The sequence below is a fragment of the Arthrobacter sp. efr-133-TYG-118 genome, assembly GCF_030209755.1.
In the GTDB taxonomy this organism is placed as follows: Bacteria; Actinomycetota; Actinomycetes; order Actinomycetales; family Micrococcaceae; genus Arthrobacter.
Genome location: NZ_JARVRH010000006.1, coordinates 113,584 through 170,329, shown reverse-complemented (window position 1 = coordinate 170,329; position 56,746 = coordinate 113,584). Strand labels below are relative to the sequence as shown.

Below are 56,746 nucleotides of genomic sequence, written 5' to 3'. Positions count from 1 at the left end.
CGTAGTCGACGACCAGGTCTTGGTCGCCGGGCCGGCCGCTGTTGGCAAAATGGTTCGTCCCGGAGGTAAATGCCCCAGGAACAACGATGGTGGTTTCGACGCCCCATCGGGCCAACTCGGCCCCGTAGCTTACCGCAAGGGCATCCATCGCAGCCTTCGCTGCGAAATAGGGTGCCAGATACGGCGGAGTCCCGCCCCGTGTACTCGAGCTTCCGACCCACAGCACCAGGCCATGGCCCTGGCGGCGCAGTGTGGGAAGAACGGCTCGATTCAGGCGCTGGGTTGACAGGACGTTGGCGTCGTAGGCTTGGGCGAGCTCCTCCGGCGTGAAGGCCTCTGCCGGGCCCGTGACCATGTGCCCTGCATTGTGGACGACCACGTCGAGGCCGCCCTCTTCTGCCAAAATCTGCCCGATGGCCCCGTCAATGGACTGCTGTGAGGCGGAATCCATTTCGATGGCACGAAGGTCGACGGAATTCGCCACGGAGTAATCGGTGGCCTCCTTGACACGGGCCGCGTTGCGGTCGCGGGTACGGCGCATCCCGGCATAGACGGTGTTTCCTTGATCCGCCAGCGTCCGTGCCGTGAGCGCGCCGAAGCCGGAACTGGCGCCGCTGATGACGATGATCTTTTTGCTCATGAGGTTCTCTCCTTAACTTATCGAAACGAGGGACATAGATAGACGTCAGATGGCTCCGCCATTGACATAGACGACCTGGCCGTTCACCCACCGGGCCGGACCAGCCAGAAACGCCACAGTCTCGGCGACGTCCGCCGGAGTGCCGAGTCGCTCCAAAGGGGTGACCTTGGACAGGTTTTCGATGGTCGCCTCGTCCTTGCCATCCAGGAACAACTCGGTCGCCGTCGGCCCTGGTGCCACGGCGTTGACGGTGACGTCTCGACCTCGCAGCTCACGGGCAAGGACGAGCGTTATGGCATCCACTGCCCCTTTGCTCGCTGCATAGGGCGCATATCCGGGGAACGCAAGCTTCGTCACCGAGGATGAAAAGTTGATTACCGCTCCACCGGCCCGGACACGGCGGGCGGCCTGCTGGTTCACCACAAAGGTCCCCCTGATGTTGGTTCTGTGCATCCGATCCAGAGCATCGAGATCGAAGCCGGCCACCGTGCCAAGAACCATCACCCCGGCTGTGTTCACAACGACGTCGACTCCGCCGAACTCGGCTTCAGTGGCGTCAAACACCGCCGACATCGCTGCCTCATCAGACACGTCGCCGGCTAAGGCTATGGCGCGGCCTCCTGATTGTGTGATCGCCGCGACGGCGTCGTCGGCCTTGGTCTTGTTTCCTGCATAGTGCACAGCTATCGCCATGCCGTCTCGTGCGAGCCGTTCCGCCGCTGTGCGGCCGATCCCGCCGGAACCGCCGATGACGAGGGCGACGCGGGTTGCTGTTGTTGTGGGGTTCATTCGATTTGTCCTTTTGTTGGGGTCTGACGGAGATTTGGGTCTGTGAGGTTCGTCGCGGCGAACGATGCGCGAGCATCTGCAACCCATGACGTGTCGTTTGGAGAACAGCCCTAGGTGGGGACCTCGTTGTTAACGAGGTTGTTGTTTGCTAGAAGGCCCGGTGAATCGGTTCATCCATTCGGCCATCAGTACCCGTTCTCCTTGGCTCAGCTGGGGCGGAGGGTCCGTAGCTATGGTGGAAGCGAATGTCGCCGCAGCTTTGGCCAAGGCGTCGGGCTGCCCATGCCCGGGTTCGGAAGTGAACACGCCATGCAGGGTGATGTCCCGAACTCGGTCGGAGACGGAACGGTCGGTGTAAATTTCCGGGCGCGTGATCAGGGCAAGCGCCACACCGGTATTGGCTGCCATGATCATCTGGGTTGCAAGACCGGACGGCACGAGCAGACGCCCCTTCCGGCCGGCCCGGTCTACGAGAGCCTGAAGGAGCTGGTGTGAGGCCAGGACTGCGTCGGGCTGGCGCTTTAGCCCCGGGCCAAACATCAGTCGATAAAAATTCGGACGAGCTAGAGCAAATCCCGTATGCGCATCCCACCCTTTTCGGATGTCGTCAACAGGATCCTCAGTAGGTTCTGCTTTGCGTTTTGAAGCAAGATACTCCTCAAAGGCATGATCGACCGTCGCCGACAAAAGCCCGTCCTTGTCTCCGAACAGCCGATAAAGCACCGGTTGCTGGACGCCAGCAGCTTCGCAAACGGCCCGGGTGGATACATCCGCCACGGCTGAAGCCGCCAACAGCTGGGAGGTGGCCTCGATTATCGCTGATCTCGCACTCATATTATCAACGATATCCAAGATTTGTTATCAGTGCAAACATGCATTGACCGCGTCGGCATCCAAGCGTCCGCGAGCCTGTTGGGATTCACCAGGGGCGGGTCCGGGCCGCGTGAACAGGAATGAAGAAGCGCCTCAGGCAGGCCAACTCCGCCCTTAGGACAAACCTTCAGTGTCCTATTATTTAGGTATTGACTCCTGAAGTTTAGTACTGAATACTCGATTGTATTCCCCGGATGCATCCGCACCTGGATCATCACACTTCTCAATGGAGAGCAAAGTGGCCACACTTATCAGCACCTCGGGACCAACGCAGACTCCCGACCGCAAGAACTCGGCTCCGGCCGTCGCCATCCTGATCTGCACCATCGTGACCGTGATGGAGGGATACAGCCTGATCGTTTTCGGTTCGGTCATCCCGCTGCTCCTGACGGATGGCTCGCTAGGAATCACGCCCCAATCCGCCGGCGTACTCGGCAGCTTGGTGTATGTTGGAATGTTTTTCGGAGCGATCCTCGCCGGGATCATCGGTGATCGGATCGGACGGCAGCCGGTTCTCGTGGTTGCCATCGCTCTCTTCGCTCTCGGCGGTTTGCTCGCCGGATTCGCTGACTCCGCCACAGCACTGGGATTCGCGCGATTGCTTTCAGGTCTTGGTGTCGGCGGCGCGGTGACGACAGCACTTGCCCTGGCGCGAAATCACGCACCCGCGAACCGATCCAGTCTCGTCGTTAATATAACGATGGCAGGCATCCCCCTTGGCGGAACCATCGCGGCACTGTTGGGCATCTGGCTACTGCCGCTCTACGGCTGGCGTGTGATGTTCTTCGTTGGCGCTGCGCTCACGACGGTCATACTGCTGATTGTGCTGACCGTGCGATTGGAAGACCGGCATGCTTTCCGGGAAGCCAAGGCAAGTGCGCCGACCCGGGACTCCTCACTCAAACTCCTGTTCTCCGGAAGAGGTTCCCTACTCGCCATTCTCATTGCAGCCGTTGCGGTGCCGAACATGTTCACTTGGTTTGGACTTAACGTGTGGCTCACCGCGACCATGAATGCTCTCAAGTTTCCGCTGGCATCGGCACTGCTTTTCTCCCTGACTCTGACGGCCGGTGCGGTAATTGGTTCCCTGGCCACAGCGTTCTGGGCTGACCGATGGGGCGCGCTTCGCGTTGGTACCGTCACGGCACTCTTCACGGTCGTCGGTCTTGTGGGAGTCGTGTGGATCGGATCACAATCGCTGCCTGCATTGCTCGTATTCATCGCGCTCATGGGCGCAGGGGGACACTCCACCATGAACCTCCTCAACGCGGCCACCAGCAACCTGTTCGCGCCTGAGATCCGCGGAACCGCCATTGGATGGGCCAACGGCATCTCCTACTTCGGCGCTTTCGGGCCGATCGCCGGCGGCCTGGTGCTATCCTCGGCCGCTGGTCCGGGCGGCGTATTTGTGCTTTTTGGAGGCTCAGCAGTGCTGGCATTCGTCGCGACCGGACTCTTTGCCGCCGTCACCCGCAAGCAGCATGCTTGAACCACCGGTTCACACCTTCCAAAGCAACGAGAAAGAAGCGTCATGTCATCCACACCTCCGACTGAGCGTCCTGTCCCCTATGTTCGCTTCCCCCACGGTTCGTTCGAGTGCACCGTAGTCAGTGACGGAATACTCGAGATGGGGGCGGCCAGGGTGAATTTTCCCACTGCGAACCCTGAGGATATCGACGCGCTGCTCACGGTCCATTACCTGCCAACCGAAAACGTCCGACTGAACCAGAACGTGCTCATCGTCAACACCGGCGATCAACTGATCCAGTTTGATTCAGGAGTCGGCATCGACCCCGAACTGGGCCGAGGGTTCTTCGGCCCGAAAACGGGACAGGCGATACCGAATCTCCGCGCCTCGGGAATCGATCCCGCCGACATCGACATCGTCGCGATCACTCATACGCACCCCGACCACGTATGGGGGCTGGTGGATGCCGAGGGCACACCCCTGTACCCTAACGCGAGTATCGCGGTCAGCCGCGAGGACTTCGAATACTGGACCGATCTGTCGCGGATCGATTCTGCGCCCAATGAGCACATGAAGGACCACTTCAGGGGGGCCCACAAGAATCTGATGCCATATGCGGATTCCGGTCGTATCATCTGGGTCAGGGACGGATCGGAAATCGCGCCGGGGATCACGGCCGTCGCCACCCCGGGCCACAGCCCAGGTCATATTGTATACAAGGTCGAGAGTGACGGGGACACCATGATCACCTGGGGTGACCTCTGCCATCACCAGGTCCTTCTCCTCCAGCACCCGGAGTGGGGATTCCAGTTCGACTACGAACAGAAGGCCGCCACTGCCCAGCGGTGGCGAATCTACGACCTCGTCGAGTCAAACCGATATTCGGTACTGGCCTACCACTTCCCGTTCCCAGGCCTCGGCCATCTCAAAAAGGACGGTGGCGGATATGCGTGGCTGCCGAGCGAAATTGAGCTCCGGCTTCCACCAGAAACCATTGCCCTCCTGGCTCACTGACCGCCGAAAACTCCTGAAGGAAAAACACCATGACTCGCCGTACCGTAGATATCCACAGCCACTTCGTACCAGACTTCTATCGCACAGCACTGATCGACGCAGGCCATGACCACCCCGACGGCATCAAAGGCATCCCCGAGTGGAACCAGCGGCTGGCGCTTGACTCCATGGACAGGCTGGACATCGACGTGGCCGTGCTGTCCATCTCGTCCCCTGGGGTGCACTTCGGCGATGACGCCAAAGCCGCTGAACTGGCACGGGCGGTCAATGAAGAGGCAGCCCGGCTCAAAGAGGCCAACCCGGACCGGTTTGGTTTCTTCGCCAGCCTGCCATTGCCCGACATTGATGCATCCATCGCCGAGGCGCGCTTCGCACTCGACGAACTCCACGCCGACGGAATTGTGTTGGAGACCAACCATCATGGCATGTATCTCGGTGACGAGAGGCTGGAAGCAGTCTATGCCGAGGTCTCAGCCCGGTCGTCTGTAATCTTCATCCACCCGACCTCAGCTCCTGGCGCCGAACACCTCGCACTCGGGTATCCCCGGCCAATGCTCGAGTTCATGTTTGAAACGACCCGGTCGGTTACGAACATGATCCTTTCCGGTGTCCTGGAGCGCCATCGGGATGCCCGGGTTGTCGTCCCGCACGCCGGTGCCGCCCTCTCAGTCCTGGCGAACCGCATCGAACTGCTTCTGCCCTTGCTCACCCCACCGGGCGGCCACGTGCCCCCCAGCATGAGGGAGGCCTTGCGATCTCTTCACTTCGACCTTGCCGGAGCGCCCGTCGACGAACTTCTTACGGCCCTTCTTTCGGTCGCAGATCCGGACAACATCCACTATGGCAGTGATTATCCGTTCACCCCGGCGGACGCCTGCGTGGGCCTGAAGAAGAAGCTCGATGGAACTTCGACGCTGGATGGGGAGCTGCGCCAACGCATTCTCTCGGAGAATTCCCTGCGGCTCTTTCCCAGGCTCAGGACAGCGCAAGCACCCTAGAGCCATCCGCGGTCCACAGTCAGAAGTCCGCCAAGAGGGGATCTAAGATCAAGAGCATGGTCGAGAAGCAGAAATCAGACACCGCGTCGAAAAGCAGTGCCTACCGCGAACGCAACAGCACCGCCGATAAAGCCCTTGACATCCTGGCGCTGTTCACCCCTGACAGGTTGACCGTTTCGGCGATCGATGTGGCGCACGAACTGTCCGTGGCCCGCTCTACCGCCTACCGCTACTTGTTGACTTTGGGGTCCGCGGGATACCTAGAGGAAAACCCCAGCGGCGGATTCCGCCTGGGGCTAAAGGTATTTGAACTGGCACGGCTGGCCCGGGCCTCCTATGGACTCTCGCAACTCGCATTGCCCACATTGCACGTCCTCGCTCAGCAAACCGGCGAAACGGCCCTGCTCACAAAACGCTCAGGCAACCGCGCCGTTTGCCTTGAAAAAGAAGAGCCGAACGACCAACGGATGCGCGTGTCGTACGAGAGGGGAAGCGCCATGTCCCTGAACGCCGGGGCGTCGGCGTGGGTTCTGCTCGCCTGGGAGGAACACGAGACCGTCAAACGACTGCTACTCGAAAACCCGCTGACTGGTTTCACGGAGGCAACACTGACCACCGAGAATTCGGTGTACGAACGGCTCGCCCTCATCCGGTCCGAAGGGTTTGCTATCAGCCGGGGAGAGCTGGATCCCGATGCAATCGGGATAGCGGCTCCTGTACGCGACGACCAGCAACGGGTGGTGGCGGGCATAAGCCTGGTTGCCGCCATCCGGCGTGTTCCGGACTCACGAATCGGGGAACTGGTGGAAAAGGTCAGAACCGCAGCCGACCAAGTCTCAGAACTACTGGCCCTGACGATGCAGTAATTGTTTCGTTGCTCGGGAAGCCCCTCGATCCCATCAGCAGAACCGGGATGACGTGGGGCTGGAAGGAGCACCTGGCACAGGTTTCCTGCGACTCGCAAGGGATCTCAGTGATAGCGGCGAGGCCGAGCTAGAAGGCCAAGAGCAGGTCTGGTATCGAATGCTGCCAGCAGCCTGTCCATGTGTGCCCTGGCCAGCGCAAAACTTTCGCGGCGGCTTCTCACGGACCACCCTGGGGCAGGCCCAATCTGAGTACGCTCCCGCGTGGCCTGGACCTCCCAACCCCTGGCCATCGATGACTGAGTCTGGGGACGATCCGGGTCTCATTTTGAAGAAGGTCCAAACTCCCGCACAATGTCCACTTCTGGCAAGTGCCATCGCCGCCGGGCATAAGCCTCCCGAACGCGACAGCAATCCAAGGAGGAAAAGGCACAGGTTTTCGGTCCGGATCCACCGGGCGAGAATAGGCTCCCAGCGGAACAGCCACGGCACGCTGACCGGCGTACATTCCATATTCTGGCGCGTATACGCTCAGCACCCTCGTCACGGGAACACTAAGACCGGTTTCACCGACTTACCGCTTAATGCGTCTGCCACTGCCTTGTTGAGATCAGCGAAGGGGTACTGGGTCACCAGACGCTCGAGGGGAAGAAGCTTGGCCTCGAAAAGTTTCACGAGATCAGGGATGAACTCCTGTGGGTGCCCATCGCCTTCGAGGACGAAGGAAATCCGATGACCTGCCCCCAGTGACGGGTTGAGATCCAAGCTGATTTCATCCCCGGGCAACGGGGCACCGACGAGCACCCCATGCCCGCGGATACTCAGCATATCGAGCATTTGACGGAATAGTCGCGGGCTTCCGGCAGCATCGACTGCGTGTTCGACACCACGCCCGCCCGTTATCGCCTTGACGGCCGATACCGGATCCGACTTCGCCGCATTGACGGCATGTGTTGCTCCAAGCTCCAAGGCAAGCTCCAGCCGACTTTCGACGATGTCGATAGCGATGATCGTTGTGCACCCCGTCAAGCGTGCGGCGAGCAGCGCCGACATCCCGACCGCACCGGCACCGAGCACGGCAATCGACGAACCGGCCGGGGGGCGGAGCACATTAAGAACGGACCCCGCACCCGTCATCACGCCGCATCCGAGCGGTGCGAGCACACTCAGCGGCAAATGATCAGGTACCCGTACGGCCGCGTGCTCGGACACGTTCGTGTGCGTGGCAAACGACGACTGACCAAAGTACCAGCTGCTGACAGCCGATCCGTTCTCCAGCAGGGAGGTGCTCCCATCAGGTCGCGTGCCGGAGAAATTGAATTCAGCCGTACGTTCGCAATTGCCAGGGAACCCCAGCCGGCACTGCCGGCACTGCCGGCAGTAGTTGAAGCCGAGTACGACGTGATCTCCGACCTGGAGGTTGCTGACATCGGCGCCGACCGCTTCGACGATCCCCGCGCCCTCGTGGCCCAAGACTGCTGGCAGTGCAATCGGGTAGACCTGGTCGCGGGAGAGGACGTCCGCATGACAGATGCCGACGGCAATCAGGCGCACCCGAACTTCGTGCGCCTGCGGGGGCGCGAGTTCGAGCTGCGTAAACTCAAAGTCGCCGCCTGGTTCACGCACGACCGCAGCGGTAATAGTGGTCATGAATCCGCCTCCACACGCCCTTGGCACCCAGACGAACTGAGACCCAGGACCGAAGGGAGCCTCTCGCTATCCGGGGTGATTTGATCCCCGTGGTGCTGTACAACCGCATGAGTCGTCATCGCTTGATACCTTCCGTGGACCGTTCCTCGGCGGCCCAGCCGAGGCCGCCATCACAAGAGTCTAACGCGTGGATATCCTGATAAATAGGTATTCATTCCTAATTATCAAAAAACATGGATGCCTGGATGGCGGAATGACCCGAAGGCCCCGTGGAATCAAGACAATGAGCAGGCCCACCCTCAGTCAATGGGACAGGCACCGTCCGGCCCGCCGCGCGTTGGGCGGCGGGCCGCACAGGATCGTTCCCCGCCTGTCAACACCTTCATGAAACTCTCCCCGGAGAAGCGTCGGATGCGAGATCCTGTTTTTCGCGTATCCATTCCTTGTAAATAGGACATAGCTACGTTATGGTGTGTTCATTATCACTATCGACTGCACACCAAAGTGGTGGCCGCAGCGGAGCGACAACGGACTCACAGCGAACCTGATGTAGCCGTGTCCGAGTCCGGTTCGATGGGGATGACCGCGGCCGTTCCTCCGACCAGGTAGACCGGTCGGTCATCGTTTTCAAGCCACGCTGCAAGCCGGCCCAGGATCAAGCCCGCGTTGGCACGAAAAAGTGCCTCCGGGACATATTTCACGTTCCTGGCGCTGCACCGCACCCCACGACGCGACATCCAAAGACCCGAAGTTTCGCAACGACGCGAAGGAGAAACAGAAGCATGAACCACACATCAGCCCGAGGGCAACAGGGCAGAACCTACCGAAAACCGCTGACGATCGTGACGGCGGCAGCAGCGATCTCGCTACTGGCAGCCTGCGCCCCCACCGGATCGACGCAGAACCCGTCCGCTTCGGGCGCAGGCGTGGTCGAACAAAACAAAGAATATGCAAGCGTGCCTGCGCCCGGGCCGGCAATCAACGTGAGTGCACTCAAGGGCAAGACGGTCTACTGGATTCCCATCACCAGCCAGGCACCGGTCTTCTCCGTCGAACAGGCCGCCGCGACCGAGGCCTTCGCCGCCGTAGGCATCAAACTGCAACTTTGTGATGGCGAGGCAAACCCAGCGGCTGTCGCAAAATGTGTCAATCAGGCGATCGCCGCCAAAGCAGGAGGAATAATCAGCCCTTCCATCCCGCCAGAATTCGCCCAACAGGCCTACAACTCCGCCATCGCAGCCGGAATTCCGCTCGAGTTCGTGAACGCTAAGGACGCCACAGTTCCCGCAGGGTGGGAAAAGCTCGCAGCCTCATTCCCATCAAACTTCGTCGACCAGGCGAAAATCAACGACGACCTGATCATCAAGGATTCCGACGGCAAAGCCAACGTCCTGATGATCAAAGTCACCGACAGCAGCGTCACCACTCATGCCTTCGACGTCGGCATGAAGAAATACCTCCAAGACACTTGCGCCGGCTGCACCATCGACACAGTCGAGGTCGGCAGCACGACAGTGTCCAACCTGGCGGCCCAAGTCAGTGCGGCACTGGTAAAGAACCCCAACATCGGCTATGTGTATCCCGAATTCGACTCCTTCGCCGCACCCGTCGTTCAAGCAATCCGTCAGCTCAACAAATCCTCATCTGTCAAAGTGGTCACCATGCTCGGCCAACTCGACGGACTCCAGCGAGTTCACGACGGAGCCGCCTTCGCGGACACCGGATACAGCCTGGCCGCCCTGGGCTGGAACGAGTCGGACATCATGCTCCGACTCATGCTGGGCAAGACCCCCAACGTCGAGGCGTACCGCACGCCGATCCGCACCTTCACCAGCTCCAACATCGGAAATTTCGAGCTCACCCAGGCAGGCTGGCAAAGCGGAAAATGGACGTCCGACGACGACTTCCGTGCAATGTACAAAAAACTGTGGTCCGTCGGCTAGAGCCGCGTCCCTGGCCCCTCCCCCAAGCATCCTCAAGCAGCAAACGCACTGGAGCACGACGAATGACAACGCACACACAATCTGACATCGGCTACTCCGGGGCCCGCACCGAGCCGCGGCTGCTGATGGCCGGCATCAACAAGACCTTCGGGCGGAATACCGTCCTGAGCGATGCCGGTATCGAGGTGCTTCCCGGGGAGATCCACGGCCTGCTGGGCCAGAACGGCAGCGGAAAGTCAACGCTTATCAAGGTGCTGTCGGGGCTCTACCGCCCTGACAGCGGCGCTGTTATCCGCGTCGACGGACAAGACGTCATGCAACCGGTCACCCCGGTCGGCATCATGAACCATGGTGTGACCATCGTCCACCAGAGCCTCGGGCTGATCCCTGGACATTCGGTCACGGAAAATATCCGGCTCGGCACCTTGTCCAAGCGGCGCTTCGGCCAATTTATCGACTGGTCCTACGAGCGGGAGCAGGCAAGGAAGACCCTCGAACGCATGCACTCGGACATCGATCCTGACCGGCTCGTCGACCAGCTGCACGTTGGCCAGCGTGCGACAGTGGCCATCGGTCGGGCCCTTCAGTCGATCGTCCCCGGGTCCGGATGCGTCATTCTCGATGAGTCGACCCAATCGCTCTCCCGGGAGGTTCTTCCGGAGTTCTACGACACGATCAGACGACTGGCACGGCAGGGAACATCCATCGTAATCGTCAGTCACCGGCTAGATGAAGTTCTCGCCCTGGCGGATCGCGCAACGATCCTTCGTGATGGCCGCGTCACGGCCGCGGGCGTTTCCACCCGCGGCATGTCAGAGGCAGAACTCTCCAAGCAGATCCTGGGGCGCCAACTGGTCGGATTCAGCCGTGTCGAAAAGTCACCGGATATTGCGACCCACGTGTCGCCGGAGGGAGACAGCGTGGTGCAGCTCCGAGCTGTCAGCGGGTCGATCCTCCGGGGGATCGACATCGACGTAAAGGCGGGAGAAGTTCTCGGAGTCATTGGAGCAACCGAAGCCGGACATGAAGAACTGCCTTACCTCATCACCGGCGCCCATACCTCCGAGGCGGCAGGGACGATCGACGTCACGGGAGACGTCCGTAATCTGGGAAGCCTCCACGTTGAGCAGTCCTTGGCCGACGGCGTCGTTCTCGTGCCGAACGACCGCGCCGGACAGGGACTCGCCGTCGGTGAAACGGCCGTGGACAACGTCACCTTGCCACGCGTCGGCGCCAATTCGCCACGTGGAGTGCTGCGCGGTGCGTGGCAGCGCCAAGAGTTCATGACGGCGTGCGCCATGCTTAACATCTCGCCGCCCGATCCAGAGCAGCTGGCGGGATCGTTCAGCGGAGGCAACCAACAGAAATTGCTGCTGGCCAAATGGTTGCTGCAGAGACCTCGTTTTTTCGTTCTCCACGAACCTACGCAAGCCGTAGACGTCGGGGCTCGGGCGGATATCCTCCGCGCGATCAGCGCAGTGGCCGCGGATGGCGCGGCCGTTCTCGTCTCCTCGATCGAAGCGCAAGATCTGGCATTGATCTGCGACCGGATAGTCGTACTCTCCGAAGGTCGGATCTCCCGTGAACTGCGCCGTCCGTTCACCCCTGATCAGGTCCTTGAGGCCATCGCATGAGACAAGAACTCACTGATCGTAGACAGCAATGCCCACCATCACACGGATTCCGAAGGATCGCACCATGAGCAATTCACCCCACCCATCCATCGCCGCCGATGCGGGTGTTTCAACTGAAAAGTCTCCCGCCGAACCGGGCGCCAAAGCGCAGGAGCGTCACAGCCTCGGCGATCTCCGGCGACGGATCGCCTCCCGCTATGGGATCGTTTTCGTTTGGCTCCTCATGGCGGCTTTCTTCGCCGGGCTCGCCCCCAGGACATTTCTCACGTTCGGGACTTTCCAGACGATATTCGGTTCACAATCGACGTTGGTCTTCCTTGGGATGGCTGCCGTTTGCACCTTCGTTGTCGGCGAATTCGACCTGTCAATCGCGTCGATGATGGGGCTTTCGGCGACCGTTCTGCCGGTACTGGTGGTCAATCAGGGTGTGCCGGAATGGCTTGCCGTGATCATCGCCTTGGCGGTCGGGGCAACTGCCGGGGGTGTCAACGCATTCGTTATCGTGAAATTGGCTATCGATCCCATCGTGACCACACTGGGCATGAGTGTGCTGCTACTCGGAATAGCGCAGGCTATATCCAACCTCGTGGCGGTGACCGGACTCAGCTCCGGCTTGGCAAATGCGGCTGTTTACAATGTACTGGGCCTCCCGATCTCGTTCTACTACGGACTGATCGTAGCGATCACGTTCGCGGTGGTTCTCGCGTTCACGCCTCTCGGACGACACATGACCTTTGTTGGCGCGAACCGTGAAGTGGCTCGGCTGAGCGGAATCAAAGTCCAGCGAATTCGATACGGCGCCTACATTTTTTCCGGGCTAAGTTCCGGAGTGGCGGGTGTTCTTCTTGCCGCGAGCGTCGGGGGGTTCGACCCGAGCACCTCGGGGTCATATCTTCTGCCCGCTCTCGCGGCAACATTCCTTGGCACAGCCGTAGTCCGCCCAGGAACCTTCAACCCCATCGGCACCCTGATTACGATCTACTTCCTTGTGACCGGCATCGTCGGACTCCAGCTGCTCGGCTATTCCAGCTGGGTGAGCAACGTCTTCTACGGGGCCGCCCTCATCATCGCGGTCACCGTTTCGACTATCGCCCGTTCCCGTCTTCTGCGCCGCTGAGCCCCCTTGGGCCTGATCTGTCCACCGACACCAGCGCGTGCCACCAAAGACAACCACTCTTGAAACGAAGGAAGCTCACTTGAATAAGGAATTCACTGTTGCGACGCGGGTCATCACCGGCCTCGGGAGCTTGGCGTCCCTGCCTGCTGAAATTCAGCGGCTGGGCGCCGAACGCCTTGTAGTGGTGGCCGACCGAGGAATCGACGAGGTAGGGCTGCTCGATAGTATTCTCCGTGACGTACCCGCGGAGATAATTGCCGGGCGACTGCTCATTGACCCGAATCCGGATGTTCACGCTGTCGAGATCTCGGCCCACGAGGCACGGGCGGTGCGCGGCGACGTTGTTCTCGCCGTCGGAGGAGGCAGCGCACTGGGTGCGGCCAAGGCCGTTGCCATCCGGCTCACTAACCCTGCACGCATCGATGAGTATAAGGGCGTCGGCCAGGTTGAGTTCCCCCCTGCACCTACGATCGCCGTTCCGACAACAGCAGGCAGCGGCAGCGAAGTATCCACTGTCCTCGTTCTGCACGAAGAGGGCCGGGAGGACGAACTCGTTGTTCGCTCCCCCGGCTGCGAGCCCCGCGTCGCCATACTCGACGGGACAGTGCTCCGCGAACTGCCGTGGGCCCCTCTTGTTTTCGCTGCATTGGACGCCCTCTCACACTGTATCGAGTCAAGTTGGGCGCGCCGCAGCTCGCTATTCACCGAGGCGTTGGGACAGCATGCCGCCCAGACCATCATCGACACCCTTCCAGTAGCCGCAGCTGGAGTCTCGTCCGGGGCAAACGCGGCTGGCACGAATGACGACGTGCTGCAGGTTCTCATTGAAGCCAGCTGTGCCGCGAACATGGCCTGCGGCAACAGCGGACTCGCACTGGTGCATGCTCTGTCAACAGCACCGTCCGTGCACATCGCTCACGGACTGCAAAACGGCATCCTGCTCCCGCACGTGGCTGTATTTAACCGCAGGATCTCCTCCCCGGCGACACAGGCGCTTGTTGATCAGCTCGCTCCCCTGTATGAGCGTATCGGCTTCACACCCAGATTCGCAGAGGGAGCCATCGGTCCCGCCGAGGTGGATGCCATGATCACTGCGAGCACGGGTCATCCGTTCCGGCTCAATAACCGCATCGAGGCCACAGACAGTGCACTCATGATGATCCTGCACAAGGCCGGCGCGCTGGTCCATCAGAACGTGTCGCAGCCGTGACCGGCCACCCGCCAACGGAACTTCCCCCTGGATTCGCTCGCTTCGAACACGGCTCACTGCAGTGCACCGTCGTCTCGGACGGCATCATCCGGCTCGGGCCGGCCAGGGAAAGCTTCCCGAATGCCGAACCGGCAGAAGTCGACGAGTTACTCACTCGCCACTACCTGCCGACCGACGCCGTCCACCTCAACCAGAACATACTCGTGGTCAATACCGGCGATACGCTCGTGATGTTCGACTCCGGCGTGGGCACCGATCCCGAACTCGGCTTGAAGACATTCGGTGACGAAGCAGGCCTCCTGATCCGCAACCTGCGGGCAGCCGGAATAGAGCCGGAACAGATCGACCTGGTTGCACTCACCCACGCACATCCCGATCACGCTTGGGGCCTGGCGGACGGCGCGGGCGCACCCCTCTTTCCCAACGCAAGCCTCGCCATCGGCCGAGCCGACTACCAGCACTGGACAGACCTATCGCGGGTCCCCGACGCACCCACCGAGCATCAGCAAGACCAGATCAAAGGAGCCCACAAAAACATCACAGCCTACGATTCCCGCCTGATCTTGCTGGACGGCGGAGAACAAATCGCTCCGGGCATCCGCGCCATTGCCACACCGGGACACAGCCCGGGACACATCGTTTATGAAATCACCAGCGGGGACCAAACAATGATCTGTTGGGGCGACCTCTGCCACCATCAGGTGCTACTGCTGGAACATCCGGAGTGGAACTTCATGTTCGATCACGATGGAACCGGAGCCACCGAGCAACGGGTGCGGATCTACGACTACGTCGATGCCAACCGCTACGCAGTCTTCGGCTACCATTTTCCGTTTCCCGGACACGGTCATTTGCGCCGTGACCCCGGCGGGTTCACCTGGATTCCATCGGACCTACCGCGTCGACTACCGGAGCGAAGTAAATGACCACCGGCGGCGGCGGGGATTTTGGAGCCCGCCATCTGATCGTACAGGCTTGCCGGGTCCTCAAGGCGAACGGACACGACGACTACATCTGGGGTCACGTCGCCGTGCGAGACGCAGCCGGCCGGGGGTTCTGGATGAAACCAGCGGGGTTCGGATTCGAAGAGGTTCTCGAAGACGACGTCATTCTGATCGACGGCGACGGCAACATTCTTCAAGGGGACCGGCCACGCCACTCGGAGTGGCCCATTCACACCGAAATCATGGCGGCAAACCGGGAAATCGGCGGCGTCGTGCACACGCATCCACCGCACTCGATCGCGTTGGCTGCGACGGGCCTGTCCCTTCGAGGGCTGTCACACGCCGGGACGCTGTTCACCCCTCCTGACGTACCAAGATTCGACCTGACGGCGAACCTCATTGTTGACCGGTCGTTGGGCGGCGCCTTGGCCCAGACCCTCGGCGACCAGAGAGCGGCGTTCATGGTCAACCACGGCATCGTCACGACCGGAGAAACCCTCCAGGAGGCTGTTGTACGTGCCGTGCTGCTTGAAAAAGCGTGCAGCCAACAGTTACTCGCACAAAACACCGGCACCGGCCTGATGTGGCCGTCCGATGAAGAATCACTGGCCAAACGGAAAACCGTCTGGCCACCCGCCCACCTCGAGGCCCTGTGGGACTACCTCGTGCGCGCCCTCCCCGTCGAACCCAACCGCTAAACATTCTCAGGAGATCTGATCGTGAAGACAACCACCACCCTCAACAACACCGCCCTCACGACCACGCCCATGTGGATCGGAGGCAGAGAAGCTATGGCATCCGACGGCTCCACAGTTGATGCCGTCAATCCAGCTACGGGCGAGCTGACTGCCAGATTCCCGGCAGCCACCGCAGCAGACGTGGATGCCGCAGTGCTCGCCGGAAAGCGTGCCAGTGCGCAGTGGAAGAAATCGACCCCGGAAGAACGCAGCGCCGTACTGACGAGGCTGGCCGCAGTGATCGAAGAGCACGCCGAAGAACTGGCCGATCTCGACGTTGCCGACAACGGTAGCCCGATCCGCGAAATGCGTCGCGACGCCTGCATGGCCGTCGACAGCCTGCGCTACTACGCCGGCCTCACGCTGCAGCTGCGGGGCGAAACCATCCCCTCCAGCTTCGATCGAATCAACTTCACGCTACTGCAACCGTACGGCGTTGTGGCCCGGATCATTCCTTTCAACCACCCGTTCATGTTTGCCGCATCGAAGATAGCCGCACCCCTCGCAGCCGGCAACGCGGTGATCGTGAAGCCGAGTGAGCACACCAGCCGTTCGGCCCTGCGACTGGGAGAACTTGCACAGGGCATCATTCCCGAAGGCCTGCTGAGCATCCTGACCGGTTACGGCCACACAACCGGCGACGCCATCGTTCGCCACCCCGACATTCGGCGACTGGCCTTCATCGGCTCTGCCGACACCGGACGTGCCATCCAGGCCACAGCGGCATCAGTCGCTGTCAAGAATGTCACGCTCGAGTTGGGCGGCAAGAACCCACTGGTCGTCTTCCCAGACGCAGACATCGACAAGGCCGTCCTCGCAGCACAGCGCGGCATGAACTTCACCTGGCAGGGACAATCATGCGGGTCCACCAGCCGACTGATAGTCCACCGCGACATCTACGCAAACTTTATTGATACCCTCGCCGAGAATATCGAGGGGATGAAATCCGGCTCTCCGACCGACGAATCAACCCAAACCGGGTCCATCGTCAACGCGGTGCAGTATGACAAGGTCCGCAGCTACATCGCCATCGGTCACGACGAGGGAGCCCGCCTGATCGCAGGCGGGCAGACACTGACAGAGGGCGAGTTCGCAAACGGCTTCTTTGTCCGCCCAACGCTATTCGCCGATGTTGACCCTAAGTCCCGTCTGGCCCAGGAAGAGATTTTCGGCCCGGTCCTGGCAGCGATGCCATTCGACGACTACGACGGGGCGCTCACGATCGCCAACAACGTCCGGTACGGCCTCACCGCGAGTGTGTTCACCGAAAACCTCCGCACGGCCCACCGCTTTGCACGCGATGTGGAGGCCGGTTACGTGTGGGTGAACGAGGTATCCAAACACGTCCACGGCACCGCATTCGGCGGCGTCAAGGACAGCGGGCTGGGACGCGAAGAAGGCATCGAGGAACTCATCTCCTACACACAAGCCAAGAACGTCCACCTCAATTTCGAAGCCTGAACTGAGGGGACGCGGAGATTTCGGGCCCGGTTTCTTTGCAGATCGGGTCTCCAGCGAAGAAGACCCGCTGACGGACAGCACCGCGGCCGCGAAGCTCCGCAGGTCTTGGTTCAAGGAAAGCTCCATGACGTCGACGACCTTTTGGTCGTGCGAAGAAGTTCGCCATGCACCCGCTTCGGGCCCCGCCCGGCTTACGCAGAGGTATCTCCGCGGGGACGAGGAGATAAGCCAATGGCTGCCGCCAACGGGCTGCTGCTAACCGTGCATGTCCCGATGCAGGTCAAGAATGTCCCAGTTCCCGATGCACAAATGTTAGTCCCCCGCCCCGCCGTCCTCTCAGACTCCACCAACCTTTTCCAGGAATTACCATGACATTCCCTCCAGCACCGACTACGAGGTCCGTTACGGCCACTTCCCGTTCGAATCTCGATTCCCAGCTTGACCAGGCCGTGGAGGAACTCCTCGGGCCGGCCACTAAGCAGCAATGCGGAATTCTCGTCACGCGCGACAGCGTGGACGCCTTTACTGTTCGGCTCGGCCCTTCCGTGCCATTCGGTTCCATCCGTGAACGCGACGAGTGGGAGCTATGACAACTGTCTGCACCGACTGAAGCCCTCACCGGAAGGTGAATGCCTCGCTTGAGACAGAGCCCAGTGATTCTACAGCTTGCCGATGCCTATTGAGGTCTTGGGCAACTTAACTGAGACAGGACACGCTCAATCAAATCGCTCCCTACTCCCTACTGGCCGACATATGGGTGCTTTTCGGCATACCGAGAGATGTCCGGGCTCTTATCGAAGCCTCCGCCATCGGCTAGAAGTCGTTGGCCGGTAACGCGAATCACACCTTCACGTCCCGGTGGAGACTCACGGCCGAGCCAAATGCCTGGTTACCAGCTTCGTCACTGCGTCAACCTCGGCATCGGAATTCCGACCAAAGCCGCACCGAAAGGCCCCGCTGACCGGTGAAGGCGAGCAGCCCGACCTCTGGGACCTGAACCTGCCTGGTCATTTCAGTGCGCGGAAAAGTGTTTCCCGATGCTCGGGGGCGGCGATCGCGGCGAGCCGTTCTCCTCGCCCTGATAGCGGTACCCCACGCAGCCACGCGGCCCCGTGCTCAGTGACGACGACGTCGACGTCCGCTCTGGCGGTGCTGACGGGTCCGCTGAGCGCAGGCACGATGGTCGAGGCTCCGCGCGAGGAGGAGCGCAGCGCGATGATGGAGCGCGCGCCGGTGCGGGCCGCCGCACCCGAGAAGTCCGCTTGACCGCCTATGCCGCCAAGGTATCGCCCGCCTGCGACCTCGCTACCCACCTGACCGCTCAGATCCACTTCGAGGGCCGAGTTGATCGCCACAAGCCGGCGCAACTGGGCGAGCACGCCGGGGTTGTGGGTGTAGCTCGCCGGCCGGAACACGACGGGCAACTCGCCCAACCGGGAGTACAGCTCAGCGCTGCCAATTGCGGTGCCCGTCACCAGCAGGCCTGCGTCGATCTCTTTGTGCAGTCCACTGAGCACGCCCTTCTCTACCAGTCGCAGCACGCCGTCGGTGAGCATTCCGGAGTGGAAGCCAAGATCGCGGTGCCCAGCGAGTCCGTCCATGATCGCCGACGGCAGCGCGCCGACGCCCATCTGCACAGTATCCCCGTCCTCGACCAGTTCAGCGACGCGGGCGGCGATCGCCTCGTCGACGGCATCGGGGGCCCGGCCCGGCGCCTCCGGAATGGGCCGGTCCGTCTCGACGACAGCGGCGAACCGGTCGAGCGGGATGCCCGGCGTGCCGGTGGTGGCAGGCATGCGGTGGTTGATCTCACCGATTAGGAGCCGACTTTGAGGGGCAGCGTCGGCCGCGTAGTCCACCCCGATACCGAATGAGCACACCCCGTCCGGGCCCGGCGGTGCGACCTGCAGAAACCCTACGTCGCCGGGAAGAGCGCGCTCAGCGAACAACCTGGGGAGCTGTGAGTAGTGCACGGGCACAACCTGCAGCCCACGGGCCCGGCGCAACTCCCCCATTGCCCCGTAGGAGGTCAGCGTGAGCTGGTCAGGGACCTCGCGGAGCCTGCGGTTGAAGGTGAGGCCGCTGAACGCGCGGACCGGCCCGATGTCGGCGACCTGATCGAGCAGCGCGTCGACCAACGGCGCCGCCTCGGCCCCTGCCTGGCTCCACCAGACACCGTCGCCGGGCTTGATGAACCGGCGGAGATCGATCATCGTCAGACCCGCTGAACAAGGGTCCCGGTCCCGAGCCCACCGCCGCAGCACATCGTGACCAGTCCCAGCTCGACGTCGCGACGCTCCATCTCGGCTACAATCGTGGCCAGTAGCCGCCCACCGGTGGCACCCACCGGGTGGCCTAGGGCAATGGCGCCACCGTTGACATTGACCCGGTCCATGTCCGGCTTCAGCTCACGCTGCCAGGCAAGTACCACCGAGCTGAAGGCTTCGTTGACCTCAAACAGGTCGATGTCGGAGATGCTGAGTCCGTTGCGTTCCAGCAACTTGTGGGTAGCCGGAATGGGGCCAGTCAGCATGATCACCGGATCCACGCCGACCGTGGTCTGGTCGAGGATCTTTGCCCGCGGAGTGAGTCCGTGCTCGTCGACTGCGCGCTGTGAGGCCAGTAAGACGCCCGCCGCGCCGTCGCAGATCGGCGATGAGGTGCCCGCGGTGATCCGACCGTTCTCCTTGCGGAAGACCGTGTTGAGCCCAGCCAGGGTGTCGACAGTGGTCTCCGGCCGAACCGCCTGGTCGCTGCGGCGCACCTCGCCGTCGAGTTCCCAGCCGATCACCTCGCTGTCGAACCGGCCTGCCGAGATCGCCTCGGCCGCCAGCCTGTGCGAGCGCACCGCGAACTCGTCCATCTCCTTTCGGGAGACGTCCCAGCGCTCGGCGATCAGCTCGGCGCTCTCGCCTTGCGTCACGAAGTCGAACTGCTCCCACATCCGAGCGGTCCAGGGCTCGCCGTACAGCTCGGAGACTTTCGCCGGGGAACTCATCGGGATGTGGCCCATGTGCTCCACGCCCGCCGCAATCACGAGATCGTGTACGCCGGATGCGACCAGCGACGCTGCCATCGCGCTTGCGGTCTGCGCGGACCCACAGCGGCGATCCAGCGTGACGGCCGGGACTTCGGGCGGGTAGCCCTCCTGCAGCCAGGCATTGCGACCGATGTTGCGGGACTGCTCGCCGAATGCCGCCGTGCAGCCCACTACGAGGTCCTCGACGACCCCGGGCGCGATCCCGGCACGCCGCAGCAGGTCGCGGTAGACCGCACCGAGAAGATCGTTGGGGTGTGTGTCGCGAAACCAGCCCTTCTCGGCGTGTGACTTCCCGAAGGGCGTGCGGGCAGCTTCGGCGATAAAGACTTCGCGGCCTGTGAAAGGACTCATCAGATGACCATCCCGCCGTCGACCGGCAGTACTTGACCGGTGATGTACGCTGCCGCGGCCGAGGCGAGGAAAATAAAGCTTGATGCGATCTCGTCCGGTTCTGCCCAGCGCTGCAACGGGATCCGCGCAAGATTCTTCGCCGCAAGCTTTTCGTTGGTTCGGATGTTCTCCGTCATAGCAGTGGCCGCCAGTGGCGCCAAGGCGTTGACGGTGATCTGCCTGCGCGCCAGTTCTTTTGCCAGAGACTTGGTGAGGCCGATGATCCCGGCTTTGGCAGCGCCGTAATTGGCCTGGCCGATCGTCCCGACCAGCCCCGCCGCCGAGGTGACATTGAGGATTCGGCCAGAGCCGTCGTCAGGGATGAATGGCAGCGCAGCCTGCGTACAGGTGAACGATCCGATCAAGTGGATCTCGACGATCCGACGGAAGGCCTCCTCGCTCAGCTCGGGGAACATCGCCGGAGCGATCGCGCCCGCGTTGTTCACCATGATGTGCAGCGCTCCACCACCCATGTCCGAGGCCTTCGCGGCAGTGGCGTCCGCCGCCGCACGATCACGGACGTCGAGCACCTGGCTGTCCGCCTTGCCACCGGCCTCGACGATCTGATTCGCGACAATGCGTGCGGCGTCCTCATTCACGTCCGTGACGAGTACCGCGGCGCCGGCGCGCGCGAACGCCCTCGCAACCGCCGCCCCGATGCCGCTGCCCGCGCCGGTGACCAATGCGGTGCGGCCGTCGAGTGAAAATACGTCCAGGGCAGGCATCAGTAGCTCCTCGGCAGGCCCGGCAGGTGCGAGCCTATGTAGTTGAGCACCATCTCTTGCGAGGTCGGTGCGATTTTGAGCGGGCGTGCCTCCCGGAAGTACCGTGCCACGTTGTACTCCTCGGAGTAATCCATCCCGCTGTGTGTCTGGACCGCACAGTCCATGGCCTCGAAGCCAGCGTCGGCGCGCAGGTACTTCACCGTGTTTGCCTCGCGACCACACGGCTTTCCCTGGTCGTATAGCCGGGTCACTTTTCGCAGCGCCAGCTCCGCTGTATCCAGTCGCGCCAGCGAGTCCGCGAGCAGGAACTGTACGCCCTGATTCATCCCGATCGGGTGCAGGTCGTCAAACTTGCCGTCCAGCTCGCGAACAGCGTCCTGGTTTGTTGCTTGATCCTCAGTGAGCTCGAAGTCCACCGCACACCTCCTCCGACCGCGTCATCTCTGCGCGGTCGATCGTCTTACTTGACCTGCTTTATGATTTCTGTAATCTTCCGAATTGGGTGATCAAATGACCTCCGCTGTGCGTAGTGCCGCGATCTCGTGCGGTGCATACCCTGCTTCGGCAAGAACTTCATCCGTGTGCTGGCTCAGGGTTGGCGCCATCCGATCTAAATGGCCTCCGCCATGGGCCAATTGAAAACCGAGACCGGCGAGACGTAATTTGCCATGGGAGGTATCGAGCTCGTGAATTGCATCGCGTGCGACGATCTGTTGATGGTCGATTACGTCTTCGACCTTCCAGATGGACGCGCATGGAGCGCCAGCAGAGTTGAGGACCGTCTCCCACTCCCTCGCAGACTTTGTTGTCAGTGCGGTCTCGATGACCCGCCGAAGCGCAGCCTCGTTTTCGCGGCGCATCGGTTCAGTCGAGAATCGGGCGTCTTGGGCGGCGTCGGCGCGGCCGAGGCTTCGCATCAACGCCTCGAATTGTTTGTCGGTGACCACAGACAAGAGAATGGCGCCATCGCCGGTCTCGAAAACGTCGGCTGTTGGCGTCGGCACGGCCGCCTTGTTACCTCGCAGCTGAGACGGCTGTCCCTCGGCGATGGTGTGCTCGGCTATAGGTCCCGAAAGGAACGCGAGCGTGGCCTCCAACATCGATACATCGACCAGTTGCCCTCTGCCGGTATGCGTCCGTTGAAAGAGGGCGCTCGAGATCCCTAATGCTGCGGTGGCTCCGGCCACGATGTCACAGAGTGAGAAGCCAGTTCGGGTTGGCCCCGTGCTTTGGTGGCCGCTCATCGCCATGATCCCGGACATCGCTTGAATTTTTCCGTCGTAGCCGGCGCCGAGTCGTTCCGGACCCGTTTGACCGAACGCACTGAGGGCGCAGTAAATGAGGAGCGGATTGAGCTCGGACAACGCTGCGTAGCCAAGCCCCAGTTTGTCCATCACGCCAGGTCGAAAGTTCTCGACCACCACATCGGCCGTACTGGCCAGTCGTTTTGCGATTTCGACGGCCTGTGGCCTTTGCAAATCGAGGGCGAGACTTCGCTTTCCAGCGTTGATCGCCTGCCAACTCGGAGCGAGACCTCGTTCTATCCATTCTCCACTCAGCAGAGTGTTGCTGAGGTCCCAGGAGCGCATAGCCTCGCCCTCGAGTCGCTCGACCTTGATGACATCGGCACCCATCAGGGCGAACTGGTAGGTCGCGTAGGGACCAGCGACCAGCTGGGTGAAATCGAGAATCCGCACGCCTTCGAATGGTCTGCATTCAGAATTCCATTTGGCGGATGAGTCGTCGGCGCTCACCATGTCGCCTCCGCAGTCATGCAAGGGGTGCCGGCCGGATCTGCGGTCCAAAGTTCGATCCCATTCACCACAGGGTTGGCGTTGACAGTGAACTCCCCTTCGAACATCGTCGCGACACCTCGGTGTCTGAAGTTCTTCGGCGGCTCGGCGCCGTGTAGTTGGATCGCGTATTCGAGCAGTATTGCCGCCTGGAGGGGCCCATGGACCATCAACCCGGGAGACTTCTCGATGTCGGTCGCATAGGGTCGGTCGTAGTGACTGGGATGACCGTTGTGAGTCAGTGCCGAGTACCGGAACAGCATGGCGGCGTCTGCGTGCATCACGCTCGAATGCTGAGTCCTACGGGCCGGTGGTCGTGGTGTCGGCGCTGGCTTGACCGTGGGTTGGGGTGCCGGGTTGAGGAAGACCAGGTTCTGGGTGTCCTTGGTTGCGACTCCTCGTGCCGTTGAGTATGTGTGCTGGATCGTGACGAAGCAGAGCGGGCCGGAACGGCCGTACTTCAGCTCGACACCGGCGATCTCGGATCGCCTAGTCACCTGGTCGCCCACGCGCAGCGGTTCGATGAACTCGGTCTTGCCGCCGGCCCACATTCGCTGCGCCAACGGCACTGGTGGCACGAAGCCGCGCTCGTCATCGGTTCCGGTGGCGGCGCCGGGTCCGGACGTGAGGTTCAGTAGGTAGCACCAATGCATTGACGGCGGCGCAGCGGCGCCGACCTGACATTCTGTAGCACTCACAGACAGAATTGCTTGCATTGCACGGACTGCGCGCGCGCTGACCAAGTCTGTCGCTTCCTCGACGTTCCCGATCCATGTACGCAGGTGATCAAGGTCAAGCGATGCGCTCATCCGTGAGTGCCCGCCGGTTCTGGTCTCGAGACTCTGTTGTGATCGGTTCACGGATCAACCCGAACTGTTGCACGGCCCGAGACGACTATTTCGCCATCCTGATTGACTGTGGACACGGTGAGGTCCACCAGGTATTCGCCATTCTCGTGTCGGATGGCGCTAACGGTGGCCTCGGATTCGAGCGTGTCACCGGGCCAGACTTTGTCCGTGAACCGGACGCCGAACTTCGTTAGTCGCGTGTCACCGGCCCAGTTGGTCAGCATCTTGCCCGTCAGCCCCATTGTCAGCATGCCGGGCGCGAACACGCCGGTGTAGCCGCCGACTTGTGTCGCATAGACCTCATCGGTGTGGAGCGGGTGATAGTCGCCAGCCGCTCCGGCGTACTGCACAATCTGAGTACGCGATAGGTTCTCGCAGACGCGCTCACGATGGGTGTGGCCAATCGTCAGTTGCGAGGCTTTCAAAGCCATAATTAGCCCTCTCCTAACACCGCATCGACGAGAGGCAGGATCGTAACGCCGACGTTGCGGGCTGTGATGACCAGCTCGCCGCTCGCGTCGCGATAGGTCGTGATGCGTTCGCGAAAGATCAACTTGCTGGTTCCTCTGCGTTTGCTTTGCTTTTCCCAGACCTTTCCGTTCTCCATCTCCACGGTTAACACGTCTCCGGGTCGCAGTGCTCGGTGGTAGGTGTATTCCTGCTCGGCGTGCAGGCTGCCTCCCGAGGCCGGCTTGTCGGTCGATCCCGTCGGCGACTTGCCGGAACCGAACCACATTTCGCCGGGCCTCGGTCGCACCTGCTGAGGGTCGAATTGCGCGACGGCTTGAACGAAGGTGGGAGGAGCAATCACTCCCTTTGCCTCAGTCTCGTTCGCCGCTTGCGTGTCACGGTAAACCGGGTTGTCGTCGCCGATGGCGCGAGCGAACATCATGATGTGTGTGGCTTCAACGGGAAATGTAATGTTCGGCACTTGACCCTCCTAGAATGTTGGCGATCTGGATGTGAGTTGGCCTTTCGGGCGTCTGTTGCGCTAGACCTGAAATTGCGTTCAGTACTGGGCGGTATCCATGTCGCGCAACACGCGGCGCAGCAGTTTGCCGGCCTCCGACCTGGGCAGCGCATCGATGAATCGGATCTCCTTGGGTTGTTTGATGCGCCCCAGCTGACTTCGACAGTGCGCAATCAGCTCGGCACGCAGCAGTTCGATGTCGGCGTGACTTCCATCCGGCACGACGAAAGCAACGGGTCGCTCTCCGAATTCGTCATCCTTCATACCGACAACTCCGACTTCACCGACTCCTTGCGCATGCTCGAGCGCCTGCTCGAGTTCCTGCGGGTAGATGTTGACGCCGCCAGAGATGATCACGTCGTCAAGGCGATCCGATAAGAACAAGTAGCCGTCTTGATCGATGTGTCCGATATCGCCGAAAGTCTGATATCCCTGTTGACTGGTTCGAGAAGCGGTCTTCTCTGGCTCACCGAAGTACTCGAACGGTGCGGTCCCTCTGAAGAAGACCCTGCCCGTAGCACCGGGCCTCAACTCTTTTGAGTCCTCGTCGAGGATGTGGATCGCACCCTTGCGCGCTCGACCGACCGAGCCGGGTTTTTTCAGCCATTCTTCGGTCGTGATGGAGCAGAGGCCGACGCTCTCAGAGCCGGCGTAATATTCCTCGATTATGGGGCCCCACCAGTCGATCATCGCCCGTTTGAGCGAAGGGGAGATCGGGGCTGCCCCGTGATAAGCAGCGCGATGTTGAGGAGCGCGAAATGCGCTTCTGCGATCTTCGGGCAGTGCGAGCATGCGATGAAACATCGTCGGCACCCATTGCGAGAGCGTAATTTCTTCCTGCTCGAGCAGGGTCAACGCCCGGTCGGCATCGAACTTCGTCATGAGAATAGTAGAACCGCCAGAGGCGATCACTGAAAGCGACCACCTCAGAGGACCGGCGTGATACAGGGGGCCGGCCGACAGGTACCGATCACCAGGGCGGAAATCGAACAAGGCCACTAGGTCCCGGGCAAACGTTGGAGGGCCGTGCTCAACCTCCTCGATCGCAGGCAGCGGCCGCCAGATTCCTTTGGGAGCTCCCGTCGTTCCGGAGGAATACAACATGATCGCTCCGGGCGATTCGTCGCTGATGGGTCCGGCCGGCATGCGCGCGAGTGCGGCTTCAATCGGCTCGTAGCCATCGATAATCCCGCCCAGCGAACAGAATCGGCGAACCAGGCTTTCCGCTCGCGGCAGTTCACCAGTTGTTCCTGCGAATCCAGGCTCGGAGATCACCATCTTTGCCTGGCAGTTGGCGACGACATAGGCCATCTCGCTCGCAGAGAACGTGACGGGAACGGGCGTGAAGTACAGGCCTGTGCGGTAGGCCGCCCACGCGATTGCCAGCATGTGCGCACCATTGCCAAGAACCGCGGCAAGATGGTCGCCGCGCTTGAGACCGGCGTCGCGAAGGACGTGCGCGAACCGATTAGTCAGTCGTTCGAGCTCGCCAAATGTCGTCGCGAGTCCGTCGACCTCTTTCACGGCGAGCCGGTCGGGCTCCCGTCGGGCCCATTCCCGCAGACCATAATCCATTGCTGTACTTGCAACAGAATCGTGCATATCGATTGACACCTTTAGAGTCCTTATGCTCGTTACTAAGAAATTCGAAGAGTGTGGGGCCGCGCCGGTGCCCTAGGGCATTTCCTGCGGCGTTTGTTCCGGTTCGCCGGCATAGTTACGCCCACCAAGCAGTGAAATGCCACCGTCCACGGGTATCAGCGCCCCGGTGATGTAGCTGGCACGTTCTGACCCCAGGAACAGCGCCATTTCCGCGATGTCATCGATCGTCCCGACACGGCGAAGGGGAATCCGTCCTTCTATGCGCGAACGTTCGGTGTCTGAAACCAATTTGGCCAAGCCGCCAGTGTCGGCGATGGGTCCAGGCACGATCGAATTGACGCGCACGTGGTACGGGCCCCATTCGAGCGCTAGTACGCGCATGACCTGATCCAGGCCCGCCTTGGCGGCGCAGACGTGGACCTGCATCGGCGACGGGAACGTCGATTGGGGAGCCGAAATATTGATCAGAGACGCGCCAGGCCGTCGCAGGAAGTCGAATCCGGCGCGGAGCACGTGGAACGTGCCAACCAGATCGATATCGATAACCGCTCGGAATCCATTGGAGGAAATGTCGAGTGCAGGCGCCAGGAAGTTGCCGGCGGCCCCCGAGACGAGCACGTCGATCTCGCCAAACTCTTCGTGCGTTCCAGCCAGACTGCGCCGCACGGCTTCCATGTCGCGAACGTCGCCCACGAAGCCCAGCGCTTCATTGCCATGACGCCTGAGCTTCGCTGCGGCCGTTTCCACACGCTCGGCATTCCGGCTCATCACCGCGACCCTTGCGCCTGCTTTTGCATACGCGTCCGCAATGCCGAAGTTGATTCCGCTCGTGCCGCCCGAGACGAAGACGGTCGATCCGCGAAAATCATAGCCAGTAGGCGTCATCTCACGCGACGGTTGTGGAACCTCCAGCATGTTCATCCTGCCATTCGAGATTTAGGGGACTTGGTACTGCCGATCATCCGCTCGTCGCGGCCGCTATCCCTGGTGACTTTCCGCCCCACGGAACCGAACCCCAGGAACAAGCGCGAGGACTTCCCGCTTCGGGGAGGGTCGTGGGGTTGACCAGCGGAGACACGATCGATCTGATGGAATCGCTCCCGACCCACCACCAGCGCAAGAGCGCGTTGCGTGCCGTTGGCCTGTCGGCAGGAAACCAGATCTGGAGACAGCATGAACCCGAGATCCAGTGAAACGGTCAGAGAGGTCGTTCTCGTCGTGATGTGACACGCGCTGGGCCGTCACGCTCATGCTGGGCAGGGTCAGTGCAGGAATCGCAACGCCACGCTCGAGCACATCCTTGAACTGCAGCCGAAGAAGGGCCGGCCCCACCACAGGAGGACGCATGCGCGCAGGTGCTCGGTATCGGTGCTCAGATACACGTTGGTGGAATCCGGGCTCGAGTGGCCAAGCACCGCCGATATCGTCGGCAGGGGTGTTCCTGCACGCAGGAGTCTGGACGCAGCATTGTGCCATAACAACCTGGTCCCAACTCTCGGGTGATCCACCCCGGCTGCTTTGAAGACCCTCCTGGTCACTTCGTAAATGGGCGCATGATCTGCCAGCTCGGTAGGAGGCGCCACCGCACTAAAAACACGTGGTCATCCCCAGAATCCGGCCGTTCATCGAGAACAAACTCTGCAAGCTTCCCAGTTCGCGAGGAAAGGAGCGACGAAGGAGCGACGAACGACGGTTTGGATGGTGCGGCGCTCCGCGCCCTGGTTGCGCGGAGGACCCGTCCAGCGACCATGGAGCATCAGAACGACAGAGAGCGAGGAACGCTTCCGGTAATTCATGAATGCTCGACAGGGATGAGGCATGATGTGAGCCCTGCGGTCTGGTCCTCCAGAAAGCGGCAGCCCCACGGGCGGTCCACGCACCGCGGTGATCTTCTAAGTCGCGTTTTGCTTGTAGGGCGACGTCGCGATCCGGGAACTGCTCGCACCATCGCTTTAGGGCTGCCCATTTCACGGTCCGGGCTCTAAATGGCGGACGACGCGGTCCTCGTTCTCGTAGTTTCGACCCGGATTCCCAACTATACAAGTAACTTGATCAAGTTGCTTGTATAGTTGGGGGATGACCGATGCAAAAGCGACGGACCAGGTAATGACCCGCTCCTTCTTCGAGACGCTGCTTCCGCTGTTGAGGCGGCTGAATGCCGAACGAACGCTTTCCTCGGGCAAGTTGGGCGTGCTCCGCCATGTGGCAGAACACGGGCGTACTCCGACGACGGAATTGGCTGCGGTCGTCCATGTGAGCCCCCAGGCCATTTCGCTCGCCGCGCGTGAGCTGGAACGTTTGGGGTTCGTGTCGCGCGTCCCTGACCCGGAAGATCGTCGCCGGGTATGGATTGAGGTCACCGACGCGGGGCGGCAGAAGCTGGCCCAGGAGTCCGCGGCCGGTCATGGCTGGCTTGACCGGGCAATCACGGAGCGGCTGACACCGGAGGAGCGGAAGACGCTTGAAAATGCCATCCCCGTTCTCCGGAAGCTCGGATCGGAGGGATCCGTTGACTGAACGCGCGGAACGCTCGCGCTTGATGCCGGCCCTGGTTTACGCGGCGCTCTCCACGGCGATCGTCAGCTCGCTGGGCATGCTGTTGGTGCCGACCATTTCCCGCGAGATGGAGGTGTCGGTCAGCACGGCGCAGTGGATGCTCACCATCAACCTTCTGGTCGGCGCCATTGCGACCCCCGCCATGGGCCGGCTCAGTGACGGACCACATAAGAAGCGGCTCCTTCTGTGGTCATTATCGATCATACTCGTCGGGTCCATCATCGCCGCGGTGGCGCCAAACTTCACGGTGTTCCTGATCGGACGGGCGTTTCAGGGCCTGAGCTACGGGATCGTCCCGGTGACGATCGCCCTCGCCCGCCGCTACGTCGCCGCCGACAAGGTGCAGTTCTCGATCTCCAGCCTGTCGGTGACCGTGTCGACAGGGATCGGGATCGGCTACCCCTTGACCGGAATCATTGCGGGACTCTTCGATTTCCGGTTCGCGTTCTGGTTTGCCGCACTGTTCGTGGTCACGGCCATCGTGGTCGTCTACCGCGCCGTGCCTGCAGGCCCTGACGAGCATGCCCCTCGGGTGCCCTTCGACTACACGGGCGCAGGTCTGCTCGGTCTCGGCCTCGGCGCCCTGCTGTTGAGCGTCAGTGAAGGGCCGAACTGGGGGTGGAGCTCGCCGTGGACGATCGACACCCTGATTTTCGCGGCAGTCGTCCTGGCGTCCTGGGTCGGGGCCGAGCTGCGGGCCAGGCATCCCTTGATCAACCTTCGGGTGCTCCGCAACGGGGAAGTGCTGCTCGCCAACGGCACGGCGGTCGGGTTGGGCGCCGCGATGTACATCGGCCTTTCAATTTCCAGCCTCGTTGCCCAGGCTCCTGCTTCTACCGGCTACGGCATTGCCCTGCCTCTGTTCTGGGCCGGATTCGTCATGTTCCCGTTGTCGGTGGGAAGCTTCGTGGCCAATCGTCTAGTGCGCCGTCTGTCGCGCCGGGTCAGCCTGACGGCACTGTTGCCGATCGGTGCCGGCATGATGACGGCAGCTGGAATGTTGCTCTATTTTGCCCACGCCGGACTCTGGGAGATCCTGATCGGTATGTTGGTGTTCGGTCTGGGAATGGGTGCCAGCTATGCGGCCATGCCGGCGTTGATTGCCCGCAGTGTAGCCACCGAAGAGTTGGGTAGTTCGGTGAGCTTCAACCAAGTCCTGCGCACCGTAGGAAGCTCCTTCGGCACCGCGGTGGCGGGCGCAGTACTCGCGGCGAACATGGCGCCGGATCTTCACCCGAGCGGCGCCGGAATCAGTGCGACGTTCGCGCTCGGAGCAGTCCTCTGCGCGGTGGTGTTCATCGCACTGCTTATCCACGCCCTCATGACGCATGCTCCCCGGGCCGCCCGCGGGCGGAGCGACGCCCGGGTAGGTGAAGCGCGGTAGCTGGCTGGTGGTAATTACGCATACGGGCGAGGTGTTGATTTCCAGAGTATGCCGAGTCGCCCGTGTGCCCGTCCAGTGCCAGACCCCGGACAAATCCGAGTCGAACGGGAGTTCCCGCATCGACTGCAACTCCCTTTGTTTAACGCCGACAACGGGCGTTCCGTCGCTCTGCCACCACCAAGCGGCCATAGTCAAAACGCTGCGCACTGAAGTTCCCAGTCAGCGGACTCGTCGTCATCGACGCGAACTCAGCACCCAAAGCCAGCGTATAAACGCCACCTTGATTCCGTGCCAGCATCCCCAGCCACCGAAGCGGCTTCCGGTATTGACCGATCGTCGACTCCGCGTAGCCAGCCGCTTCCAATGCGGCGGCAACAACTCGCTCGCCAATCTCACTGACCATCGTGTCCATAGCATTTTCCCTTCACTGGGCGTATGTATACGACGAAGGTAACGCCAGAACTGGTCCTGAGCGCTAAGCCGGGGAATAAACCTGCGATCGGTGGGACCGACGGCCAGCGTCGGCACTTCTCGGCTTAGCGTTTTCCTCGGCATAGTCTGAGCTAAGCCGAATTCGGCTTAACTCAGGCCGGGGGCAACCTAATACGCCTCGGCCCAGATCACCGCGTTCGCCTCAGCCAACGGGTTGACCCGTTCCATGGGATACACCGGATAATGCTGAGACGACCCCTTGGCCAAATTGTTCTTCGCAACGTTGAAGGCCGAGTTCTACTACCGGCGGGTTTGGCCAGCCAGGAAGAGGGCCCGAATCGAGGTCCGCGGGTGGATCGAGGACCGGTTACAACCGGCGTCGCCGGCACGCCTCGATCGGTCAGGTCAGCCCCGTGGACTTCGAACTGCAATACTCACGCCAGATCGCGGACTCTCAAAAAGCCGCATAACCCGTATCCACGAAACGGGGGCAGGGCCAGTGAGACATCCTGGCTGAGGAGATCGAGGTCAGTTGGTGCTGCGCTCCGCTCACTCTCTGATTGAGCAGTCCGCATAAGGGGGGGGTTCGGCGGTCATTGCCTCCATGGCAGGAAGTCGGGCAGGTCCTTTTCTACGGTCCGCGGAAATTTCGGCGCGCGTCGCTCCAAGAACGAAGCGATGCCCTCCACACCGTCTGGATTGTCGGCGCAGCTCGCGATCAACTTTGAATCCAGTTCGAAGGACGGGTACGGCGAGTCGTTGGCGCTCATACGCAGTAGCGCCTGGCGGATCACGGCCACCGACACTGGCGCGCAGTTTCGGACAAACTCGTGCGCCAGTTCATGCGCCTTGTCGAGTACCTCGTCCGGCTCGTGAACGGCACTGACGAGTCCCGCCTCCAGCGCTTCCGCGGCCGGGATAAGCCGGCCGGTGATCATCCACTCCTGCGCGCGGCCAAGACCGACGATACGCGGGAGGAACCACGTAGACCCGCCCTCGGGATAGATACCGCGGCGGGCGAACATAAAGCCGAACCGAGTATCCGTGCTCGCCAGCCGCACGTCGGCGGGCAGAAGCAACGTTGAGCCGACGCCGACTGCCGCGCCCCGCACCGCAGCGATCACAGGCTTGTCCATCTCGAAGATCGCCCGAGTGACACGCGACGCCGGTTCCACCCACATGCTCGGGTCGTCGTCCGGGCCGGGCCCGAAGCGCTTCCCACGGTGAAGTTCCGCCCCAACACAGAAGTCCTTGCCGGACGCGGCAAGGACGACGACGCGAACCTCGGGATCGACGTTCGCGGCTCGGAACGCCGTGCCAAGCTCGTCGGCCATTGTCCAGGTGTAACCGTTGCGCTGTTCTGGACGGTTCAGAGTGATCGTCGCGATCGAGTCGCGAACGTCGACGAGGATCTGTTCGTATGTCATGTTCGCCTTAAAGGAGAACGCTGAGGTTCTTGCCGGGCATGGTGTTGGCAGCGAGGTGAATGACCGGACGCCGAATTCTCCAGCCGTCACCTCCTGCCCCGGACAGAATGTCGTCGGGGTGTCCAGCGAAAATCTCCACCTCGTCGGCCAACCTGTCGTCCTGGTCCTTGACGCCGATCACGCCCTCTCCGCCGGCGACCTTCAGGTCGACCAGCTTCCGCTGCACCCGATAGGCGGAGTCGAGATCAAGTTCCGGGTATTCGTCGGCGATCTTCCCGCCGTCCGTCAGGTCCAGTTCGCGCTTGTACAACAAGTCCGCGACGCGGTCTTCGGTCCAGGCGCTACCTTGGGAGGACGGTGTAGTGGTGGGTTCGTTGCTCATGCGGGCACTCTTTCGTTCTGTTCGACTGCCCGGCGCTGCTGACCCGCCAGTTCGATGGCGACGTCGATGATCATGTCTTCCTGGCCGCCGACGTAGTCGGCTTCGCCGACCCGGCGCAGGATCTGGTAGGCCGGAACGCCGTAGCGCTCTGCGGCCCGTTCCGCGTGCAGGAGGAACGAGTTGTAGACGCCGTAGCGCCCCTGCACGATCGAGGAACGGTCCATCATCGGCATGCGCTTCACGATGGGCGCAAGCACTTCTTCGGCGGCGGCGAGGGCTGCCTCGACGTTGACGCCGGTGGGGATGCCCATGGCGTCGAAGACGGTCACGAGCACTTCCGTGGGAGTGTTTCCCGCGCCTGCCCCGAGCGCCCGGAGTGTTCCGTCAATGCTGCGGGCCCCGGCGCGGTAGGCTTCCAGGGAATTCGCTACGCCCATGGAGAGGTTCTGGTGCCCGTGGAAACCCACCATGGCGTCGTCGCCGAGTTCCTGGACCAAGGACTCAACGCGGGTCCGGACGCCGTCGGGAAGCAACGCCCCCGCGGAGTCCACTACGTAGACGCACTCGCAGCCCGCGTCGGCCATGATGCGTGCCTGTTTGGCCAATTGGGCCGGTTCGCTGCGGTGCGAGAGCATAAGGAACCCGGCGGTTTCCATGCCGAGATCCCGTGCCGCGCGGAAATGCTGGATGCTGACGTCGGCCTCCGTTGAATGGGTGGCGACGCGTGCCATGCGCGCCCCCGCGGCGTGGGCCTCGCGGAGGTCCTTCACAGTACCCAGCCCGGGGAGCAGCAGGACGGCGATTTTCGCGTCGGTGACGGCTTCGGCGGCAGCGGCCACCAGATCGATGTCCCGGACGGTGGAGAAGCCGTAGTTGAAGGAGGACCCGGCCAGACCGTCGCCGTGGGTGACCTCGATGATCGGCACGCCGGCGTCATCCAAGGCTCTGGAGATGTCCGTGACCTGCTGGAAGGTGAAGCTGTGGCTGACGGCGTGGCTGCCATCGCGGAGGGTGGTGTCAATGATGCGGACGGGCGGTTTGCCGATCCCGGCGAGTTCGTTAGAGGTCACTTCGCGACTACCTGCTCTTTCTGGTTCGTGGCGGCCGGTTTTGCAAGAGTCCAGGCCAGGGCAAGTTGTTCGCCGGCACGCGCTGCAGCGGCCGTCATGATGTCGAGGTTGCCTGCCCACTCGGGCAGATAGTCGCCGTTACCGGTAACTTCAAGGAATACGGCGACGCGTCCGCTGCCGTCCCAATCCGGGCGCGGGTCTTCGAACTGGGGCTCGGACTTGAGCCGGTAGCCGGGGACGTACTGCTGGACCTCGGCCACCATCCGATGGATGGATTCGGTGATGGCGTGGCGGTCAGCGTCGGGTCCGATGGCGGCGAAGACGGTGTCCCGCATGACCATAGGGGGTTCAACGGGGTTGAGAATAATGATCGCCTTGCCCCGCGTTGCGCCGCCGACGGACTGGATGGCATGCGAGGTGGTCTCGGTGAATTCGTCGATGTTCGCCCGGGTTCCGGGTCCGGCGGAGCGGGAGGAGATGGAGGCGACGATTTCGGCGTAAGCCACCGGGGTGACTCCTGAAATCGAGGCAACGATGGGAATGGTGGCCTGCCCGCCACAGGTAATCATGTTGATGTTCGGTGCAGTGCCGCCTTCGGCTGCCAGGTAATCATCCAGGTTTACTGCCGGGCAGACGAACGGACCGACAGCAGCCGGGGTTAGGTCGACGGCCGCTATGCCGGCGTCGCGGTATCGCGGGGCGTTCGCCTCGTGGGCCCTGGCGCTTGTGGCTTCGAAGACGACGTCGGGCAGGACTTCCTGCTCGAGGAGCCAGTCGACTCCTCCGGCGCTTGCTTCGACCCCGAGGTCGCGTGCCCTGCGCAGGCCGTCGGAAGCAGGGTCGACGCCGACGACGTAGCGAACGTCAAGCGCACCGCTGCGTTGGAGTTTGATGAGCAAGTCGGTGCCGATGTTTCCCGGGCCGACGATGGCCGCGATGGGACGTGGACGGAAGTCCATGGAGTTACTCCTGTGCCTTTGGATAGGTGGTATTAGTTGGCGAAGTTCGCGGTGACTGTGCCCAGTCCCCCGGCGAAGCTGGCCGAGATGGTGTCGCCCGGTCCTGCGGCCACGGCGGCCGTCATGGAACCGGGAAGGATGACGGAACCTGCCTTGAGGGTGACACCGAGGGGGCCCAGGGTGTTGGCGAGCCAGACGAGCGCGTTCAGAGGGGATTCGAGTACCGCACCGCCCGCGCCGCTGGCGACGAGCTCGCCATTCCGGGACAGGTTCACCCCGGTGGTCCGCAGGTCCAGATCCGCCGGCTTCACCGGCTTTGAACCGAGCACCACGCCGCCCGAGGAGGCGTTGTCGGCGATCGTGTCCGCCAGCTTGATCTTCCAGTTGGTAATCCGGGAATCGATGATCTCCAGTGCTCCCACGACGTAGTCGATGGCGCTGAGCGCTTCGGCGGCGGTGACACCGGGGCCGGTCAACGATTTGCCCAGGACGAATGCGAATTCCGGTTCCACCTTGGGGCTGATGAACCGGCCGGCCTTGATTGGATCCGTGTCGGCGAAGAACATGTCGTCCATCAGGTGCCCGAAGTCCGGCTGGTCCACGCCCAGCTGGACCTGCATGGCGCGGGAGGTGAGCCCCACTTTGTGGCCTTTGACCGTGCGTCCGTCAGTCTTCCACGCCTGGACCTGCTCCAGCTGGATACGGTACGCGCCTTCGACGCTGAGGCCAGGATCGGCATCTGTCAGTGGCGCGACGGTGTTGTGGGTGCGGTAGGCGTCCAGCAGGGCCTGCGCGGCATCGTTGTCGCGTGAGCTGATTTTCATGCCGTATCTCCGGTCGGTGGTGTTGCGGCCTCGGGATGGCCAATGAATGGAACGAACACTTGGAATGCTGCCTGCCCGTGACTCATACTCCAAGCATGTGTCCCACTGAACGAAACATCCCTGATTCGATGATCGGCCGCGTCTCCCTGGTCTTGGGCGCCTTCGGGCCTGGCGACGAGGATCTGGGCATTTCCGAAATTTCCCGGCGGACTGGAATGGCGAAGGCAACCGTCTCGCGCATCGTTCGGGAGCTCATCGACTACGAGTTCCTGGAACGCCGCGGGACGTCTGTGCGACTTGGCCTGCGGATCTTCGAGCTCGGATCTGTTACCCGCCGTCCCAAGGACCTCCGCCGGCTCGCGCTGGCGACGATGGCGGACCTGCGCCAGGCCACCGGCCACGCCGTGCACCTGGCGGTGCGTGAAGGCCGTGAGGTTGTTTACATCGAGATCCTCCGCGGGCGAGACACGGTTCCGCTGCCCTCCAGGGTCGGCGGGCGCATGCCCGCGCACGCCACTGGAGTCGGTAAAGCCCTGCTGGCCTTCACCGATGCCGCCATCGCCGACGCGATTCTCGATGGAGAGCTGGAGAAGGTGGGCCCCCGGACCTTCACCTCGGCCCGGGACCTCCGGGCTGAGCTTGGATCCGTGCGGACCCATGGTGTGGCCTATGAGCAAGAGGAATCGGCCGCCGGGGTGTGCTGTGCCGCAAGCCCCATCCTTCGGGAGAACGGTGAGCCGATCGCTGCCATCAGCGTGTCCGGGCCGCTCGGCGTCGTACAGCTGGAACGTGTGGGGCCGGCCGTCCAGGCGGCCACCATGGGACTGAACCGACTGATCCGGAACAATTCCTCACTCAACCGGATCTAGGCGGATGCCAGGGGGTCCGGTACAACGGCAACAGTTAGCTTCCCAGCGCGACGTCTGTATCAGGGCAACCGCTCGGTGTGATTCCCGCGGCCTTCTGGATCACGAGTGGCTGGACGGAGAGCACCTGTACCTTCTGATCGGCTCGATCGGTTCAAGCGTTGGCCCGTAGTGAGCGTGGGTAGAGACTGGTCCAGACCTCAAATCCGCAAGAGGCAGCTATGAATTCCCGCTCGAATACGCCCTCCGACGCCATCCAAAGCCCGGAGGCGTCGGCCATTGCGTCATCGACTAGCCCCTTGCGATACACAACTCCACCACGCCAGATTTCGACGATTTCGCCAACAAGTGACTGCCATTGGTCCGTGCGGTACATGTCTTGAGGACTGACACTTTGGAATTCCATAGGATATCGCCTTCCGCTTCAGATTTCTTGAGTTTTGTATCTCGGCCTTCAGCGCTCGTCCGCGTTTGGATTCCAGTCATCCAATTGGTGCGGTGTCCAGGCCGGTTCCTGATCTTGTTCTCGGGGGACGCTCATCATCGAGCACCCCTGGCCCAAGCCGGGAACCGAGTCGGCAGCGGTCGACCTCGCTGACCGCGCCTGTCAACGGCAGCTTAGGAATGACTGGTGGCGGCAGGTTGGTTTGCCCGTTGGCGGCAGGTGATTGACCGGTGGCGGCAAGTATTTTTGGACAGGGTCAGGCGCCCCGGGCGTGCCGGGTTTCGGGCACCTGACGTTGGTTTGGGGTTAGTTCATGGGGCGGGTTCCTTTCCCGTTTTGGGCTTGCATGAGCCGGACGGATTCGCCGCTGGTTTGGCAGAGGTGGGCGTGGTGGAGGAGCCGGTCCACGGTCGCTGTGGCGATGGTTTTGGGCATGAGCTCGTCGAACCCGGAGGGGTGGATGTTCGAGCTGATCGCCAGGGACCGCTTCTCGTAAGAGGCCTCGACGACGCGGTAGAAGCCCTCGGCGGCGTCGGCGGAAACCGGCAGCAGGCCTATGTCATCGATACAAATCAAATCCACGTTGGTGGCGCGGGTGATGGCTTTGTTGACGCTGTCATCGATGCGGTGCCGGCGGACGAGGGCGCCGAGGTCTTCCATGCTGAGCCAGGACACGGACATGCCTTGGTCGATGGCTTGCTGGCCGAGGGCTTCGAGGAGGAGGGATTTGCCGGTGCCGGAGGGCCCGCAGGCGATCAGGTTTTCGCGCCGCCGTACCCATTCCAGGGTCCGCAGGAACGACGTGGTTGACGCCGGGAGGGTGGAGAGGGCTTCGTCCCAGACGTCGAAGGTCTTCCCGGTCGGGAAGCCGGCGCGTTTGCGGCGGGTGGCCAGCATTGACCGGTTCCGGCCGGTGGCTTCGGCTTCGAGCAGGACACGAACGACTTCGGTGGGATCCCAGCGTTGGGCTTTCGCGGTGGCCAGGACGTCGGCGACGACGGCACGGGCGTGCGGCATCCGGGTCGTGCGCATGAGCCCGATGACGTGCTCCACTGCGGGATCGGTCAGGGCCGGGGTCATGGTGACGGCGCTCATCAGATGGCTCCTTCAAGGTCTTCGTCACTGCTGGCAGAGGTGGGTGTGGTGCCGAAGCTGGCCCATGAGCTGGTGCCCTGGCTCAACCACCGGCCCTGGTCTGTGACGGTGTGGGTGGTGCTGATGGTGGGCTTTGTCCCGCCGCCGGTGTTGACGATGGAGAGCAGGTCCTCGTGGGTGAAGCGCTGATGCACCGCTGCTGCGCCGAGGCCTTTGTCGACCTCGTCGGCTCCCAAGACCTTGGCGAGGGTGACGGCGCGTTCCATTTTGTGCCTGATCTTGCCGGTTCCCGCGGCGGCGGCTTCCTTGAGCCAGAGCGCTGCCCCGGCGCCGAGTGCGAGGAATTCTTCCTCGGCAGTGTTCGTCGGGCGGATCACCCGCTCAAGGGCGCCGGTGGGGGCGGGTGGGAAATGGTCGTCGATAATCGCCGGGGTCCCGGGCCGGGTGAATTTGTGGCGTGCGACCTCGACCGGTCCGGTGGCATCGACGTGAACGATGATCACCTCGGTGTCGGTGCCGCGCACCCACACCGTCTGCCCCATCAGGGTGTGAGGGACGGAATACCGGGACTGGGCGAAGGTGATCATTGGCGTGTTCGGCGGGACCTGGCGGGTCTGCCCGAAACTCGACGTGACCGGGGTTGCCGGGACCGGATGCAACCGCGGACGTTCGATCACCTGCAGCATGTCCTTGGGGATCTCCAGCGTGGCGCGGTGCACCCGCGAGTTCACCTCGTCCATGAACGCCTCACACGCAGCCTCCAGCTCGGCGAACGACCGGTATTCGGGCAGCAGGTTGGTGTCTTTGGGGACGAGGTCGGCTTTGGCGATCTTGACCGCGTTCTCCACCCCGCCCTTGGAGGCCGGGTCCGCCGGAATGCATGTCTGCAGCGAGGTCGAGTAATGCCTGGCGAACGCCACGATCTGGTGATTGCGGACCGGGATCCCCGCGACGTGCTCGACCGTGACAGTCTTCTCGTTATCCGTCAAAATGTAGGTCGGAACCCCACCAATGAGGCGAAATGTCCTGTCCAGGGCCGCGAACACGGTCGGCATGGTCTTATCCTGCAACGCGATCACGACCCGGAACCGGGAGAAGGCAAGCCAGGCCACGAACAGCACCGTCTTCACACCATCAACGACAGGCCCGTCGCCGTAGTCATACTCGAGCCAGAGACCCGGCTCCGGCGTCCACGGCCGGTGCACCCGTACGCTCCGGGCCCGGTATTTCGCCTTCAGTTCAGCCAGCGTCGTCCGTGTCGTTCGCTCACACCCGGTGAACCCCAAAGCCTGCAGCTTCTCATGCACGACATCGCCGCGGATCTTCCCCCGCGACTGCTCAACCCAAGAGATCATTTGAGGCAGGAACGGATCGGTCATCCGGCCGCGTCGCCGGGCAACCGGCGCCTGCACGCCATCCTGGCGGGCTTTCACATAAGAACGCACCGTATTGTGCGAGACCCCGCATATTTTCGCGGCATCCCGGTATGACCGGGTCAGATCGTAAGCAGCTAAAATTTCCATGAACTCTCCTGGAGACTTCACAACGAGCCCCCTCCTTCCCGCAACGGGTGAAATACAGACGATTGGCATCGCCATTTCACCGTGGAAGGAAGGGGCTCTCCCCGTAACGACACGAGGGATGGACAAGAGGAATCCCAGCACGCCCAGCCACCCACGGGTGGCCGGCTACTGTCCAAAAATGCTTGCCGCCGCTGGTCATAATCACTGCCGCGAACGGTCAATCAGTTTTGCCGTCTCCGGTCAGTTTAAAGTTGCCGCTTACACGCGCCGCGGCGACAAGGCGCGCCGCTCGCCCGCCAAGATCGCATTGTGGACGCGTGAGATTTTCGTCCGGTGGGGGTAGTCGTGGCGGGTTACGGATGCCTGGGAATCTTGCAGAAGGCGTGTTGCATGCCGCGGGTGAGCAGGAGTTTTGTGGGCTAGCGGCTGACTTTGCCCACGAGAGAGGCGATCGGGGACAGGAAAGCGGGTCGGGCGAGGAACCATGCAGCGACCATGACGGCCACAGAGACCACGAAGATCCAAAATCCAGTCCATGACTGGGCGTCCTGGGCTGCGTACATGTGGTTGAGGTTGAGCAATGCCCCGGTGGTCAAGACCAGCACCACGTGCACGATCACGAATGCCACGAAGAAAAGCATCACCCGCACGTGAAGTGCCCGGGCGGCCTCCACCGGATAAGCCTTGTTGAGCTGCTCGGCGTTTTTGGGCCATGCGGCGGACATCCGCAGGCCCGAGATGACCGCCAGTGGCGCGGCTACGAATACAACGGCGAAGTAGGCCAGTACCTGGAGAGCGTTGTAGTTGATCCATCCGTTTTCCGGCGGCCAATTCAGTGAGGCGTACTGCAAGGCGGACGAGACGGCGTTGGGGATGACGTCCCAGCTGGTCGGCACGATCCGCATCCACTGGCCGGTGGCGAACAAAATTATGTAAAACACGATGCCGTTGAGCACCCACAATGCGTCCAGCGACAAGTGAAGCCAGAGGTCAAGGCTCATTCTCTTAGGCGTGTTTTTCGTCCTGATCATCCCGGTGTTGGTGCGTATCCAGTACGCCTCGGGCCGGTTGGCAGTGCGCACCATCCACCCCGACCTGATGATCAGGACGATAAAGAATGCGTTGAGGAAGTGCTGCCACCCCAACCACGCGGGCACTCCTGTGGGTGTGTTGTCCGGCAGTTCCGAGTGGCCGGAATATTCCACCAGCCAGGCCTGAACGGAAGGCAAGGCACGCAACCATTGGGCGCCCAGCACCACCAGGGCCAGCACTACGACAGCGGTGATAGCCGCGATCGCCGACCGCACCCACTGGCGGATCCCCGTTTCTCGGACCCTCGCTACCGATAAGGGCGCATCGGTGGCGGACGGTGCGGATCCGGCCGAGGCTTTCATGAGCGGCTTGATCGCGCCGGGGCCCAGGGTCGGTTTGGCTGGGCCGGGGCCCAAGGTTGGCTTGGCCATGTTGGAGCCCAGGGTCGGTTTGGCTGCGCCGGGGCCCAAGGTTGGCTTGGCCATGTTCGAGCCCAGGGTCGGTTTGGCCGCGCCGAGGCCCAAGGTTGGCGTAGCCGTGCCGGTGCCCAAGGTCGGATTGGCCGCGCCGAGGCCCAAGGCTGGCTTAGCCATGCCTGTGCCCAAGGTGGCGTTAGCAGTTCCGCTGTTGCTGTGGGGCTTAGGGGGTGGTCTGAGTGGTCCTTCTGAGCGTGCATTTGGTTCTGCTCGTGGGGCTGTCCCTGGGCCGCTGGCCGGGGTGCTGGCGTCCCGGGCGGTGTTGGGCGCAGCCGTGGTCGACGAATCGCCGGTTGTCGACATGTGCGTTCTCCTCAGATATGGGCGCGGCTTAGCCGGCTTGGCTCTCGAGCTCTTGGATGAGCTTCGGAACGATGGTTGAGACGTCTCCGACGATCCCGAGATCGGCGATCTCGAAAATGGGTGCGTCCTTATCTTTATTGATGGCGATGATGGTTTTGGCCGTCTGCATCCCTGCCCGGTGCTGTATTGCGCCGGAGATTCCCAGGGCGAGGTAGAGGTCCGGGCCGACGGTGGTTCCGGTCTGCCCGACCTGTTGGGTCTGGGGCACGTAGCCTGCGTCAACGGCGGCCCGGGACGCGCCGATGGCGGCGCCTAGCGTGTCGGCCAGCCGTTCGACGAGCTGGAATCCGTCTTTGGAGCCCATGCCTCGGCCCCCGGAGACGACCTTCTTCGCCCCGCGTAGCGCGGGGCGCAAGGAATTCTCGGTAGTCTCGTGGGTGGCCGTGACGATGGCGGATCCCTCCGGGTCGATCTCGAGGGCGACAGTGGTCATCTCGTAATTGGCTGGCTCCGCGCGGTCACCGATTGAGCCGGGCCGCACGGTGATGACCGGAAGTCCGTATTGGACAGCGGCCTCGATGTCGTAGGACCCGCCGAATACTGAGTGAGTGGCCAGGATCTGGTCCTCATCGGCGCGTACGCCGACTACGTCGGTCAGCAGGCCGCCGCCCAGGCGCAGGGCGAGGCGGGCTGCGGCTTCGCGTCCGGTGGACGAGTTTACGGTCAGTACCGCGGACGGTGCCTTGTCGATGACGGCTGCCTCGAGTGCGTGTACCTGGGGGGTAACCATGAGGTGGGCGGACTGGTCGGTCTCGCATATATAGACTTGCTCGGCGCCCCATTCCCCCAAGGTGGCAGCGTGCCGTGCTCCCGTGCCCGGGTCGGCAACCAGTACTGCAACGGCGCTGCCCAACCGGGACGCGGCGGCGATGAGCCCTGCCGTGGATGCCGCGGGTTGGCCGTCCAAGGCGGTTTCGACGAGTACAAGAATGTTGTTCATTTCATGTCTCCTAATCAGGCGAGGCCGTTGGCCACGAGGAATTCGACGATTTGCCGGGCAGCGTTGCCCTCGTCCACGATCTTGGTGCCGACGTCCCGGGCAGGCCGCTCGGCGGCGGCAACGACCATGGAGCTGGAGACCGGGATCTCGGCATCGAGATCGGCGAGGGTGAGCACCTTCAGGGGCTTTTTCTTCGCTTGCATGAACCCCTTGAAGCTGGGGAACCGTGCTTCCGGCAGCCGTTCGGTCACGGAGACCATCGCGGGTAAGGGAGCGAAGAGCTGGACCGATCCTCCCTCGACGGCGCGCTCACCGCGCACACCGTCTACCCCGATGGTGACAGACTCGAGGAACGAGGCATGTGGGACACCCAAACGTTCTGCGATGAGCGCGGGAATCACCCCGCCGCAGCCGTCCGTGGACTCGTTGCCTGCGATCACGAGATCGAAACCGGTGCTGTGCAGCGCGGCGGCCAGGACTTCGGCTGTTTGGAGCGTATCCGCGCCCGCAAGGGCATCGTCGGATACGTGCATGGCCGAATCTGCGCCCATGGCCAGCGCTTTGCGCAGCATCTCCTGGACAGGGGCGGGACCCATGGTCAATACAACCACCGTCGCATCCGCGCTGTCCTTGTAGGACAGTGCCACCTCCAGGGCGCGGTTGCAGATCTCGTCGATGACGGCGTCGCTGGCACCTCTGTCGACCAGGCCTGTCGACAAGTCGATCCTGCGTTCCCCCCAGGTGTCAGGCACTTGTTTGAGTAGTACTGCGATATTCATGCGCACTTACTCCTTCCGTCCGGAGGCCAATGCCTCAGGAACCGTGTGTTGATAGATTGGTTGATTGAGAGCCCTTTGGCCGCAAAGTCATTGAAGGGGCGCGGAGGTCGGCTGCAAGACACGGTCCAGCGGGGCAGCGTGGATGATGTCAGCGTCCAGGAGTTCATCGATTCGTTGCGGGCTGTACCCCAAAGAGGTGAGTACTTGTTGCGGTTGACGCCGCTGAAGTAGGCGCTCATGATGTCGCTCACGAAAGGTGGTCCCCAGGATCTGGTCTCGCCTCCGCGGGCGGTTCCAGCTTCAAAACCCTCGGCACCGTGGTCGGCGAGCATTTGGGTGCACAGAGGGCCGGCGAGAACCCGGGGAGAGATCAAGTACACGAAGGCCCTTGAGACTCCCCTCAGGCGGTGGTGCAGTATGCATTTGTGGTTTCCGTCCTTGGTGATCAGTAGGACTTCGGGAGGCCCAGTACATGATTCGAAACGTAGTTCAGCACCATTTCCTGGCTGACCGGCGCGATCCGGAGGATTCGAGCTTCGCGGAAGTACCGCTCGACGTGGTACTCACGGGCGTAGCCCATGCCTCCGTGTGTTTGGATGGCCTGGTCGGCGGCCGTGAAACCGGCCTCTGCGCACAGCCACTTGGCCATGTTCGCTTCCCTACCGCACGGCAGGGCCTGGTCGTAACGCCATGCTGCTTTGCGGGCCATCAGCTCGGCTGCATCGAGACGCATGACAGCTTCGGCCAGAGGGAATGCGACGCCCTGGTTCTGCCCGATGGGCCGGTCGAAGACGACGCGCTCCTTCGCGTAGCGGACAGCCCGGTCGATGGAGGCACGTCCGAGGCCGAGGGCCTCGGACGCGAGCAGGATGCGTTCGGGATTGAGTCCGTCGAGCAGGTACTTGAAACCCTCGCCCTCTTCTCCGATGCGTGCGCTCTCGGGGACGAAGTAGTCGTCGATGAGCACCTCATAGGAGGACACGGCGTTGCGCCCCATTTTGGGAATGGCCTTGAGATGGATGCGTTCGGGATCGATGTCGATAAGGAAGAGCGACATTCCGTCCGTGGGGCGCGGCACGTCCTCACGCCGACTGGTGCGCGCGATGAGGATCATCTTCTGAGAATCGCCGGCCTTTGTGATCCAGACCTTGCGCCCGTTGAGGACGTAGCCGCCGCCGACCCGCTTGGCGAAAGTGGAGATGCGGGTGGTGTCCGTGCCGGCATCTGGTTCGGTGACTCCAAAGCACACGTGCAAGGAGCCGTCCGCTGCTGCGGGAAGGATCTCTTTCCGGAGCTGTTCGCTGCCGTGCTTGACGATGGTGTTGAGCCCGAAGATGGTCAGATGCATTGTGCTGCAGCCATTCATGCCGGCGCCGGAGGCAGCGATCTCCTCAAGCAGCAGGGCCGCTTCGAGGATGCCCAGGCCGCCACCGCCGTACTCTTCAGGGATGGCGATGCCAAGCCAGCCAGCTTCGGCGAAGGCATTGTAGAAGTCCCAGGGGAATTCACCCTTTTCATCGCGCTCGGCCCAGTATTCGTCAGAGAAGCTGCGTGCCAGTTCGCGGGCCCCGGCACGTAGTTCCTGCTGGTCGGTGGTTAGTTCGAAGTCCATGAAAGGGTCCTTTCGACGATGGTGCGTGCGTGGGTGAGTAGGGGGCCGTCGATCATTTGGCTGCCGACCATGAACACTCCGCCTCTTGGGGCTTCGGGATGGGCGAGGACGCAGCGCGCCCAGTTGACCTGGTCCTCGGTGGGGCGGAAGGCGCTGCGAATGGATGCGACATGCTGGGGGTGGATGCAGGCTTTGGCCCGGAATCCCATGTCGGCGGCCTCTCTGGATTCCCTCTCCAGCCCGTCGAGGTCGGTAAGGTCGATATGGACGGCGTCGATGGCGGCCTTGCCCTCGGCGGCGGCGAACAGCACCGTGGACCGGGCCTGTTCGATCATCGGCCGGTAGTGCCCGTCGGCCCCGCGGCTGGAGCGGCCTCCAATGTCGGCAACGAGGTCTTCTCCGCCCCACATCAGTGCCGAACAGTTGGGTTCCGCCGCCAGCCGAGGGGCTGCCAATATCCCGGCGGCCGTCTCGCACAAGGCGATTACTTCGAAATCGCGTAGCGCAACCAGCTGCTCCGGGGACGAGGCCTTGGGGAGCATCAAGGTACGGACCCCTGCTGTGCGCATGGCAGCCACATCATCGTAGAACCACGATGTGCCCGCAGCATAGACGCGCACGACCATGCGCTCAGGGGCTCCAGCGGCGGCCGCGGCTACCGGCCCGCGGGCGGCATCCTTTCGATCCGGCGCGACTGCGTCTTCGAGGTCCAGAATGGCCACGTCGGCACGATCGAGTGCCTTCTCGAACCGATCCAAACGATCGCCCGGGCAGAACAACAGCGCCGGACCCTGTTCGATGGCGTTCATCCCTGGTGCTCCAAGGGCAGGCGGCGCATCATCGCCGTGCGCTCCGCCTGGGCCACGACTTCCCCGCGCTGGTTGCGGGCGAGGTGAAGAAACTCAACGATTCCGGCCTCGGGGCGGGACTTCGACACCCGCTTGCCCACCACAGTGGATTCGGCATACAGGGTGTCTCCTGCAAGCACTGGAGCAGGGAAAGAAACCCGTCCGAAGCCCAGATTGGCAATCGTCGTCTCCTGGGTCAACTGGGCCACGCTGAGTCCGATCAGCGTCGAGAGGGTGAACATGCTGTTGACCAGCCGCTCCCCGAACTCAGTATCCGCGGAGGCAGCAGCATCCAGGTGCAGACTTTGCGGGTTCATCGTCAAGGTCGAAAACAAGGTGTTGTCCGATTCCCCGACGGTGCGCCCAGGGCTGTGGCGGTAAACGACCTCGAGGTCGAGTTCCTCGAAGTACAGACCGCGCTGGGAGATGCTCGCCCTCATCATGTTCCTAAATACGTACGTTGCGGACTCTCTACCGGTCCCAAGGGTGGACGCTCCACTGGCCCTGGCGGTGGAGCTTCGAAGTCCTTGCCGGACGCGGCAATGACGACGCGAACCTCGGGATCGACGTTCGCGGCTCGGAACGCCGTGCCAAGCTCGTCGGCCCTTGTCGAGGTGTAACCGTTGCGCTGTTCGGGACGGTTCAGAGTGATCGTCGCGATCGAGTCGCGAACGTCGACGAGGATCTGTTCGTATGTCATGTTCGCCTTAAAGGAGAACGCTGAGGTTCTTGCCGGGCATGGTGTTGGCAGCGAGGTGAATGACCGGACGCCGAATTCTCCAGCCGTCACCTCCTGCCCCGGACAGAATGTCGTCGGGTGTCCAGCGAAAATCTCCACCTCGTCGGCCAACCTGGCGTCCTGGTCCAATTCTTCGACCAGGTGGTGAAGCACTCTGACCTCACTCCGGTAACTCACTGCACCCCGGGTGCGCGGTATTCCGCGTGAGGCGAAGGTCGTCCTGCTCGTGTGTTCACGACAGGTTCCTCAAGATCTCTGAAAGTTGAACTGGAGCATCGAGCATGATGTCGTGCCCAGACTCAATTTCGTGTACGTCCCAACCTGGAAGCGTCTTGGCTCGCGCATATGTCTGGTCGATGGGAGGAAATCCCCAGTTCGTCGCATAGATGTAGGTATGGCTTTTCACCGCTTCACCGTCGACGCCTAGTTCGAGCTTTTCCAGGAGTGAGGCCATCGGTTGGGGCGTACAAAGTCGATCCACCAGTGCCCTGTCAGCTTCGTTCACGTTGAAGAAAGCAGCGCCATCAGGGTGAGCCGGGTGAATCAAACCACCCGCTACGCCGACATCGTTGATGACCTCGAGCAAGGACTCGCCGGGGAACACGTAGTCCGCCATGGACTTCCCGTTCTCCGGTATGACTGCGTCCAGGTAGACAAGATTTCGAATCCGGTGAGGGATCCTGTCGGCAACGCCGCCTACGACCATTCCGCCATAGGAATGCCCGACCAGCACGACGTCGTCGAGTTCTTCCCATTCAAAGAGATCTACGACCTCATTGATGTGCGTTGTGCAATTTATGGGTCGGGAATTCTCTCGAGATCGCTCTGCCAGCCCGGAAAGGGTTGGGGTGAAAACGCGATGACCCATTGAGCGCAACAGATCGGCGACGCGCCTGTAGCACCACCCGCCATGGTAGGCGCCGTGTACGAGCACAAAGGTCTGCGCGGCTATGGGGCTTGGGGATATTGTCATCACACTCTCCTGGGTCGGGTCGTTCATAACTCACAGCGCCGCAGTCAATGCGGCACAATCAACAACAAAATCAGGCTCAACAGAACCAGCGATAACCTCAGTGCCACCAACAGCGTCTCGAGGATGTATCGCACAGGGAGTCGGCGGTGTTGTAGCAGCAGAAGGTGGCCGCGCCATCCATCAGACCGCCCTCCCTGACCAGCGGAACGTCGATTGACTCGAGCCACTTCTGCGGTGCTGCCATTCGTTCTTGTCCGCAGTGACAGAAAGCAGCACATGGTGAATTCCCTCGCCTCGCAGGTCCCGAAGGTTCATGCTGGTGTTCTCATTGGAAGAGCGTGGCATGTGTCATGGAGAGTGGCGCAGAGGATGTTCCGCCGGACGGAACCGACGATCGACGACGTCCCTACTTCGTGGCGCCGCCGAGCACGGGAAGCCGCCGCAGATTGGTGGCGGGGTCGCGCAACGCCTCCGCGGACACAGTTGCGCCGGACTCCACGAGGGAGCGCCCGGCGCGAACGTCGCGGGGGCGATTGATCCCAGCGACGGCGTGGACTCGGCCCTCCGAGAGGGAGAAGGCGAGGAACTCGTCCGGTTGCGCTCCGTCGCGCAGCACGACTTGGTCAGTGGGTTCTCCGCGCCCGAAAGCCTGATAGCTCAGCTCGTACTGATCGGACCATACGTAGGGAACGGCGGTGTCCTCCTGGAGGTCGCCGACCATGCTGCTCCCGACCGTGGCGCCGTGGCGCTGGGCCGTGTCCCAGTGCTCGATCCGGCCGACGCGGCGTAGGTGACGATGGCGCCGCACCGCTACATCACCGGCGGCCCAGATCCACGGATCGTCCGTCTGTCCGTGAGCGTCGACCACCACTCCGCCGGAGAGCTTGACCCCGTGCGTGCGTACGAGTTGGTCGTTCGGGACCACGCCGACACCGACCACAACCGTGGCGGCCGGCAGGACCCGGCCGTCACTGAGAACAACCTCTTCGACCGCCTTGCTGCCGCGCATCGCCGTAACTTCGCGGCCGGTGATGATTCGGACGCCACGATCGTGGTGGAGCGCCGTTATCAACCCGCCCACTTCTGGTCCAACGACGTTGAACAACGGCCGCTCCTGCGTCTCGACCACCGTTACATCGATGCCGAGAGTCCGGGCAACGGCCGCGATCTCCAAACCGATGAAGCCGCCACCCACGAGGACCAGCGGTCCACCTCGGTGCAACTCTGCGGACAGAGCCTCGGCGTCTCCGGCGTCCCGCAGGTACAGGACGTTGTGCAGTTCTGCGCCCGAGACCGGGAGTCGCCGCGCGGAGACCCCGGTCGCTAGCAGTACGCGGTCGGGTCTGATGGTCGGGGCGCTGTCGAAGATAACCTCCCGGTCGGTCGTGAGGGCGACCGCCCTCTGCCCAAGGAGTAGCTCGATTTCGAGTTCGGCGTATGAAGTGGCCGACTGGATCTCTTTGAGTCCCCTAGAGACGGCGGACTTCGACAGCGGTGGGCGCTCGTAGGGAAGATGTCGTCCGCCGTCATGGAGCGTGATAGTCCCGTCGAAGCCACCACGGCGCATGGCGCCAGCGGCAGCCACCCCTGCGGCGCTCGCGCCAATGATGGCAATGTGCTGGAGCTGGTTCATTCGCGTATTCCTTTCTGCACTGCTAAGTTCAGGTCGCCTACAAGCCGACGACTCTGCCATCGTGCGTCCGGATGAGACCCAGGACACAGGATCTTGCCGCGGGTTGGAACGTCATCTCGCCACACCATCTCGACTCGCGTCAGGAGAGTCCCCCGACAGCTCCCCGAGTTACGCCTGTTCGGACTTGACGAGGTAATTCTGCGGAAGAGCGACATAGACGACGTTGTTCTTGACGATGACCGGATGGACGGCGATAGCCCGCTCTGCGGGTGGTGAGAGAGCTTCGCCTGTGCGCAGGTCGAATTTGGCGTTGTGGAGGGTGCATTCCACGATGCATCCTTCGAGCCATCCCTCGGCCAAGGAGTACGTTTCGTGCGTGCAGGTGTCGTCCACGCAGTAGAACTCTCCGTCGGCAGCGAACACCGACGTCTTCGGGAGCGTTGTCAACAGCAGTCCTTCGTCCTCGGGAACCTCATCTGTCGTGCAGGCTCGACTCCACTTCCTACCCGTCACTTCGGGGAGCGGCTCAATCACGGCGTTCTCGGTCATAGGAAGGTGGTCAGACTCGGGGCCAGGATCGTCGTCTGCTCCAGCACGATCTTGCGGTTGGCGATCTGGAACGGGTAGCCCGAGGCGGGGTCTGCGGGGCGCAGCACATCGAACCGTTGACCCACGAACCAGTCTTGGTGGCGCTCCAACCGGCTCCGGTAGACGTAGAAGTTGGAACGGACATCGAGCTCGCCTGGCTTCGCCGCCGGCTGGACCCGGATGTTCGTGATCAACCGTCGGGCACGCGACGGGGGCTCCTCCGACCATGAAATCCCGGACGTGATGCGACGCACGCGGCCCTTGAGGAAAAACTTGTCGTCGAGAATAATCGCCGCCTCGTCTTGCGCGGCGACCTCAAGGTGCCTCTCACGGATCGGCCGCGTTTCCCGGTTGGGAATCCAGTATGTGACGTCATCGGTGAAGAGATCGATCCACTCGTCGAAGCGGTAGTCGTCGAGCAGTTCGGCCTCGGCGTAGAGAAATTGCTCCACCGTGTGCTGCGTCTGCAGGTCTGTATTTCGGAAGGCACTCAATACGGGTGTGGGCTGGTCGACGGTGGTCATCGTGCCCCCTCTGCGAGTTCCGGCTGCGACTCGGGAATCGCCGACACGCGCGCAGCTTCCTCCTTCTGGATTTGCTTCCACGATTTGCCCACCAGCAGATCGTGCCAGCGTCGGTAGAAACCACGCGAGGCCACCTCGGAGAAGACATCATTGGTCACTCCTGGGAGCCCGCCTGCGTTGCGCTCTTCATGACCCAGTCCCATACCGACGTGGAATGTGTTCTGCCGGGCCTTGAAGCCGTGCAGGACCTGCTGGACCTCGGTCCAGTTCTCTCCGTCGTCGGTTTCGAACACGCCCGCTGGGCTAAACGTGCGCTGGGCCTTCTCGCGAATCTCCCTCTTGAGCGCCTCCGTGGCGTCCTTGGGCACGAACGACCACGTCCAGACTTCGATCTGGTTGGGGCCCCGGGGATGCCAGACCCGCATCGTCCAGAGAAATCCGAGCCAGGAGAAGTTGGGGAAGATGGTGTTGTGGTTGTTCACCTTCTTCATTCGCGTGTCGCCGATCCGAGCCTCGATCTCGTCGAGGTGGTCCTCGGTGAACTCGTGCTCCTGCTGACCCCTGAAGAAGTTGGGGGGCATGTTCCGCTCCGGATAGATATATCCTCCTGAGCCGTGTCCATCACCACCGAACTGCCGCCCCTGTACGAGGTTCGGATCCCCGCGCACCACCTGTTGGTCCGTCAGCGCGATCGGGCCAGATGCATGCGAGATGCTCGTGTGGTACATGTCCCCACCGAACTGCTCGGCGGCGAATTTCCAGTTGCAGTCGATGACCCACTTCGTTGTCCCTGCAGTGAACTCGAGGCCGCTGTCGAACCGGTCGGCCACGGCGTCAAAATAGAACGCCATGTCGCCAAGGTAGTCCTCGAAGTCCGGGGTCTCGTCGGACCAGGTGCCGAAGTAGAAACCGCGGTAGTTGGCGATCCTTGGAACCTTCAAGGCGCCCCATGCCTCACGGTCGAGGTTGCCCTTATATGCGCGATCCTCAAGTGGGACGTTGATCAGATTTCCCTCGAGGTCATAAGCCCAGCCGTGGTAAGTGCACGTGAAGGTCTTACTCACCCCGGCATCCGCCCGGCAAATCCGCATTCCCCGATGGCGACACTGGTTCAAGAAGGCCTTGACGGAACCGTCGCGCTGTCGAACGACCAGCACCGGATCCTCGGCCATGTACGTCTGGATGAAGCTGCCAGTCTTGGGCAGCTGCGAATCATGTGCCAGGAACAGCCACGACCGGCCGAACACAAACTCCAGCTCACGCTCGTATACCCCTGGGTCCGTGTAGATCCGGGGGTCAACCCGGCCTCGGTCAGAATCCACCAGCTCGTTTAGATCAACCATGCTTCGCCCTGTCATTCGTACGTCTTCGTCGAAGAGACCTAGTGACGTCTACGATCCACGAGTCAGGACCCCAGCTCAACAGAAGTTTCCACCCCATGGAATCGACCTCGCCAAGCATTACTCGTGTGTTTGTCCAACCCGGTTCTGCCCTGCGGCACGCGACAACTCACTGGCTGCGCCAAGGGCTTGAGAATATGGGAGACGGCAGAGTCTCTCTGCACATGACACGACAACCTGGAGGACGCATGGACTACCACACCCTCAGCGGCACTGGACTGCGGGTATCGAGGATCTGCCTGGGTACGGCATCGTTCGGTGTGGCGCCTACCGAGGACGACACGACAGCACTGGTCCGTGGTGCACTCGACGCCGGGATCAACTTCATCGATACGGCGAGTTCCTATGGCAACCAGTCGCGGTTCGACCGGGAAGGTGTCCTGCCGGCGGTGGATCGGCAGTCGGCAGAAACCCTGGTCGGCCGCGCGATCGCCGGACGTCGAGACGAGGTGGTGCTCGCGACGAAGGTCGCCGAGGCCATCGGTACCGGCCCCAATGACGGCGGGTCCCTCGGTGGTGGTCTGAGTCGGGCGCACATCATGCGCTTGGTTGAGAGGAGTCTGAAGCGCCTGGGCACCGACTACATCGACATCTACTACGCCCACCATCCGGACCCGGTCACCCACATCGACGAGTGGATTCGCGCGTTCGACGACCTGATCACCCAGGGAAAGATTCGCTACTACGCGCTGTCGACCTTCGCCGGATGGCAACTCACCGAGGCAGTGCTGGCAGCCGCCCGCATGGGTGCGACGCGCCCGGCGTGTCATCAGACCCGCTATAGCGTGGCGAAGCGTTGGCCGGAGTCCGAGGTCCTGCCCGCCTCGAATCACCTCGGCATCGACACCACGGTCTTCAGCCCGCTGGGCGGCGGGTTGCTGGCGGGCAGGACCGATCGCCGGTACGCCGGTGATGCGCGCTGGGGCGCCCGGTCCTACTCCGAGTCCGAGTTGGCGCTGGGGGGAAGCTTTAGCTCGCACGCTCGTTCGTGGGGCATCCCCGAGAACCACCTCGCCGTGGCGTGGCTGCTGAGCAAGCCGGGGGTTGCCAGCGCCATCGTCGGCCCCGAGAGCGTCGCCGAGCTAAACGAACTCACGGGCTCCTCTACCCTTCGGCTCACCAGCGAGCAGGTTGCCGCGGTCGATGAGCTTGCTCCACCGCTTCCGGGCCAGTGGGACTGATCGCAGCGTTGGGTACGGCCACGGAGAGGGATGTCTGATATGAGTGAGGCCCAGCCTGCAAACAGTTTCATCCCGAGCCGGTCCCGCCGTATCGTCTGGGGGACGTAGCGGGTGACCACCGGCGATCGATGGATCCGGAGCGGGATCGGGCGAGCTCATGTGGAGGTGCAGGCACGAAACGAAAGATCGAGACCTCAGCCGCCACCTGGCGAATCGTCATCCGTCAACGGTGTCAGGCACGCGTCGATTATGCGCTCGAGGTAGATCAGCACCCGCTCTTCGTCGGCGAGGGAGGGGGCAGCGCTATCCGGATTCATCAGCGCGTTGGTACTGAAGAAGCCGTAACCCATTAAGACGCCGCCGAGCAGACGCGCACGCATCTCGACATCGTCCCCGGGCAGTGCGGCGCTCCACGGCCCGAAGATCCGGTCCGCCATCGCCTGCCGGAAGAGTTCCCCATCGTCAAACTCCAAGGAACGGACCAGAGCGAACGCCGCGAGTCTCGACTCGTCCTCACGCCAAAAGGTCAACAGATCGCGGGCGACCCTTTTCGCGTCAAGCGAATGCTGCCTAAGCGTCGTTGTCGACGGCATCTGCGCTACTTCGCCGAAGAGATGACGCTTGGACCCGAAGTAGCGGACGATCAGCGCAGGGGTCACGCCGACGCGTTGGGCGATGTCTTGCAACGTCACGTGGGAGTAGCCCCAGCGGGCGAACAATTCGCCGGCGGCACGGAGGATCTCGGCCTGAGTGCGCACTGAGTTACGACGCCGCGGTGTCCGTCGCTCGCCCTCCGCACCTGTTTGCGCGAAGTCCTCCGCGAGGCCCTCGCCTTGCACATTGTCCTGGCTCATCTCGAGTGTCGATCCTACCCTACCGCCGGCTGCCTCCTCGGCTCGCTCTGCGGCGAAACGTGTGACAGAGCCGATCGGGATGTTCATCGTGTGTTCAGAGGTCGGGCTCATCCGGATCGGAGCGCTTGTGGCCCCAATAGCTAGCAGCACTGTAGCGAACCGGCTTCCAGGTGTCCTCGTCGATCAGCTTGCCGCCATACCCGTACTCGACCTGAAACCCCGAGGGCGACTGGACGTAGAACGAGATCATCTCGTCGTTCGTGTGCTTACCGAAGGTCGCCTTGATCGGTGCCCCGCCCGCCTGCACTTTGTCCCACGCTCGTCCGACGACGTCCAACTCCTCGACCTCGAACATCGCGTGCATGATGTTGCTCGGAACGTTCGGAACCTGAGCGTAGGCGAAGGAGTGGTGCCGCTGGTTGGCGTGTGTAAACGTTGCGTAGACACCAGGTACGAACTCGATGTAGTCACTGAGTTTGAAGCCCAACAGCTTCAGATAGAGAGCATCGTACTTCTCGCGGTCGGACACCATCTGGAAGAGATGCCCGAGGCCACCCGCTCCGGTAACGAATCGAGCGCCGGTGGGTGAGACAAACCGCTCACGGTGCTGCTGCAGACCATAGAAAAGCTCCACCCGTTGCCCCTCCGGGTCGTCGAACTCGACGAGCCCCGAAACCCGACGCGCTGCAACCGCGACAGAATCACTGCGCTTGACCGCGTAGCCGTCCTCCTCTAGTTTGGCGGCTAACTCATCGAGATCCTCCGGTCCACGAACCTCCCAGCCGATCGCATTGACCGAATCCGAGTCGTCCTTGCGGATTTCAAGGCGGTAGGACGCCTCGTCCATGCGGAGTACGAGCCGCTCCGGCGTGAAGGAATCGACCTGCAACCCGAGAAGGTTGCTGGCGAACTCCTTCCACGAATCCAGGTCAGTCGCATTGACGATCAGATATCCCAATCCAACAACTCTAGCCACTTGTCATTCTCCTGTTTCTAGTAAAGAAATCACATGCTGCCGGCGACGGCACCACTATCGACCTGCGGAGCCGACGAAGTCAGCAACGATTCGGTTGAACTCATCTGCGTGCTCGAGTTGGAGCCAATGACCGCAACGATTGATGAGTACCATGCGGGCATCGGGAATCGCCGAGGCGAGCCATAGCGAATTCTCGAAGTGGTTGACCCGGTCATCTCGGCCATGGAAGATCAGAGTCGGTGCCGAGATCTCGGCGATCTTCGCGATGTCGAGGAGCGGGACAGGGCGGGCCTTCGAGCCCGGGGTGGCGGACAAGTAGTTCGCCAGGTGGTCGGGTCGGACGCGCGCGGCACTTGAGCGCTGAGTGACGAGTTCGTCGGTCGCGAACGTGTGGTCGTATGTCATGATCTCGACGAGTTCCCGCATTGTCTCCGGCGAGGGGTCGCGGTACGCCTTCACGAGAACCTTCAGACCTTCGCTAAGTCCGCCTCGAGGAGTGAACAGAAGCGGACCGAGCCCGAGCGGCACACCCATTGTGACGAGGTGAGAGACGCGGTCGGGGTACGCCATCGCGAAACAGAGGCCTGTGTGACCACCCATGGAATTGCCAACGATTGCCGCGCGCTCGATTTTCAGCGCATCGAGAAGCTGGAGTACAGCCTCAACATGGTTTCGGTCCGCAGGTGTCTCGGGGTCAGACTTCCCCCAACCGGGCAGGTCCGCCGCGATGACACGATATTTGCCCGCCAGCGACACGAGGTTCGGAGCAAAGTTGCTCCATCCTGTAGCTCCGGGTCCACTGCCGTGCAGGAAGAGGACTACAGAACCTTCGCCAGCCTCGTTGTAGTGGATCTTCCAGTCCTTGGTCTGGACGGTGCGGCTGGTTTCCGACTCAGTCAGTTCTTGGGGCATCCCTGTCTCCTTCGATATTCTGTCGCATTCACGCGGCCGAACCGATAGGTCACAACGCCTCCGGCGGCAGCAAGTGCTCGACACAATTCTGGGGCGTATCGCCGATGTGGGACGGCGCGCGGTTCCACGCTGCGGCACCGAACTTCGTGACGGAGCGCGAGGGCTCAGAGCGCTCCGAGTCGCTCACCAACAACGAGGGCCCGCGATAGCGCGCGGGCACTCTCAAGCACGTCGTTTCGGAAGCGACGGGCCAGCTCGGGACTGAGGCGCGTGGACACCGACAAGGCTGCGATCGCACGGCCCGTCCGGGGATTCCTGACCGGCGCCGCAACGCAGTTGACTCCTAGGGAGGACTCTCCCCGGTCGAGGGCGTACCCGGCTGACCGGATCTGGGCCAGCTGGGCCTCCAGCTTGATCCGGTCAACGCAGGTGTGGGGAGTCAGGCGTGGCAGGACCGTCCCGAGCGTCTGATCGCGGAACTCTTGAGGTGAGAAGGCCAGAATCGCCTTGCCCAACGCAGTTGCGTTCGGAGGCTTACGCCCGCCCACCGTCGTGGCGACTCGCGAGCTGTGGCCGAAGATCTTCTCAAGGTAGAGCACGTCGCCGTCCTGCATGACCGCCAGATGGACGGTCTGCCGGGTCAGCGTAAACAGATCGGTGAGAAACGGCATCGCCTGGTCGCGTAGTCCGCTCGGGCGGTAGTTGCTGGCCTGGTTGCCGATTTCGAAGGCCCGATTCGTCAAGCCGTAGCCCTGTCCGTCCCGCTCGATGTAGCCCTCGCGCGTAAGAGTCAGCAGTAGTCGGTGAGCCGTGGACTTCGGCAGGCCGGCGCGATCAGCCAATTGAGTGACGCCCGCCAGCGCCGGGAGGCTCGTAAAGGCGTCAAGGAGCCGGAGAACGCGCGCGGCGGATGGGTCCCGACGCCGGACCGGACGAACGTCGTCCGTCTCCTCGAGACAGTGCTCGCTCTCGACTTGCAGCACGTTCGTCGTCATTGACGGCTCCTTAATTAAATGGCCATTTACTTATACGGGCTTAGAGTAGCGCACGCCCCCTTCTGTGTCAAACATCACATTTGGATAGCCGGACGAATTCCGAGGCCGGTGCGTCACCAGTTCGGTGAGCCATCGCGGGGAAGATCAGCGGCTTCCCGTTGGTTCCCAACTCAACCCAAACGGTCCCAACTGACATGGGGAACGACGTGGGTAACTCAGTGCAGACGACCTTGGCCCGGCCGTTCGGCG

58 protein-coding genes (1 of these 58 cut by a window edge) are annotated in these 56,746 nt (G+C 62.3%); 18 read left to right on the top strand and 40 right to left on the bottom strand.

The genetic code is table 11. From position 1 onward, the window contains the following. From QRN59_RS05900 to QRN59_RS05890, 3 genes are all read right to left on the bottom strand, one after another. Positions 1-640, bottom strand: partial view of an SDR family NAD(P)-dependent oxidoreductase gene (locus tag QRN59_RS05900; RefSeq protein ID WP_284981568.1) — the 5' portion only. Its footprint begins 257 nt before the window's first position; the window shows 640 of its 897 coding nt (coding positions 1-640); it begins with the start codon at positions 638-640; the stop codon falls past the left edge of the window. 45 nt (positions 641-685) lie between these two features. Further along, a complete protein-coding gene (locus QRN59_RS05895) occupies positions 686-1,429 on the bottom strand; it encodes an SDR family oxidoreductase (RefSeq protein ID WP_284981567.1) in 744 nt (247 codons plus the stop codon). Positions 1,430-1,558: 129 nt separating this feature from the next. Continuing rightward, on the bottom strand, positions 1,559-2,263 hold the full coding sequence (locus tag QRN59_RS05890; protein ID WP_284981566.1) for a TetR/AcrR family transcriptional regulator: 705 nt from the start codon (positions 2,261-2,263) through the stop codon (positions 1,559-1,561). Positions 2,264-2,540: 277 nt separating this feature from the next. On the opposite strand from QRN59_RS05890, the gene QRN59_RS05885 reads away from it, so the two are divergent. Genes QRN59_RS05885 through QRN59_RS05870 form a run of 4 tightly spaced genes read left to right on the top strand, consistent with a single transcriptional unit; the run spans position 2,541 to position 6,648 of the window. Then, entirely contained in the window at positions 2,541-3,791 is a 1,251-nt protein-coding gene (locus tag QRN59_RS05885; protein WP_284981565.1) for an MFS transporter, read from the top strand. Between the two features lie 42 nt (positions 3,792-3,833). Next, a complete protein-coding gene (locus QRN59_RS05880; protein WP_284981564.1) occupies positions 3,834-4,784 on the top strand; it encodes an MBL fold metallo-hydrolase in 951 nt (316 codons plus the stop codon). A gap of 29 nt (positions 4,785-4,813) precedes the next feature. Beyond that, on the top strand, positions 4,814-5,782 hold the full coding sequence (locus QRN59_RS05875; RefSeq protein WP_284981563.1) for an amidohydrolase family protein: 969 nt from the start codon (positions 4,814-4,816) through the stop codon (positions 5,780-5,782). A gap of 56 nt (positions 5,783-5,838) precedes the next feature. Next, positions 5,839-6,648, top strand: coding sequence for an IclR family transcriptional regulator (locus tag QRN59_RS05870; RefSeq protein WP_284981562.1), 810 nt, complete (start codon positions 5,839-5,841; stop codon positions 6,646-6,648). Between the two features lie 540 nt (positions 6,649-7,188). Here the strand turns inward: QRN59_RS05870 and QRN59_RS05865 are convergent. Next, the gene (locus QRN59_RS05865; RefSeq protein ID WP_284981561.1) at positions 7,189-8,295 is read right to left on the bottom strand and encodes an NAD(P)-dependent alcohol dehydrogenase; all 1,107 of its coding nucleotides are present in this window, start codon (positions 8,293-8,295) and stop codon (positions 7,189-7,191) included. Positions 8,296-9,077: 782 nt separating this feature from the next. On the opposite strand from QRN59_RS05865, the gene QRN59_RS05860 reads away from it, so the two are divergent. The 8 genes from QRN59_RS05860 (at position 9,078) to QRN59_RS05825 (ending at position 17,931) form a co-directional block, all read left to right on the top strand. Next, a complete protein-coding gene (locus QRN59_RS05860) occupies positions 9,078-10,238 on the top strand; it encodes a sugar ABC transporter substrate-binding protein (protein WP_284981560.1) in 1,161 nt (386 codons plus the stop codon). Between the two features lie 62 nt (positions 10,239-10,300). Next, the gene (locus QRN59_RS05855; protein ID WP_284981559.1) at positions 10,301-11,872 is read left to right on the top strand and encodes a sugar ABC transporter ATP-binding protein; all 1,572 of its coding nucleotides are present in this window, start codon (positions 10,301-10,303) and stop codon (positions 11,870-11,872) included. 64 nt (positions 11,873-11,936) lie between these two features. After that, positions 11,937-12,989 (top strand): ABC transporter permease, encoded by a 1,053-nt coding sequence (locus QRN59_RS05850; RefSeq protein ID WP_284981558.1) that lies wholly within the window; start codon positions 11,937-11,939, stop codon positions 12,987-12,989. A 79-nt stretch (positions 12,990-13,068) separates the two neighbouring features. After that, positions 13,069-14,199, top strand: coding sequence for an iron-containing alcohol dehydrogenase family protein (locus QRN59_RS05845; protein WP_284981557.1), 1,131 nt, complete (start codon positions 13,069-13,071; stop codon positions 14,197-14,199). Next, positions 14,196-15,125, top strand: a complete 930-nt coding sequence (locus QRN59_RS05840) for an MBL fold metallo-hydrolase (RefSeq protein ID WP_284981556.1) — start codon at positions 14,196-14,198, stop codon at positions 15,123-15,125. The genes QRN59_RS05845 and QRN59_RS05840 overlap by 4 nt, the downstream gene beginning before the upstream one ends. Beyond that, on the top strand, positions 15,122-15,841 hold the full coding sequence (locus QRN59_RS05835) for a class II aldolase/adducin family protein (RefSeq protein WP_284981555.1): 720 nt from the start codon (positions 15,122-15,124) through the stop codon (positions 15,839-15,841). The genes QRN59_RS05840 and QRN59_RS05835 overlap by 4 nt, the downstream gene beginning before the upstream one ends. A gap of 21 nt (positions 15,842-15,862) precedes the next feature. Next, on the top strand, positions 15,863-17,341 hold the full coding sequence (locus QRN59_RS05830) for an aldehyde dehydrogenase family protein (RefSeq protein WP_284981554.1): 1,479 nt from the start codon (positions 15,863-15,865) through the stop codon (positions 17,339-17,341). Between the two features lie 368 nt (positions 17,342-17,709). Next, a complete protein-coding gene (locus QRN59_RS05825) occupies positions 17,710-17,931 on the top strand; it encodes a hypothetical protein (RefSeq protein ID WP_284981553.1) in 222 nt (73 codons plus the stop codon). A gap of 417 nt (positions 17,932-18,348) precedes the next feature. On the opposite strand, the gene QRN59_RS05820 is transcribed toward QRN59_RS05825, so the two are convergent. The 10 genes from QRN59_RS05820 to QRN59_RS05775 all read right to left on the bottom strand — a co-directional run bounded on the left by QRN59_RS05820 (position 18,349) and on the right by QRN59_RS05775 (position 27,630). Further along, the gene (locus QRN59_RS05820; RefSeq protein WP_284981552.1) at positions 18,349-19,554 is read right to left on the bottom strand and encodes an acetyl-CoA hydrolase/transferase family protein; all 1,206 of its coding nucleotides are present in this window, start codon (positions 19,552-19,554) and stop codon (positions 18,349-18,351) included. Positions 19,555-19,556: 2 nt separating this feature from the next. Then, positions 19,557-20,732 carry a thiolase family protein gene (locus tag QRN59_RS05815; protein ID WP_284981551.1) on the bottom strand — a complete coding sequence of 392 codons (1,176 nt, stop codon included), beginning with the start codon at positions 20,730-20,732 and terminating at the stop codon, positions 19,557-19,559. Beyond that, positions 20,732-21,496, bottom strand: a complete 765-nt coding sequence (locus tag QRN59_RS05810; protein WP_284981550.1) for an SDR family NAD(P)-dependent oxidoreductase — start codon at positions 21,494-21,496, stop codon at positions 20,732-20,734. The genes QRN59_RS05815 and QRN59_RS05810 overlap by 1 nt, the downstream gene beginning before the upstream one ends. Further along, positions 21,496-21,912: an acyl-CoA dehydrogenase family protein gene (locus QRN59_RS05805; protein WP_284981549.1), complete on the bottom strand. Its 417-nt coding sequence runs from the start codon at positions 21,910-21,912 to the stop codon at positions 21,496-21,498. Before QRN59_RS05805 ends, QRN59_RS05810 begins: the two co-directional genes overlap by 1 nt. A 90-nt stretch (positions 21,913-22,002) precedes the next feature. After that, positions 22,003-23,253: a CaiB/BaiF CoA transferase family protein gene (locus QRN59_RS05800; RefSeq protein WP_284981548.1), complete on the bottom strand. Its 1,251-nt coding sequence runs from the start codon at positions 23,251-23,253 to the stop codon at positions 22,003-22,005. Next, complete coding sequence (locus tag QRN59_RS05795) at positions 23,247-23,987, bottom strand: HTD2 family dehydratase (RefSeq protein ID WP_284981547.1); 741 nt, start codon at positions 23,985-23,987, stop codon at positions 23,247-23,249. Before QRN59_RS05795 ends, QRN59_RS05800 begins: the two co-directional genes overlap by 7 nt. A 158-nt stretch (positions 23,988-24,145) precedes the next feature. Next, entirely contained in the window at positions 24,146-24,568 is a 423-nt protein-coding gene (locus tag QRN59_RS05790; RefSeq protein WP_284981546.1) for a MaoC/PaaZ C-terminal domain-containing protein, read from the bottom strand. 2 nt (positions 24,569-24,570) lie between these two features. Next, positions 24,571-25,068 (bottom strand): FAS1-like dehydratase domain-containing protein, encoded by a 498-nt coding sequence (locus tag QRN59_RS05785; RefSeq protein ID WP_284981545.1) that lies wholly within the window; start codon positions 25,066-25,068, stop codon positions 24,571-24,573. A gap of 78 nt (positions 25,069-25,146) precedes the next feature. Further along, the gene (locus QRN59_RS05780; RefSeq protein ID WP_284981544.1) at positions 25,147-26,721 is read right to left on the bottom strand and encodes an AMP-binding protein; all 1,575 of its coding nucleotides are present in this window, start codon (positions 26,719-26,721) and stop codon (positions 25,147-25,149) included. Between the two features lie 60 nt (positions 26,722-26,781). Then, positions 26,782-27,630, bottom strand: coding sequence for an SDR family oxidoreductase (locus tag QRN59_RS05775; RefSeq protein WP_284981543.1), 849 nt, complete (start codon positions 27,628-27,630; stop codon positions 26,782-26,784). A 134-nt stretch (positions 27,631-27,764) separates the two neighbouring features. Here QRN59_RS05775 and QRN59_RS05770 point away from each other — a divergent pair, with 134 nt between their 5' ends. After that, positions 27,765-27,902: a hypothetical protein gene (locus tag QRN59_RS05770; protein WP_284981542.1), complete on the top strand. Its 138-nt coding sequence runs from the start codon at positions 27,765-27,767 to the stop codon at positions 27,900-27,902. A gap of 69 nt (positions 27,903-27,971) precedes the next feature. Here QRN59_RS05770 and QRN59_RS24530 read toward each other — a convergent pair whose 3' ends face one another. Further along, entirely contained in the window at positions 27,972-28,247 is a 276-nt protein-coding gene (locus QRN59_RS24530; protein WP_350225220.1) for a tyrosine-type recombinase/integrase, read from the bottom strand. Between the two features lie 538 nt (positions 28,248-28,785). On the opposite strand from QRN59_RS24530, the gene QRN59_RS05765 reads away from it, so the two are divergent. Next, the gene (locus tag QRN59_RS05765) at positions 28,786-29,226 is read left to right on the top strand and encodes a MarR family winged helix-turn-helix transcriptional regulator (RefSeq protein ID WP_284981541.1); all 441 of its coding nucleotides are present in this window, start codon (positions 28,786-28,788) and stop codon (positions 29,224-29,226) included. Beyond that, a complete protein-coding gene (locus QRN59_RS05760) occupies positions 29,219-30,649 on the top strand; it encodes an MFS transporter (RefSeq protein WP_284981540.1) in 1,431 nt (476 codons plus the stop codon). Before QRN59_RS05765 ends, QRN59_RS05760 begins: the two co-directional genes overlap by 8 nt. A gap of 139 nt (positions 30,650-30,788) precedes the next feature. On the opposite strand, the gene QRN59_RS05755 is transcribed toward QRN59_RS05760, so the two are convergent. The 6 genes from QRN59_RS05755 to QRN59_RS05730 form a co-directional block, all read right to left on the bottom strand. Next, entirely contained in the window at positions 30,789-31,061 is a 273-nt protein-coding gene (locus QRN59_RS05755) for a hypothetical protein (protein ID WP_284981539.1), read from the bottom strand. Positions 31,062-31,674: 613 nt separating this feature from the next. Beyond that, entirely contained in the window at positions 31,675-32,508 is an 834-nt protein-coding gene (locus QRN59_RS05750) for an enoyl-CoA hydratase-related protein (RefSeq protein WP_284981538.1), read from the bottom strand. A gap of 7 nt (positions 32,509-32,515) precedes the next feature. After that, positions 32,516-32,890, bottom strand: coding sequence for a hypothetical protein (locus tag QRN59_RS05745; protein ID WP_284981537.1), 375 nt, complete (start codon positions 32,888-32,890; stop codon positions 32,516-32,518). Then, complete coding sequence (gene dmpG / locus QRN59_RS05740) at positions 32,887-33,960, bottom strand: 4-hydroxy-2-oxovalerate aldolase (protein WP_284981536.1); 1,074 nt, start codon at positions 33,958-33,960, stop codon at positions 32,887-32,889. Before dmpG ends, QRN59_RS05745 begins: the two co-directional genes overlap by 4 nt. After that, on the bottom strand, positions 33,957-34,919 hold the full coding sequence (locus tag QRN59_RS05735) for an acetaldehyde dehydrogenase (acetylating) (protein WP_284981535.1): 963 nt from the start codon (positions 34,917-34,919) through the stop codon (positions 33,957-33,959). Before QRN59_RS05735 ends, dmpG begins: the two co-directional genes overlap by 4 nt. Before the next feature lie 32 nt (positions 34,920-34,951). Continuing rightward, the gene (locus QRN59_RS05730) at positions 34,952-35,743 is read right to left on the bottom strand and encodes a 2-keto-4-pentenoate hydratase (protein WP_284981534.1); all 792 of its coding nucleotides are present in this window, start codon (positions 35,741-35,743) and stop codon (positions 34,952-34,954) included. Positions 35,744-35,838: 95 nt separating this feature from the next. On the opposite strand from QRN59_RS05730, the gene QRN59_RS05725 reads away from it, so the two are divergent. After that, positions 35,839-36,612 (top strand): IclR family transcriptional regulator, encoded by a 774-nt coding sequence (locus QRN59_RS05725; protein WP_284981533.1) that lies wholly within the window; start codon positions 35,839-35,841, stop codon positions 36,610-36,612. Positions 36,613-37,360: 748 nt separating this feature from the next. On the opposite strand, the gene QRN59_RS05720 is transcribed toward QRN59_RS05725, so the two are convergent. Both QRN59_RS05720 and istA read right to left on the bottom strand, forming a co-directional pair. Further along, positions 37,361-38,149 (bottom strand): ATP-binding protein, encoded by a 789-nt coding sequence (locus tag QRN59_RS05720; protein ID WP_284981532.1) that lies wholly within the window; start codon positions 38,147-38,149, stop codon positions 37,361-37,363. Continuing rightward, positions 38,149-39,693 carry an IS21 family transposase gene (gene istA, locus QRN59_RS05715; protein WP_284981531.1) on the bottom strand — a complete coding sequence of 515 codons (1,545 nt, stop codon included), beginning with the start codon at positions 39,691-39,693 and terminating at the stop codon, positions 38,149-38,151. Before istA ends, QRN59_RS05720 begins: the two co-directional genes overlap by 1 nt. 157 nt (positions 39,694-39,850) lie before the next feature. Here istA and QRN59_RS05710 point away from each other — a divergent pair, with 157 nt between their 5' ends. Continuing rightward, positions 39,851-40,015: a hypothetical protein gene (locus tag QRN59_RS05710; protein WP_284981530.1), complete on the top strand. Its 165-nt coding sequence runs from the start codon at positions 39,851-39,853 to the stop codon at positions 40,013-40,015. Between the two features lie 76 nt (positions 40,016-40,091). Here QRN59_RS05710 and QRN59_RS05705 read toward each other — a convergent pair whose 3' ends face one another. The 13 genes from QRN59_RS05705 to QRN59_RS05650 form a co-directional block, all read right to left on the bottom strand. Further along, complete coding sequence (locus QRN59_RS05705) at positions 40,092-40,991, bottom strand: cytochrome b/b6 domain-containing protein (protein WP_284981602.1); 900 nt, start codon at positions 40,989-40,991, stop codon at positions 40,092-40,094. Positions 40,992-41,511: 520 nt separating this feature from the next. Continuing rightward, complete coding sequence (locus tag QRN59_RS05700; RefSeq protein WP_284981529.1) at positions 41,512-42,483, bottom strand: electron transfer flavoprotein subunit alpha/FixB family protein; 972 nt, start codon at positions 42,481-42,483, stop codon at positions 41,512-41,514. Between the two features lie 14 nt (positions 42,484-42,497). Further along, on the bottom strand, positions 42,498-43,262 hold the full coding sequence (locus QRN59_RS05695) for an electron transfer flavoprotein subunit beta/FixA family protein (protein WP_284981528.1): 765 nt from the start codon (positions 43,260-43,262) through the stop codon (positions 42,498-42,500). Beyond that, positions 43,259-43,642 carry a CoA transferase gene (locus QRN59_RS24525; protein WP_502871027.1) on the bottom strand — a complete coding sequence of 128 codons (384 nt, stop codon included), beginning with the start codon at positions 43,640-43,642 and terminating at the stop codon, positions 43,259-43,261. The genes QRN59_RS05695 and QRN59_RS24525 overlap by 4 nt, the downstream gene beginning before the upstream one ends. A 65-nt stretch (positions 43,643-43,707) precedes the next feature. Continuing rightward, a complete protein-coding gene (locus QRN59_RS05690; protein WP_284981527.1) occupies positions 43,708-44,874 on the bottom strand; it encodes an acyl-CoA dehydrogenase family protein in 1,167 nt (388 codons plus the stop codon). Then, entirely contained in the window at positions 44,859-45,683 is an 825-nt protein-coding gene (locus QRN59_RS05685; RefSeq protein ID WP_284981526.1) for an HpcH/HpaI aldolase/citrate lyase family protein, read from the bottom strand. The genes QRN59_RS05690 and QRN59_RS05685 overlap by 16 nt, the downstream gene beginning before the upstream one ends. Next, positions 45,680-46,162, bottom strand: coding sequence for a MaoC family dehydratase (locus tag QRN59_RS05680; RefSeq protein WP_284981601.1), 483 nt, complete (start codon positions 46,160-46,162; stop codon positions 45,680-45,682). The genes QRN59_RS05685 and QRN59_RS05680 overlap by 4 nt, the downstream gene beginning before the upstream one ends. Then, positions 46,162-46,422, bottom strand: a complete 261-nt coding sequence (locus QRN59_RS05675) for an enoyl-CoA hydratase-related protein (protein ID WP_284981525.1) — start codon at positions 46,420-46,422, stop codon at positions 46,162-46,164. Before QRN59_RS05675 ends, QRN59_RS05680 begins: the two co-directional genes overlap by 1 nt. Before the next feature lie 271 nt (positions 46,423-46,693). Continuing rightward, positions 46,694-47,434: an alpha/beta fold hydrolase gene (locus QRN59_RS05670; protein ID WP_284981524.1), complete on the bottom strand. Its 741-nt coding sequence runs from the start codon at positions 47,432-47,434 to the stop codon at positions 46,694-46,696. Between the two features lie 406 nt (positions 47,435-47,840). After that, a complete protein-coding gene (locus QRN59_RS05665; RefSeq protein ID WP_284981523.1) occupies positions 47,841-49,067 on the bottom strand; it encodes an NAD(P)/FAD-dependent oxidoreductase in 1,227 nt (408 codons plus the stop codon). A gap of 168 nt (positions 49,068-49,235) precedes the next feature. Then, positions 49,236-49,616 (bottom strand): bifunctional 3-phenylpropionate/cinnamic acid dioxygenase ferredoxin subunit, encoded by a 381-nt coding sequence (locus tag QRN59_RS05660; RefSeq protein WP_284981522.1) that lies wholly within the window; start codon positions 49,614-49,616, stop codon positions 49,236-49,238. Then, entirely contained in the window at positions 49,613-50,179 is a 567-nt protein-coding gene (locus QRN59_RS05655; RefSeq protein ID WP_284981521.1) for an aromatic-ring-hydroxylating dioxygenase subunit beta, read from the bottom strand. The genes QRN59_RS05660 and QRN59_RS05655 overlap by 4 nt, the downstream gene beginning before the upstream one ends. Next, on the bottom strand, positions 50,176-51,522 hold the full coding sequence (locus QRN59_RS05650; protein WP_284981520.1) for an aromatic ring-hydroxylating oxygenase subunit alpha: 1,347 nt from the start codon (positions 51,520-51,522) through the stop codon (positions 50,176-50,178). Before QRN59_RS05650 ends, QRN59_RS05655 begins: the two co-directional genes overlap by 4 nt. Before the next feature lie 221 nt (positions 51,523-51,743). Here QRN59_RS05650 and QRN59_RS05645 point away from each other — a divergent pair, with 221 nt between their 5' ends. Continuing rightward, positions 51,744-52,760, top strand: a complete 1,017-nt coding sequence (locus QRN59_RS05645; protein ID WP_284981519.1) for an aldo/keto reductase — start codon at positions 51,744-51,746, stop codon at positions 52,758-52,760. 194 nt (positions 52,761-52,954) lie between these two features. Here the strand turns inward: QRN59_RS05645 and QRN59_RS05640 are convergent, their stop codons facing one another. The 4 genes from QRN59_RS05640 to QRN59_RS05625 all read right to left on the bottom strand — a co-directional run bounded on the left by QRN59_RS05640 (position 52,955) and on the right by QRN59_RS05625 (position 56,497). After that, positions 52,955-53,614: a TetR/AcrR family transcriptional regulator gene (locus tag QRN59_RS05640; protein ID WP_284981518.1), complete on the bottom strand. Its 660-nt coding sequence runs from the start codon at positions 53,612-53,614 to the stop codon at positions 52,955-52,957. A 94-nt stretch (positions 53,615-53,708) separates the two neighbouring features. Further along, positions 53,709-54,590 (bottom strand): VOC family protein, encoded by an 882-nt coding sequence (locus QRN59_RS05635; protein ID WP_284981517.1) that lies wholly within the window; start codon positions 54,588-54,590, stop codon positions 53,709-53,711. 54 nt (positions 54,591-54,644) lie between these two features. Beyond that, on the bottom strand, positions 54,645-55,502 hold the full coding sequence (locus QRN59_RS05630) for an alpha/beta fold hydrolase (protein WP_284981516.1): 858 nt from the start codon (positions 55,500-55,502) through the stop codon (positions 54,645-54,647). Between the two features lie 164 nt (positions 55,503-55,666). Beyond that, positions 55,667-56,497, bottom strand: a complete 831-nt coding sequence (locus QRN59_RS05625) for an IclR family transcriptional regulator (protein WP_284981515.1) — start codon at positions 56,495-56,497, stop codon at positions 55,667-55,669. Positions 56,498-56,746 lie beyond the last annotated feature (249 nt).

Bases quoted from the DNA above. Each gene is read 5' to 3' on its own strand.
- QRN59_RS05660 (WP_284981522.1), bottom strand. From the start codon at position 49,616: ATGACCGAGAACGCCGTGATTGAGCCGCTCCCCGAAGTGACGGGTAGG.
- QRN59_RS05695 (WP_284981528.1), bottom strand. From the start codon at position 43,262: ATGAATATCGCAGTACTACTCAAACAAGTGCCTGACACCTGGGGGGAA.
- QRN59_RS05625 (WP_284981515.1), bottom strand. From the start codon at position 56,497: ATGACGACGAACGTGCTGCAAGTCGAGAGCGAGCACTGTCTCGAGGAG.
- QRN59_RS05850 (WP_284981558.1), top strand. From the start codon at position 11,937: ATGAGCAATTCACCCCACCCATCCATCGCCGCCGATGCGGGTGTTTCA.
- QRN59_RS05875 (WP_284981563.1), top strand. From the start codon at position 4,814: ATGACTCGCCGTACCGTAGATATCCACAGCCACTTCGTACCAGACTTC.
- QRN59_RS05725 (WP_284981533.1), top strand. From the start codon at position 35,839: ATGTGTCCCACTGAACGAAACATCCCTGATTCGATGATCGGCCGCGTC.
- QRN59_RS05720 (WP_284981532.1), bottom strand. From the start codon at position 38,149: ATGAGCGCCGTCACCATGACCCCGGCCCTGACCGATCCCGCAGTGGAG.
- QRN59_RS05645 (WP_284981519.1), top strand. From the start codon at position 51,744: ATGACACGACAACCTGGAGGACGCATGGACTACCACACCCTCAGCGGC.
- QRN59_RS05730 (WP_284981534.1), bottom strand. From the start codon at position 35,743: ATGAAAATCAGCTCACGCGACAACGATGCCGCGCAGGCCCTGCTGGAC.
- QRN59_RS05630 (WP_284981516.1), bottom strand. From the start codon at position 55,502: ATGCCCCAAGAACTGACTGAGTCGGAAACCAGCCGCACCGTCCAGACC.
- QRN59_RS05655 (WP_284981521.1), bottom strand. From the start codon at position 50,179: ATGACCACCGTCGACCAGCCCACACCCGTATTGAGTGCCTTCCGAAAT.
- QRN59_RS05685 (WP_284981526.1), bottom strand. From the start codon at position 45,683: ATGAACGCCATCGAACAGGGTCCGGCGCTGTTGTTCTGCCCGGGCGAT.
- QRN59_RS05735 (WP_284981535.1), bottom strand. From the start codon at position 34,919: ATGGACTTCCGTCCACGTCCCATCGCGGCCATCGTCGGCCCGGGAAAC.
- QRN59_RS05810 (WP_284981550.1), bottom strand. From the start codon at position 21,496: ATGCCTGCCCTGGACGTATTTTCACTCGACGGCCGCACCGCATTGGTC.
- QRN59_RS05800 (WP_284981548.1), bottom strand. From the start codon at position 23,253: ATGGTGAGCGCCGACGACTCATCCGCCAAATGGAATTCTGAATGCAGA.
- QRN59_RS05855 (WP_284981559.1), top strand. From the start codon at position 10,301: ATGACAACGCACACACAATCTGACATCGGCTACTCCGGGGCCCGCACC.
- QRN59_RS05890 (WP_284981566.1), bottom strand. From the start codon at position 2,263: ATGAGTGCGAGATCAGCGATAATCGAGGCCACCTCCCAGCTGTTGGCG.
- QRN59_RS05700 (WP_284981529.1), bottom strand. From the start codon at position 42,483: ATGAACAACATTCTTGTACTCGTCGAAACCGCCTTGGACGGCCAACCC.
- QRN59_RS05775 (WP_284981543.1), bottom strand. From the start codon at position 27,630: ATGAACATGCTGGAGGTTCCACAACCGTCGCGTGAGATGACGCCTACT.
- QRN59_RS05815 (WP_284981551.1), bottom strand. From the start codon at position 20,732: ATGAGTCCTTTCACAGGCCGCGAAGTCTTTATCGCCGAAGCTGCCCGC.
- QRN59_RS05895 (WP_284981567.1), bottom strand. From the start codon at position 1,429: ATGAACCCCACAACAACAGCAACCCGCGTCGCCCTCGTCATCGGCGGT.
- QRN59_RS05745 (WP_284981537.1), bottom strand. From the start codon at position 32,890: ATGAGCAACGAACCCACCACTACACCGTCCTCCCAAGGTAGCGCCTGG.
- QRN59_RS05880 (WP_284981564.1), top strand. From the start codon at position 3,834: ATGTCATCCACACCTCCGACTGAGCGTCCTGTCCCCTATGTTCGCTTC.
- QRN59_RS05820 (WP_284981552.1), bottom strand. From the start codon at position 19,554: ATGATCGATCTCCGCCGGTTCATCAAGCCCGGCGACGGTGTCTGGTGG.
- QRN59_RS05790 (WP_284981546.1), bottom strand. From the start codon at position 24,568: ATGGCTTTGAAAGCCTCGCAACTGACGATTGGCCACACCCATCGTGAG.
- QRN59_RS05650 (WP_284981520.1), bottom strand. From the start codon at position 51,522: ATGGTTGATCTAAACGAGCTGGTGGATTCTGACCGAGGCCGGGTTGAC.
- QRN59_RS05870 (WP_284981562.1), top strand. From the start codon at position 5,839: ATGGTCGAGAAGCAGAAATCAGACACCGCGTCGAAAAGCAGTGCCTAC.
- QRN59_RS05835 (WP_284981555.1), top strand. From the start codon at position 15,122: ATGACCACCGGCGGCGGCGGGGATTTTGGAGCCCGCCATCTGATCGTA.
- QRN59_RS05765 (WP_284981541.1), top strand. From the start codon at position 28,786: ATGACCGATGCAAAAGCGACGGACCAGGTAATGACCCGCTCCTTCTTC.
- QRN59_RS05675 (WP_284981525.1), bottom strand. From the start codon at position 46,422: ATGACATACGAACAGATCCTCGTCGACGTTCGCGACTCGATCGCGACG.
- QRN59_RS05690 (WP_284981527.1), bottom strand. From the start codon at position 44,874: ATGGACTTCGAACTAACCACCGACCAGCAGGAACTACGTGCCGGGGCC.
- QRN59_RS05755 (WP_284981539.1), bottom strand. From the start codon at position 31,061: ATGGACACGATGGTCAGTGAGATTGGCGAGCGAGTTGTTGCCGCCGCA.
- QRN59_RS05680 (WP_284981601.1), bottom strand. From the start codon at position 46,162: ATGAGGGCGAGCATCTCCCAGCGCGGTCTGTACTTCGAGGAACTCGAC.
- QRN59_RS05665 (WP_284981523.1), bottom strand. From the start codon at position 49,067: ATGAACCAGCTCCAGCACATTGCCATCATTGGCGCGAGCGCCGCAGGG.
- QRN59_RS05825 (WP_284981553.1), top strand. From the start codon at position 17,710: ATGACATTCCCTCCAGCACCGACTACGAGGTCCGTTACGGCCACTTCC.
- QRN59_RS05860 (WP_284981560.1), top strand. From the start codon at position 9,078: ATGAACCACACATCAGCCCGAGGGCAACAGGGCAGAACCTACCGAAAA.
- QRN59_RS05865 (WP_284981561.1), bottom strand. From the start codon at position 8,295: ATGACCACTATTACCGCTGCGGTCGTGCGTGAACCAGGCGGCGACTTT.
- QRN59_RS05670 (WP_284981524.1), bottom strand. From the start codon at position 47,434: ATGACAATATCCCCAAGCCCCATAGCCGCGCAGACCTTTGTGCTCGTA.
- QRN59_RS05640 (WP_284981518.1), bottom strand. From the start codon at position 53,614: ATGAGCCAGGACAATGTGCAAGGCGAGGGCCTCGCGGAGGACTTCGCG.
- QRN59_RS05710 (WP_284981530.1), top strand. From the start codon at position 39,851: ATGCTTGCCGCCGCTGGTCATAATCACTGCCGCGAACGGTCAATCAGT.
- QRN59_RS05750 (WP_284981538.1), bottom strand. From the start codon at position 32,508: ATGACATACGAACAGATCCTCGTCGACGTTCGCGACTCGATCGCGACG.